Genomic DNA, 53,799 nt, shown 5'->3' with positions numbered 1-53,799 from the left:
GCGGTCACCGAGCCACAGCGCGGTGCCGACGCGGGGCCGGAAGGTGATGTCGCCGTAGGCCGCGCGCAGCTGGGCGAGCTCGTTGGCGCTCAGGTGGGAGACCCACACCGTCTTCGCCTCGGCGCCGACGACGGCGTCCATCTGGGCGCGTACCTCGGCCAGCGAGCCGCCATCCAGGCCGAAGTGCATGGTGATGCCCTCGAAGCGGGCGTGCTCGCGGGCGACGGCGGCGGTCGGCCACAGGTCGCTCGGCGTCATCCCGTGGCGCCGCATCGAGGTGACCAGCTCGAGGATGACCCGCGCACCGGGCTGGCGCTCCAGCAGCAGCGGCAGGTCCTCGGGGCGGCTGATCGTGTGGATGATCCGGTCGGCGATCTCCGGGTTGATCTCGGGTGAGTAGGGCCGCCACGGGGTCAGGACGTAGATCGATCCGCTGAACCGGGTCGCGACCTCCCACACCTCGTTGTAGGTGCCGACCGCGAGGGTGTCGACGCCGGTGCCGAGGCTGTTGAGCCACTCGGTCTGGTGGGCGAGCTTGCGCAGGGTGAGGCCATAGCCGTTGCCCTTCGCCACCGGGACCAGGCCAGGGGTCGCCTCGGCGAAGGTCTGGACGTGCTTGCGCCAGCGATCGGCGTCAACGGTCAGTTTCAGCGGCATACGGAGATCAGCGCCTCTTCATGTAGACATCGAAGGCCGTGTAGATCGGCTTGTTCAGCGGCAGGTCCCACTCCCCGGCGTACTCCACCGCCTGGCCACCGGTGCCGACCTTGAACTGGATCAGCCCCACGTGGGAGTCGTCGGTGGAGAGCGTCGGAGTGATGCCGCGCAGGTCGTAGGTGGTCGCGCCGGCGGCCATGGCGTCCTGGATCATCGCCCACTGGAGGGCGTTGGAGCCACGTACGTCTCGCTTCTCGGTCGAGGAGGCGCCGTAGGAGTACCAGGCGTACTGCCCGACGCGGACCATGATCGTGGCCGCGACCAGATCGCCCTCGTGCCGCGCCAGGAAGAGCTTGATCCGCTCCGGGTCCTCGTTCGACATCGCCCAGAACATGGTGCTGAAGTAGCTGCGCTGCCGGGGCGTGAAGTGGTCGCGGGCCGCGGTGTGGACGTAGAGATCGTGGAAGGCGCTCAGGTCACCCTCGAAGTCGCCGTCCGCCGGGCTGACGGGGGTGGCGACGGTCACCTCGACGCCCATCTTGGCGGCCTTCTTGATGTTGCGGCGCCAGAGCTGGTTCATCCCCTTGAGGACCTCGTCCTCGGTCTTCGGGGTGCCGTCCTCGTGGGCCAGCGGGATGACGAAGTTGTATTGCGGCTGCCCCGCGCCGAAGCCGTCCTCGGGGGACTGCAGCCGCCAGCCCGCCGCCCTGAGCTGCGAGACGACGCGCGCGCCGGTGGCGTCGCGATGCGTCGGGGTGAGCTGGTTGAGCCGCTGCACGGTGTCGTCGGCGATGCCGTCCTTGACCTGCGCCGCGCTCCAGGTCGCCGTCGTGACCGGCGGGCCGATCCGGATGCCGAAGGCGTGGTTCTTCTTCAGGTACGTCGCCAGCGGCTCGAGCCACGGAGCGAGATCGCCCGACCAGTCGATGCTCGGACCTTCCGGCAGGTAGGCGAGGGTGAACCGCTCCAGCTTCGGGACCGGCCGGTGCAGCACCAGCGCGGCGCCGACCAGGGCACCGCCCTGCAGGCTGTCGAACCATCCGATCGACTCCGAGCGCCACTCGGTCTTGACCTGGGCCCACGAGGGGGTCTGGAGGAAGCTCACGCTGGGTTGCTTCTCGATGAAGGCGAGATGCTCCGCAGCGGTGATGGGGCGCACGGTGAGACTCACCCGCAGAAGGCTACCCGTTCCGGCGGTAGGGTCGAATCCGCCCCAATGTGGGGACAATCGGGGGCAATCGCTCCGCTCCCTAGTGAGTCAGGGCCGCTGAGCCGCTATTGTCTGCGACCAGATGTATCACGGCTGGGGCCTGGGCCTCCTTATAGTCGTGACAGCAACTATGACCACCACGATGGCGCGCCCGCGCGTCGTCTGGCCCCCCAGCGGTTCGCCGCCGATCCGGAGGCCGCCGGTCGAGGAGGGGACTGTGACACGGGTACCACGGGGGATCGGTCATGCCGAAGCACCCGTGACCGTATGGTCCCGGGCCACGGCCGACTTCGACCGCTGGCTCAGCGGTGACTCCGCCGCTCTCGACGAGCTGGTCGCGACGATGACCCCGATCCTGTGGCAGGTCGCGCGTTCCTACCGGCTCACTCAGGAGCAGGCCGAGGACGTCGTCCAGAACACCTGGCTCACCTTCGTACGCAAGCACTCCTCGATCCTCGACACCGCGGCCGTCGGCGCCTGGCTCACTCTGACCACGCGCCGCGAGGCCTGGCGGGTCGCGAAGCGATCCGGGCGTGACGTACCCGTGGAGGACGAGGCGCTCGAGTCTCGCGTCCCGACACAGCGCTCGGCGGAGTCGCTGGTCGTCGAGGGCGACCGCAACTCGCTCATCTGGGCGGCCGTGGAGTCGCTCCCGGAGCGGTGCCGGCGGCTGCTGCGCGTGGTCGCCTTCTCCGACCGGCCCGACTACGCCGGCCTGGCCGAAGAGCTCCAGATGCCCATCGGCAGCATCGGCCCCACCCGCGGCCGCTGTCTCGGGAAGCTGCGGGACGCACTTCGGGCTGTGCTCGATGAAGGGGAGGTGTCGTGATGGGTCGCTCGGAGGAGCCCACTCGCGAAGAGCTGTTGGGTCTGGTTCGACAGGCTTATGTTGCCGGTGACCCCGTCCCCGGGGGCCTGATCTCCCGCATGCAGGCGGCCGCCGCCGGCGCCGCCGAGGAGTCCGGACTCGGGCTCGACCTGGAGCTGATGCTTCTGGTGGAGTCCTCGGGCGCCGAAGCGGCCGGAGTCCGCTCCGCCGCCCCTGCCTCCGCCCGCTCGGCCTACACACTGCGCTTCGCGCAGTCCGGCGTCGACGTGCTCGTACGCGTCGCCTCCGACACCGACACCACCGCCCGCCTCGACGGCTGGGTCGTCCCCGGCTCACCCATGACCGTCCGCGCCGTCCGCGCCGACGACGTCCGTACGCCGATCGTCGCCGTCACCCTCGGGGCCTCGGGTCGCTTCGAGCTCACCTCGTTGCCCGCCGGCCTCATCCGGCTCCGCTTCGAGCCCGCCGACGGTTCGTCAGCCTTCCTCACCCCCACGTTCGAGATCTGACCCAGGAGTAACAGTGCACCCCAAGAGTGAGCCCCGGCTGTCGGTGTCGTACGGATCCGACGCCCGCGTCCTCGACCCGACCAATGCCGTGGCTGTAGACGGTGTCGCTGCCGGTACCACGATCTACTCCTCGACCACGCTCCTGATCTCCAAGTCGGTCGATTTCGAAGACACGTTCCGGCGGATCAGGAACGTTGCTCGGTCTCTGCATTGGCGTGTCGACGCCGAGCCCGAGCCTGCGCACGCCGTTGACCTCCGTTTCGGTGTCCGGCGAGTCAGCCTAGGTGTTGTGCCTGGCAAGGCGGTAGCGGCTCCGGACGCCTGGACGCTTCTCCAGTTTCTCCGAGCAGAGGCCACCGACGGTGCGCGAGGCGTGAGCCTAGAGCACGTTCTTGTGCCGGTGCCTCACAACGACCCGCACCCGCACAACGATCCCCATCCGCACAATGACCCCCACCCGCACAATGACCCGCACCCGAACTCCGGGTACGACCCGTTGGGCACGGGGGGTCGTCAACCGGTCGCGTACGTTGGCTCGGCCCCTGCCCGACAGGGCGACGGCGATATCGAAGGCCGAACACGCCCCGTGGTGGCAGTCCTCGATACGGGATGCGGACAGCATCCATGGCTCGACTTCGTCGATCGGGACGTACGCCTCGGTGACCATCGGATCGGATGGCCGTCAAGCGTTCCGGACTCGGAGATCGACGGTGACCAGGTTGGTGCACTGGACGGTCTGATCGATCCCATGGCCGGTCATGGCACCTTCATCGCGGGCCTGGTTCATCAAGCATGTCCCAACGCCGACATCTATTCATGGCGGATCGTTCCGCCGGGTGGCCCGGTTGCCGAGTACAGCTGGCTGACGGCCCTCGCTCAGATTGCCGACCTGGTGCACCTCTATCGCCAAGGGGATCCGCGCGGGCGGCGGATCGACGTGCTCAGCCTGTCGATCGGTTACTACCATGAGACCCCTGAGGACGCGCTCTTCGATCCGATGCTTCACGAGATCCTTGCCGATCTCGCCGCGAACGGGACGCTGGTCGTTTGCTCGGCCGGCAACGACGCAACGTCGCGGCCGAACTTCCCGGCAGCGTTTGCGCCCTGGAGTGAGGGCGAGGGTCCATGTTCGGCATCGGACAAGGCGTTGCCGATCGTCTCCGTAGGAGCCCTGAACCCCAACGGAACGGACGCGATCTTCAGCAACGCTGGGCCCTGGGTTCGTGCGTACGAGATCGGTGCTGGCGTCGTGAGCACGGTCCCCACCAGTTTTGACGGTGGTTACCAAGCGACAGTTGCCTCCGAGTTCGCTGGCCGAAAGCGTGAAACGTTGGACCCTGACGACTTCGGGGGCGGATTCGGAACCTGGAGCGGGACATCGTTTGCCGCTCCATTGCTCGCCGGACGAATTGCTCAGCACCTCTTCGACAACGGCGATCCCGGGGAAGTCTCGCAGGACATCGATCGTGCCTGGGCTGCCATCGAAGTCCTCACTACGCTCAAGCAATGACTACTGACGGTCCGGACGAGCTGCACAAGCAGGGAGTCGCGGCGCTCAGGTCAGGCGATCTCGAACGCGCGAGAGCGTTGTTGGGGCGAGCCCTGAGCCTTGCGACTGCCCCTGCGGTCCTCGCCCGGATCGAGTCATCGTTGGCCTATCTCGAAGCCGACGACTCCAACTTGAACGTGGCGCTGGACAAGAATGATCGAGCCTTGGAGTTCGGCGTCGAAGGCTCGACCCGAGGCGTGCTACTCGCGCAACGTGCGCTGCTCCTGCGGCGGGCCGGGCGCGCGGCCGAGGCATTGGAGACCTTCGGCGCAGCCATTTCATCGCTGCATGGTCTCCCCCTCGACCTTGCCAAGGCGTATCTCAACCGAGGCACGGTTCACCTCGATCGCCACGACACCGTGAAAGCGGCCCAAGACTTCGAGGCTGCGGCGGCGCTGTACCGATCCTCGGGCGAGCCCATTGCGGCCGCGCAAGCCGATCACAACCGGGCGTATGCGTTGTTTCTGTCTGGCGACTTGGTCGGCGCTCTTGCTCTGATGGAATCGTCCTACGAGGTTCAGGCATCCGCCGGCCCGCTGATCAAGGCGGTGTGCGACGCCGATCGGGCCGAGGTGCTGATGGCGGCGGGGCTGACGCGGCAGGGTGGCGAGATGCTGCGGCAGGCGGCGGAGGCGTACGGATCGAAGGGTCAGCGGCAGCGGCAGGGCGAGGCCGAGTTGGTGCTGGCATCTCATCTGGTCGCGACCGATCCGGGCGAGGCGGAGCGGGTGGCACGCTCGGCGCTGGGCTGGTTCGAGGAGGCGCGGGCGCCGGGGCTGGCGTTGCGAGCGCGGGCGGTGGCGTACGAGGCGGCCGTTACGGCAGGCCAAGATCCGAGCGAGGACGGCGAGGCGCTGGCCAGTCCGCTCGAAGATCAAGGTCTGAATTGGCCGGCGCTCCGAGTGCGCTTGCAGGCCCGGCTCGCGCGCATCCGTTCGGCAGAAAACGCCGGCTTGCCGGCGAGACCGGCGAGCAGGAGGGTCATCGGTCCGGTCCCGCCGGAAGCGCCGATCGACATCCGCCTCCTGGAGCGAGAGCTCAGAGCCGAGCTGGCGGTGGCCGCGGGCCGAGCCGTGGCTGGGCTCCGCGAGATTCGGGCCGGACTCGATGAGTTTCATCGATGGCAGAGCTCGTTCGGAAGCCTCGACCTGCAGACCAACGTTGCCGGACATGGCCGGACCCTCGCCCGACGGGGCTTGGATCTGGCGATCGACTCCGGTGATGCGGACGTGCTCTTCGAATGGTCGGAGCGCGCTCGGATGCTGGCGTCCCGGGTCCAATCGGTGCGCCCGCCGTCCGACCCGGCGTTGGCTGAGATGCTTGCCGAGTTGCGTGGCGGCGTCGCTACTGAGCGGGAAGCACAACTCAGGCAGGAGATTCGCGAGCGCGCCTGGCAGGTCAAAGGATCGGGTCAGGTGGCCGATCCGATCTCTTTGAGCGACCTGCAAGAACGCCTCGACGGGTCTGCCCTGGTGGCTTACGTCGTCGCAGCGGAGCGCGTCGTCGCTCTCGTGGTGACCGCCGATGCTGTGAAGCGCGTCGACCTCGGTGACAGCGGGTCCCTCCGCGGCATGTTGGGCGGCCTACTGCCCGATCTCGACGTCGCGGCTACGCATCTGCCGGGTCCTCTAGGCGAAGCCGTGCGTGGCGACCTCGTAGACCGCATGGCTCGGCTCTCGAACATGCTGGTCGCTCCACTGATCGACTACATCGGCGACAGTCCGGTGGTTCTCACACCGTCTGCGGTCCTGGCGCCCGTTCCTTGGACTCTGCTGACGGGTTTCGTTGGCAGGCCGGTCACCGTGGCACAGAGCGCCACCACCTGGTTGGCCCGCAGAGCCACTCCCGTACGGCTGGATTCAGCCGGATTCGTTGCCGGCCCCCGCGTGATGAGGGCGCCGGACGAAGTCGCAGTGAGCGCTGCCTCCTGGCCCGGTGCGCGATGCCTTACCGGCGATGAAGCCTCAGCAGAAGCGGTGGCGAGCCTCGCCCAAGAGGTCGACGTACTGCACATCGCAGCCCACGGGCGTCACTCGGCCGAGAACCCACTCTTCTCAGGCGTCGAGCTGACCGACGGTGCTTGGCACGGATACGACATCGATCTTCTTGCCGCAGTTCCCGACGTCGTGCTGCTGTCGGCCTGCGAGGTCGGGCGGTCGAACGTCCGATGGGGCGAGGAGCTGATCGGTCTCGTCGGTGCCTGGCTCCACGCGGGCACTCGGGCGGTGATCGCCTCACCGGCGGTTGTGGCTGACGAGGTCGCACACAAGGTCTTCAGTGACCTCCACGCTGGGCTCGCCAAGGGCTTGGTCCCTGCGGAGGCACTTGCTGGTGCCGTTCCAGCAGCGGACGCTGACTCCGCGCCTGCGCCGTTCGTCTGCTTCTCGTAGGGACCGCGCCCAAGGTAGATGGGTGAGGACCGGCTAGGCCCTCACCCATCCAATCGAGGCTTACGTCGGCTTGTTGTGTGGTGCCGCGAAAGCGTAGATCGCCAGGGCGGTCGTCACCGTGGTCGTGGCCGCGAGATACGCACGGGCTTTGAAGTCGTTCATGATCGTTGTCGTCACCCCCTTCTGGTCGCAGGACTAGTCAGATGGTCAGACACGCAGGTGCCGGTCAGTCCGGCTGGTTGTGAGGTGCCGCAAACGCGTAGATCGCCAGTGCCGTCGTGACAGTGGTCGTCGCCGCGAGGTATATGCGTGCCTTGAGCCCGCTCGTGTTCATCTGTTCCTCCTCTCATGGGGTAGAGATGAGAATCGGGGTGGCTACGCCGACGACTGGACGGAATCGTTCGGCTGATCGGCGCTGTCAGAACGGTCCTCGCCACTGGGCCGGTAACAGGCGACAACCAGTAGCACCAGACCGGGAATGAGAAGCAGGTCGCCGACACTGAGGACCTTCATCAGCACGGGGATGGGGATGAGGTCGGCGACCGGGATCCAAAGTTGTGACACATCGTCCAGGCGGATGTAGCCGGGCGCGTCAGTCGCCAGCTCAGCGCTGGAGTAGCCGGCGGCTCGGGCGCCCGAAATGCTGTACGGCATCGCTCCGAGGAACGCGATCGGTATCGAGTTCGACGCGGTTCCGAGCGGGATGAGCGACAGGGCCCATCGGCCTGAGCGACGAGACCAGAGCGCGCGATTCAGCCAGCAGAACGCGATCGCGATGACCAGGACCAGGACGGCGTACGCCCTCCGCTCGACGCTCTCTTTGACCTGATCTGGCCACAGCCCCTCGACGTGCATGAACTGCAGCGCGGCGACGAGAACGATCAGCCACTTCCCGCGCAGGCTCGTCAGAGAGGTCGCGACGTTCGGGCGGGCGACGATGATGAGGCCGATGACTGCTGGCAGCACCATCAGCGTGAGCATTCCTGGGCCGGGCATGCGAAGCAGGCTAGTGGCGTTGCGCGGCACCCGGGAGAGGAACGAGGCAACTCGTCTCGGGCTGGCGGAGGTGTTGACGGTCGGCCTGAGCGCGGCGGCAAGAAAATTCTTGAAGACCTTGTATCAGCGGGTCTGCCGCGTACTCCTTGGGACTGTCCGGACCGAGATTCGGGGGAAGTCGGTTCGGACGCTGGCGCCGCCGCCTTGGGGGAGGCAGGCGGTTTCGGGGCCGCAACGTGGGTTGGGCAAGAGGGGGATGCCCAACCCGCGTCGGCTCGAGACGTGGGCCGGGCGGGGCGGTGAGGGGACTGACTGCCCCGCCCGGCAACATTCGATTCTCCCGCTCCGTAACCGCCACGGCAATGGTTGGGCAGCGCAGAACTGAAATGTGTTCTAGATGGAACAGTCTGGTTTGGGGAGCGGGGTCTCGACAGGCTCGACCACCAGTGGCCGGTTCTAAGCGGAACGGTCGAGGCGCCCGAGGCGCTTGCCGAGGGCCGGGGTGACCCGGTCGACCCAGGTCGCGGTGATGTGGGAGTCGTCGTAGTAGGTGACGACGTCGCCGACGACGAGCGGGCAGCGCTCGGTGCAGACCAGGTCGACGATGTCGACGTACGCCGCGTCGGTGCCCGCGAGCGCATCCTGGGTCACCTCGTTGGAGTCGACCTCGGTGCCATCCGCCTTCACCACGCAGTCCTCGAGGAGGTTGCGGGCGTCGGAGAGGCACTCGCCGGGGTCGTTGTCCACGGAGGGGACGTCGGCGAAGACGCGTACGTCCGGGGTGATCTTCTCGAAGGCACCGACGCCGTGGCGCACGCCCTCACGCCACTGCTCCTCGGTCGAGACGCCGTCGCGCTCCTCCATGTCGAGCATGCCGCGGGCGCCGACGACGATCGTGTCCGGATTCAGCTCGGTGATCTGCTCGTTGGTCCACTTCCGGAAGTCCTCGCACTCGGCGACGGTCATCTTCGAGGACTTCTGCTTGACCCCGTACGCGGCGCAGCCGAGCTTCACGAACGGAACCAGCTTCACGTGCTGGCGCTCGGCGAGGGTGTCGAGGGCGGGCAGCCACATCCCGATGTGGGAGTCGCCGACGACTGCGACGGTGCGATCCGCCTTGCCATCGCCGTAGATGCAGTCGCCGTCGAGCTTCGTCTCGCCGTAGCCCGCGTAGCAGTAACCACCGCGCTCGGCCCACGAGTCGGTGGCGTCGAACTCGACCTCGGGCGGCAACGGAGCACCCTCCTCGGCGGCCTCGACGGTGGTCTTCAGTACGCCGGTGACCGGCTTGTCGTCGGTCTCGAGGACGTCGGGGTTCTCCTGGAACCACTCCTCGGCGTTCGCCTTGGCGACATCGACCTGATAGCCGGCGTACGCCTGCGAGCTCGTGCCCGCGACCAGGGCGAGGGCAGCGGCGGCGGGCCAGAGGGCGAGCGCGCGGCGGCCCTTGGTGAGATGCGGGACCTTGTGGCGCTGGAACGGCATCTCGATCCAGTGGTAGCTCGCCGCGGAGGCGGCCAGTATGAGTGCCAGCATGATCAGCAACTGGCGTACGCCGCCGCCGGGGATCGCCTCGGGGGCGAGGATCAGGATCGGCCAGTGCCACAGGTAGAGGCTGAACGAGATGTCACCCAGGTAGCGCAGCGGCTGCTTCGAGAGCAGCCAGCCGGTTGGTGTGGCGGGGCCGGCGACCAGGAGCGCGACCGTGGCGAGGACCGGGACCAGGGCGTGCCAGCCCGGGAAGTGGGTCGCCTCGCTGAAGTTGGTGGTGGCGTAGACGAGGGTGCCGACGCCGGCGATGCCGAGGGCTGCCGCGGCGAGACGCCCGGTCCGGGTCGCGCTCGTCGCGACCTGCAGGCGCCCCGCGAGGCAGGCGAGCAGCGCGCCGGCGGCGAGCTCGAACGCCCGGGCGGGCGTGGAGAAGTAGGCCGTGGTCGGGTCTGCGGCGGTGGCGTGCAGCGACCAGGCGAGGCTGACCACGGCAACGAGCGCGGCGAGGGCGGTGATCGCGCGACGGCGGTGGTGCTTCGGGATCCAGAGCGCGACGGCGAGCACCAGCAGCGGCCAGACGACGTAGAACTGCTCCTCGACCGAGAGCGACCAGTAGTGCTGGAACGGGGAGGGCGCGGCGTTGTTGAAGTAGTCGACGGCCTCCTTGGCGAAGTGCACGTTGGCAAGGAAGACCGCCGCCCAGCCGGCGTCGCCCGCGATCTGGTCGGTGCGGGTCTGGGGCAGGACGATCGCGCTGTAGGTGAGTACGACCACCATCGTCGCGGTCGCCGCCGGCAGGATCCGGCGGGCGCGGCGGGCGTAGAACTGGCTGATACTTACCGTGCCGCTGCGGTCGGTCTCACGCAGCAGCAGAGTGGTGATCAGGAACCCGGACAGGACGAAGAAGACGTCGACTCCGACGAACCCTCCCTCGAACCCTGAGAGCCCCGCGTGTCCTGCGATCACCAGACCGACAGCGACGGCACGGAGACCCTGAACATCGGCGCGCCAGTTCGAACTCATTCGGAGGACGATATGTCAATGGCCCTGTTGGGTCATAGCCGACGGTCTCGCTGGGTGGTCCAATTCTCAGCCGAATCTTCACCTGTGGCGAGCGAAACCGCAGCTGTGGCGAACGAATCTTCGGTTGTGGCGGACCAATGTGCGGATTCGTCCGCCAGAACTCAAGACTCGGCTGACAGAAGTGAAGATTCGGTGAGAATCGGTCAGAGACGGTCGCGGAGCCAGGCGAAGTCGCTCGCGTGCTCTGCGGCGCCGCCCGGGGTCTCGCAGATCACCGGGGCGCCCGCGTCGCGGACCACGCCGGCGAGCAGGTCGGGGTCGATGCGGCCGGCGCCGAAGTTGGCGTGGCGGTCGGCGCCGGAGTCGAACTCGTCGCGGGAGTCGTTGCAGTGGACCAGGTCGATGCGGCCGGTGATCTTGCGGACGTCCTCGACCACCGTCTCGAGCGGGTTGCCGCCGGCGTGCGCGTGGCAGGTGTCGAGGCAGAAGCCGACGTTCTCTGCGCCTTCGACGGTGGAGATGGCTTCCCAGACGCCGGCGATCCGCTCGAGGTAGCGCGCCATCGCGTTGTCGCCGCCGGCGGTGTTCTCGATCAGGAGCGGGACCTTGATGTCGGTCGCCTCGATCGCCTTGCGCCAGTTGTCGAAGCCCTTCGCCGGGTCGTCGTCCTTGTTGACGTGACCGCCGTGGACGATCAGGCCCTTGGCGCCGACCTCGGCCGCGGTGTCCATGTGCTGCTGGAGGAGCTTGCGGCTCGGGATCCGGATCCGGTTGTTCGTCGTGGCGACATTGATGATGTAGGGCGCGTGGACGTAGAGATCGACACCCTGTTCCTCGGCGCGGGCCTTGAGGGCCGCTGCGCCGTCGGCGTACGTCACCACCGGGCCCTTGTAGGACTGGGGATCGCCCAGGAAGAACTGCACCAGGCTCGCGCCGCGCGCGGTCGCCTCGGCGACGGGGTCGGTCTGGTCTACGTGGGCACCGATCGCAACAGCCATGCGCCCAGTCTAGGACGCGGCACCGACATCTTCCGGCTTGACTTCATACCTTACGGGGGTATGGTAGGCGGCATGGACGAGCACACCGGGCACGAAGGCCACGCGGATCACGGATACCTCCACAACAAGAACAAGGAGGCCTATCTCAAGCGCCTCAAGCGCATCGAAGGTCAGGTGCGCGGGCTGCAGCGGATGGTCGAGGACGAGGCCTACTGCATCGACATCCTCACCCAGGTCTCCGCCTCGACCAAGGCGCTCCAGGCGGTCGCTCTCGGACTGCTCGACGAGCACCTCGGTCACTGCGTCGCCGGCGCGGTCCAGAACGGTGGTGCCGAGGCCGACGAGAAGCTCGCCGAGGCCTCTGCTGCGATCGCTCGACTCGTCCGGTCCTGATTGTCAACAATCCAACAACCTAGAGAGATCCTCATGAGCACCCAGAACTTCACTGTCGTCGGTATGACCTGCGGACACTGCGCCTCCTCCGTCACCGAAGAGGTCACCGAGATCGCCGGCGTGAGCAACGTCGACGTCGACCTGGCCTCGGGCAACGTCACCGTCACCGCCACTGAGCCGGTCTCGGACGACGCCATTCGCGCGGCCGTCGAGGAGGCCGGCTACTCGCTGGCCTGATCATGATGACCCCCACCGCCGCGAACCCGACCGAGCAGCAGCTCGAGATCGAGGGCATGACCTGCGCGAGCTGCGTGCGCCGTGTCACCAAGGCCATCAGCCGTGTCGAGGGTGTCGAGGACGCCAACGTCAACCTCGCCACCGAGAGCGCCCTTGTTCACTTCGACCCCACCCGCACCGACCTCGCCGAGATCAGCGCCGCCATCGAGAAGGCGGGCTATCAGGCCGTCCTGAGATCGTCGACTGTCGACAATCCGCAGGAGCCTGAGGTCGAGGACGACCGGGACGTACGCCGCGAGACAGAGCTCGTCCAGCTCAAGCGGCGGTGGGTCACGGCTCTGGCGGTTGGGCTCGGCCTGATGGCGTTGATGTACGTCCCGCTACCCGTCGACGCGATGGAGCCGGTGATGTCGATCGTGCTCGTGGTCGCCGCGGTCACCCAGTGGTGGGCGGGTCGGGACATCTACCTCGCGGCGGTTCGAGGCGCACGCCACGGATCGGTCGACATGAACACCCTGGTCACGCTCGGCACCGGCATCGCCTTCGCCTACAGCGCCTTCGTGACCCTGTGGATGGGGCAGGCCGAGGCGTGGGGCCTGCCGCTCCACCTCTACTTCGAGACCGCCCTGGTCATCGTCGCGCTGGTGCTGATGGGCCGCTGGCTCGAGGCCCGGGCCAAGTCGCGTACGGCCGATGCGGTCAAGGCCCTCGTCGGCCTCATGCCGGAGACGGCCACGGTGATCCGCAACGGCCGTGATGTCACGGTCCCGGTCGCGAACCTGCAGGTCAACGACCGGATTCGCGTACGCGCCGGGGAGAAGATCCCGGTCGACGGCCGCATCGTCGCCGGCGCGTCCTACGTCGACGAGTCGATGCTCACCGGCGAGAGCGACCCGGTGCGGAAGGCCGACGGCGACATCGTCATCGGCGCGACTATCAACCAGACCGGCTCGTTCGAGATCGAGGCGACCGCGGTCGGCTCCGAGACCACGCTGGCGCAGATCATCGCCATGGTCGAGTCGGCCCAGGGATCCGGCACCAAGCTGCAACGTCTGGCCGACCGGGTATCGGCGGTGTTCGTGCCCGCTGTCCTCGTCGTGGCCGCACTGACCTTCATCGGCTGGCTCGTCCTCGGCCCCGACGCCGAGCGTCTGACCAGCGCCGTCACCGCGGCCATCGCGGTCCTCATCATCGCCTGCCCCTGCGCCCTCGGCCTGGCCACGCCGGCCGCCGTCATGGTCGGCGCCGGCCGCGCCGCCGAGCTCGGCGTACTCGTCGGCTCGGGTGAGACCCTGGAGCGCGCCCGCTCCGTCACCGCCATCGTCTTCGACAAGACCGGCACGATCACCCACGGCAAGCCCGAGGTCTCCGACATCACCCCGGCTCCGGGCTGGACCCGCGACGAGCTGGTCCGGATCGCCGCCGCCGCCGAGACCGGCAGCGACCATCCTCTTGCCACGGCGCTCCGAGCGCGCGCCGACGCCTCGGCCGACGCCGCGGACGCGGAGGTCTCGGAGTTCGAGGCCCACCCGGGCCGCGGGATCAGTGCGTACGTCGACGGACGCCGGGTCGTCGTCGGCAACGCGGCGATGCTGGCCGAGGAGGGCGTCGACGCCACCGACAACGGCTCCGTCCTGATCGCGGTCGACGGTGCGTACGCCGGGTCGATCCGGGTCGCGGACCAGATCCGCGACGAGGCCAAGGAGACGGTGCGCCTGCTCGAGGACTCGGGCGTCGAGGTGCACATCCTCAGCGGCGACGCCGCCGCGACGGTGGCGAAGGTGGCCGACGAGGTCGGCGTACGCCACGCCGCCGGCGGCCTGCTGCCCGAGCAGAAGCTCGCCCGGATCCAGCAGCTCCAGGACGAGGGCAAGGTCGTCGCGATGGTCGGCGACGGGATCAACGACGCCCCGGCGCTGGCCCAGGCCGACGTCGGGATCGCGATCGGCACCGGCACCGACGTCGCCCTGGCCGCCTCCGACATCACCCTGGTCGGCGGCGACCTCCGCGGCGTGGTCACCGCGCTGGCGCTCTCCCGTCGCACCGTCGCGACGATCAAGCAGGGCCTGTTCTGGGCGTTCGCCTACAACGTCCTCCTCATCCCTGTCGCCGCGCTCGCCCTTCTCGACCCGGTCCTCGCCGGCGCCGCGATGGCGATGAGCTCGGTCAGCGTCGTCACCAACGCGCTGCGTCTGCGCGGCTTCCGCCGGCCCGAGACGCCCGAGGCGTACGCCGGTCGGGGCTTCGTCACCCGCCTCCGCGACGGTGGATATCTCCTGGTCACCGCCGTGATCGCGATCTCGATCGGGGCCGGCCTGACGTACCTGTCGCGCACCGAGCCGGCGCAGCGTGGGATGAACGGCATCCTGGAGTGGGCGCAGGGGATGAGCCCGATGCGGCCGTCGATGACGGAGATGCACGAGGTCGACATCGCTCCCGTCGCCTCCGCCGAGTCGGGCATCGACGTCGCGATCACGCGGCGCGAGGGCGGGCTCCGGTTCCTCGTCACGGACGCCGCGACCGGTGATCCGGTGACCGACCTCGGTCGCACCCACCAGGCCTGGATGCACGTCATCGTGACCAGCCAGGACCTCTCCTGGTTCCGCCACCTGCACGCCGAGCCGACCGGCCGACCGGGCGAGCTCGAGACCGACGTGACCTTCCCCGCCGGAGGGACGTACCGCGTCGACACCGAGTTCCGTCGCCGGGCAGACATGGCCGACGTGCTCGACCGGCAGCAGCTCACCGTCGAAGGTACGCAGCCCCCGGCCGTCCCGCTGGAGGCGAGCCCGAGATCGTCGACTGTCGACAGTCTCACCGTCACGCTCGAGGGCACGCCGGTCGCCGACCAGCGGAGCGACCTGCACTTCAGGTTCGAGGACAGCACCGGGAAGGTTGTCGACGATCTACAGCCCTACCTCGGCGCGGCCGGCCACGTCGTGGTCATGAGCGCGGACGGCGAGACGTTCGTGCACGGCCACGCCGAAGGCGACGAGCTGGCGGTCCCCGGTGCCACGTTCGGGCCCGAGCTCGGGCTGCATCTGGACGTACCGAAGGCCGGTCTCTACCGCCTCTGGGCCCAGTTCCGCCTCGGTAATGGCGAGGTGATCACGGTGCCGTTCACGGTCGAGGCCGTGGATTCGGCCACGGAAACCGCTGGTTGATACCCTGACTCGTCCCTCTCCACAGACGGAGATGGGACATCGCATCAGCCCTCCTGCCATGGAGAGACCATGGCCGCCGAGTCCGTAGGAGGTGGAGAACGCTATGCGCGCCTATGAAGTAATGGTGATCCTCGAGCCCAGCCTCGATGAGCGCACCGTCGCCCCGACCCTTGACAAGTTCCTGAAGGTCGTCACCACTGATGGTGGCACCGTCGAGAACGTTGACGTCTGGGGACGCCGTCGTCTGGCCTATGAGGTCAACAAGAACGCCGAGGGCATCTACGCCGTCGTCAACCTGACCGCCGAGCCCAAGACCGTTCTGGAGCTCGACCGCCAGCTTGGCCTCAACGAGCAGATCCTGCGTACGAAGGTCATCCGTCCGTCCAAGTGACGCGGATGTCACCGTCGGCAATTGTCGGTGCGGGGTCCTATGTTGGGACCCACACGGCCAGTTCGAAATTTATTTGGAACTCCTGAACCGACACCGACACCCAGATCAGACTCAAGGGAGATCTCATGGCAGGCGACACCGTCATCACCGTGATCGGCAACCTCACCGACGACCCGGAGCTTCGCTTCACGCCGTCCGGTGCAGCCGTTGCCAACTTCACGATTGCTTCGACGCCCAGCAGCTTCAACCGCCAGACCAACGCGTGGGAGGACGGGGAGACCCTCTTCCTGCGCTGCTCGATCTGGCGCCAGGCTGCTGAGAACGTCGCCGAGTCCCTGCAGCGCGGCATGCGTGTCGTCGCTCAGGGTCGCCTGAAGTCGAGGTCCTACGAGACGCGTGAGGGCGAGAAGCGCACTGTCTTCGAGCTCGAGTGCGACGAGATCGGTCCCTCGCTCCGCTACGCGACCGCCAAGGTCACCAAGGCCAGCCGCCAGTCCGGCGGCCAGGGTGGTGGCGGCGGTTACAACCAGGGTGGCGGCGGCGGTGGCTACAACCAGGGTGGCGGCTACGGCGGCCCCCAGGGCGGTGGCCAGCAGGCTCCGGCCGGTGGCAACGACCCGTGGGCCTCGCCGGCTCCGCAGCAGCCCGCCAACGCGGGCGGCGGCGCGCCGGCCAACGACCCGTGGGCGGCCCCGGGCGTGGGCAACGACGAGCCTCCCTTCTGATCAACAGATCCACATTCCGAATCCCTCAACCATTCCGGTACTCAACCCATATGCCGCTCCGCGGCTGGGGCCGGGCTTCTAGAAAGGAAGCACCACAATGGCCAAGGCAGTGATTCGCAAGCCTAAGAAGAAGGTTTGCCAGTTCTGCAAGGAGAAGGCGACCGGTGTCGACTACAAGGACGCCACCCTCCTCCGTAAGTTCATCTCCGACCGCGGCAAGATCCGCGCCCGTCGCGTGACCGGCAACTGCGTCCAGCACCAGCGCGACGTGGCCATCGCCGTCAAGAACGCGCGCGAGGTTGCTCTGCTGCCCTACACCTCCACCGGTCGCTGAGGAGGATCGACATGGCTACCAAGATCATCCTTCAGCAGGAGGTCACCGGGCTGGGTTCCGCCGGTGACGTCGTCGAGGTCAAGGACGGCTACGCCCGCAACTACCTGATCCCGCGTGGCGACGCCATCCGTTGGTCCCGCGGCGCCGAGTCGCAGGCCGACTCGATCAAGGCTGCGCGCTCGGCTCGCTCCGTGCGCGACGAGGCTCACGCCGCCGAGATCAAGGGCAAGCTCGAGGCCAACACGGTCAACGTGAAGGTCCGCTCCGGCAAGGACGGCCGCCTCTACGGCGCCGTCACCGCCGCCGACATCGCCGCCGCGGTCTCCGAGACCACCGGCGAGTCGATCGACAAGCGCACCATCGCGCTGGGCAACCCGATCAAGGCGCTCGGTGCTCACGAGGTCTCCGTCAAGCTCCACGACGAGGTGTCCGCCAAGCTGGCCCTCAACGTGGTCCCCGCTTGATCTAGGGATTCCACACAGGCCCGCCTCCTCCGGGAGGCGGGCCTGTTCGTTTTCAGAACTTGTTCGCGATGTCGGTCAGCTTGGCGACGTACGCCGGCCAGTCGTACTCCGACGGGATGTTGTCGCCCGACTTGCGCCAGCCGACGGCGCCGTCGGCCTCTTCGCGAAGGATGTCGGCCTGTCCGCCGTGACCGGCGAGATCGGCGAAGAGGTGCACCAGGATCTGGTGCAGGGTGACTTCCTCGTTGCCCCAGTGCGGCACATGCCCGATGGCGTCCAGAGACAGCGCCTCGATCGTCTCGTCACCGTGCGCGATGACCCGACGGTAGAGGTCGATGATGCCCTCGATCGTCTCGTCCTCGGTGGCGTACCAGTCCGCCTGCGGGTCGATGTCCCACTGCTCGTCCGAGATCAGCTGCTCGGGATGCGGGTACGGACGCCCGAACGTCGCCCCGAGATAGACGGCCTCGACCCCGGTGACGTGCTTGATGATGCCGAGAAGATTGGTGCCCGTCGGTGTACGCGGCAGCCGCGCCTCCCGCTCCGAGAGGCCCTCGACCTTGGAGATCAGCGCCTCGCGGCGGGCGTCGATGTACTTCTTCAAGGTGGTCTTCGGGTCGGTCGCCATGGGATGACCATGGCGTGCGCCCGGGCTGGGCACAAGTGAGTATGTGGGACCGATGCCTGGAGACCGGGCTCAGGCGCCGGTGACCAGCCAGCGGTCGCTGCGCGCACGGAGCGTCAGCACCACGAAGCGGGCGCCCATGAAGCCGACCGCGAAGGTGATCCACACCCACACCAGCCCACCGCCGAGGGCGACCGCCAGCGCGACGAGCGGGACATAGGCGACGAGGGTCCAGACCCCGCCCCAGGCCAGATAGCGCCCGTCGCCGGCACCGATGAGCACCCCGTCGAGCACGAAGACGACACCCGCGATCGGCTGCGCGATCGCCGCCACGATCACCACCGGCACCAACAGCTCCCGCACCGCCTGGTCCTGGGTGAAGAGGGCGCCGAGGAACGGGGAGAGAGCAGCCAGGAGTACGCCGGCCGTGACCCCGATCACGACGCCCCACCACACCATCCGGGCCGTGATGGCCCGGGTCTCCCGGGTGTCGCCGGCCCCCAGCGACCGCCCGGTCAGCGCCTGTGCGGCGATCGCGATCGCATCGAGCACGAACGCCAGGAACGTCCACAGCGTGAAGGCGATCTGGTGGGTCGCCAGGGCGACGGCCTGGTCGCCGACGGCGAGGTGGGTGACGGCGTACGTCGTGACCAGCAGCGCCATGCGCAGCGTCAGCGTTCGGACCACGAGGGCCACCCCGGCCCGCGCGGAGGCCCGGATCCCGGGCGCATCCGGGCGCAGCGGCACGCCTTGGCCGCGGGCGGCTCGCACCACGACGTACGTCAGCATCCCGGCCGCCAGGACCTGCGCGATCACCGAGCCGATCGCCGAGCCGGCGATGCCGAGCCCGGCGCCGTAGACGAGGGCGAGGTTGAGCACGATGTTGAGTACGTTGGCCACGACCGCCGCGACCAGCGGGGTCTTGGTGTCCTGCAGCCCACGGAGCACGCCGGTGGCCGCGAGCATCATCAACAGCGGTGTCACGCCGAGGACGGCGATCCGGAGGTAGGTGGTCGCCGGGCCGACCACCTCGTCGCCCGCTCCGACCGCCCGGCTGAGCGGCTCGGCCAGCACCATCACCGGGATCGTGACGACGACCCCGATGATGACTGCGAGCCAGATCCCGTCGATGCCCTGCCGGAGCGCGCCAGCGGTGTCGCCGGCGCCGATGCGGCGGGCGACCGATGCTGTGGTGCCGTACGCGAGGAAGACGCAGAGCCCGACGATCGTCTGGAGCACGACGCCCGCGACACCGAGGCCGGCGAGCTCGCGGGTGCCGAGGTGGCCGACGATCGCGGAGTCCGCCAGCAGGAAGAGCGGCTCGGCGACGAGGGCCAGAAAGGCGGGGATCGCGAGCCGCCAGATCTCCTTGTCGAGGCCTCGGCGGTCGGTCTTCGAGTAGCTCTTCGCATCCGCCCGGCTCGTCACGGTCTCAAGGTTAAACACCGTCGGCGCGGGGTGTTGTTCAGGGCAGGTGGAAAACCTGTGGAAAACGTCGTTGCGGCGCTATGTCGACAAAACGCCCAAGGGGGTACGACGATCTCGGCGATGAATCCCGATGGGCTGCCGACTTTCTTTCGTCCACAACCTATGGACAACAAAGTCCCAGGTCAGAGGTGCTTTACCAATCAGGTGACCCTAGTTATGCACAGGCAGTTCCCCAGGCTGTTCACATTGACCAGGGTGTCGTCCACCGCTATCCCCCGGTTATCCCCAGGGCCTGTGGATAACCTGCTGTCGCCGATGTGGGATGCGACGTAAGGTCGCAGAGACTTGAGGTGTCGTCGAGGGTCGGCCCAGGACTGCGCAAGCAGAACTGTCGGTGCCCACCTCTAGCGTGGGACCGAATCGACCGAGATCACGCCGCGACGAACCGCAGACCACGGAGGGGCAAGGGAATGAGCGTCACTGAGACCGGCTCGATGGGCGGTCCGGGTGACTTCCCGGAGCCGCCGTTCGAGGAGTGGGGCGACGGCCCTGCGGCGTACGAACCGGGCAACGCCCCGCGCGCGGTCAACGACCGCACGCCACCGCAGGACATGGCTGCCGAGCAGGCCGTCCTCGGTTCGATGCTGATCTCTAAGGACGCCATCGCCGACGTCTCCGAGACGCTGCGCGGCACCGACTTCTACCGGCCGACGCACGAGACCATCTACGACGCGATCATCGACCTCTACGGTCGCGGCGAGCCCGCCGACATGGTCACCGTCGCCGACGAGCTGCGCCGCAAGGCTGAGCTGGAGCGCATCGGTGGCGCCCCTTACCTGCACACGCTCGCCTCCAACGTCCCGATCGCCGCCAACGCCGGTTACTACGGCGAGATCGTCCGCGAGAAGTCGGTCCTGCGCCGCCTGGTCGAGGCCGGCACCAAGATCGTGCAGATCGGCTACGCCGGCGAGGGCGAGGTCGACAACATCGTCGACGAGGCCCAGGCCGAGGTCTTCAAGCTCACCGACAAGCGCTCCGGCGAGGACTACTCCCCGCTCGCCGACATCATGGACGGCGTCCTCGACGAGATCGAGGCGATCTCCAACCGCGAGGCCGGCCTCTACGGCGTCCCCACCGGGTTCGCCGACTTCGACGAGCTCACCAACGGCTTCCACGGCGGCCAGATGATCATCGTCGCGGCTCGTCCGGCTATGGGCAAGTCAACCCTTGCCTTGGACTTCTGTCGCGCGGCCTCGATCCACAACAACCTGACCAGCGTCTTCTTCAGCCTGGAGATGAGCCGCTCCGAGATCACCATGCGTCTCCTCTCGGCCGAGGCCAAGGTGCCGCTCAACCACATCCGCAACGGCAACATGTCCGACGACGACTGGAACAAGCTGGCCCGCAAGATGGGTGAGGTCTCCAGCGCGCCGATGTTCATCGACGACAGCCCCAACATGACGATGATGGAGATCCGGAGCAAGGCCCGAAGGCTCAAGCAACGCCACGATCTCCGGCTCATCGTCATCGACTACCTCCAGCTGATGAGCTCCGGCAAGAAGGTCGAGTCCCGTCAGCTCGAGGTCTCGGAGTTCTCCCGTCAGATCAAGCTGCTGGCCAAGGAGCTCGAGGTCCCGATCATCGCGTTGTCCCAGCTCAACCGTGGTTCCGAGCAGCGCGCCGACAAGCGCCCGGCGGTCTCTGACCTCCGTGAGTCAGGATCGCTGGAGCAGGACGCCGACATGGTCGTCCTCCTCCATCGCGACGACGTCTACGAGAAGGAGTCGACCCGCCCCGGCGAGGCCGACGTGATCATCGCCAAGCACCGTAACGGCCCCACCCGCGACCTCGTCGTCGCCTTCCAGGGTCACTACAGCCGCTTCGTCGATATGGCCCACTGACTCGGGCGAGGAGGACTCGCCAGAGCCGCGCTTCAGTTCCGTTGCTCGGGTGGTACGTACTCGAAGGACGGGCCGGCGGTGGTCCTCCCGTCGCCGGTCGGCATCTTCATCAGCGCCATCGCCTGCTTGCGGAGCCCGAACATGGCGCCGACAGCGTCCTGCATCTGGCTGGTAGCGCCGTTGAAGGCCTGTTCGAGCAGGTACAGAACCAGGCTGTAGGTCTGGTTGAACTCCTCTTGGGCGACGCGGATGGGGCTGCCTTCCGGGTAATCGGCCGTACGCGGGTTGGGCCGCATCGGCAGGACACCGTCGAAGTCGATCGCGATCTCCTTGCCGGTCGGTCCGGACTGTGGCGTGTCCCCGGTCTGGTAGCGGCGGCCCAGGCGGAGCTCCTGGAACCTGTAGTAGTGCGCGACCTCGTCCCGGTCCGGGTGGAAGACGTCGCGATCGCCGTCCCACACGTTCGTACGCGCTGCCCCTTCGCCCTGCTCGACGATCTCCGCCAGCGCGGCCGACGCGGACTTCAGGTCGACGACCGGCAGCACCCCGCCGCCGCCACCCCTGAGGTGGAACTCGCCGATCTGCCGGGCCGGATCGCCGCTGAACACGTTCTCCTCGCCCAGCTGGTCGCACAGGGCGCGCAGGCCGGCGTCGATGGCGGCGTAGAACTGCCCGATCGTCTGATACTCGTCACCCTGCGGAGGCGCGTCGACGGACGCCGGCTGCTCGATGCGTAGGAACAGCTCGAGCGCCTCGGGGCCGAACGGGACGAGATGGACGTGGACGGACCGGTCGCCGTGGGGCAGCGGATGGGGGTACGCCGGGAGCAGCTCCGGCGCGTCCAGCTTGGGAGAGCCGCCGACGGCGTTGAGCAGGTTCGCGGCCAGCGCCAGATGGATCATCTCCTCGGCAAGGACCGTGCCCACGACCTGGGCGGCCTCGGGGTTGCGGGCCGGGTCCAGGGAGTAGAGCGCGCACAGGTAGGGAGGAATCGTCGCGTGCTCGAGCTCGATCGCCCACTGCAGGTGGCGGCGGAGATCGTCGATCGTGTCGATGGCGTGGGCGCCATGGGTGTCCATGAGGTACCTCGGTTCGTCAGGTCGGGTGTCTCCAGCCAGGACCGGACCGCCCCTCGGTTTGTGACGAGGACCGAAAGTGGACGGCCGATCGCATCCGCCGTCGGACCTTCTGTCACAAACCGCAGGCCTGTCCGGTCCTGACTGATGAGCGACGTTCCGGATCGGCCCGGGACGCGAGATGGAAGGAACACCATGAAGATCGTCGTGATCGGCGGAACTGGCCTGATCGGCTCGAAACTCGTCCGGAAGCTGGCCGAGCACGGCCACGAAGCGGTGCCCGCGTCACCCGACTCGGGCGTGAACACCCTGACCGGTGAAGGGCTGGCCGAGGTGCTGGAGGGCGCTGAGGTCCTGGTAGACGTCTCGAACTCGCCCTCGTTCGCCGACGATGCCGTGCTGGACTTCTTCCGTACGTCCACCGGAAACCTCCTTGCCGCCGAGGAGGAGGCTGGGGTCGGACACCACGTGGCCTTGTCGGTCGTCGGCACCGAGCGTCTCGCCGAAAGCGGCTACTTCCGCGCGAAGATCGAGCAGGAGAGGCTGATCAAGGAGTCCGGACGGCCGTACTCGATCGTGCACGCCACGCAGTTCTTCGAGTTCGTGGGCAGCATCGCCCAAGCGGCTACCGAGGGAAACACGGTCCGCCTGTCGGATGCGCGGATCCAGCCCATCGCAGGCGATGACGTGGCTGCCGCGGTTGGCCGGGTCTCCGTGGGCACGCCGCTGAACGGCACTGTCGAGGTGGCGGGTCCCGAGCAGTTCGGTCTCGACGAACTGATCCGCACCGGGCTGAGCTACCGCGGTGACGCCCGCGAGGTCGTCACCGACCCGGAGGCGCGCTACTTCGGTGCCCTGCTGGACAAGGACATGCTCCTGCCGGGTCCCGACGCGCAGCTGTCTGCCACCCGGTTCGCCGACTGGCTGCCGCTGAACCCGCCGCCGGCGAAGTGATCACGACCGATCACGATCGTCGGGCGGCGGCACGCTGAGAGCCTCTAGAGTTTGGCTGGTGCCGGACGGCGATCGAGAGACGACGGTGGGGGCGTTGGATGACTGACTCCGAGGTGCGCGATCTCGGTGACGCGGAGGATCTCGAGGCAGCCACGGCTGTCTTCACCCAGGTGCGGCCGCGCCTGTTCGGGATCGCGTATCGCATGCTCAGCAGCGTCACCGAGGCCGAGGACCTGGTGCAGGACGTGTGGCTGCGCTGGCAGGCGTACGACCGGTCCACGGTGGCCAACCCGGAGGCGTTCTTGGCGACCACCACCACCCGGCTGGCCATCAACGTCCTCCAGTCGGCGTGGAAACGGCGCGAGACCTACATCGGGCCGTGGCTGCCCGAACCGGTTGACACCGGGGCGGACCCGTACCTGGGTGCCGAGCGGGCCGAGGCTCTGCAGTTCGCCTCCCTGCTGCTGATGGAGAAGCTCACCCCGAGCGAACGCGCCGCCTACGTCCTGCGAGAAGCCTTCGAATACTCCTACGCGCAGATCGCGGACATCCTGTCCTCGACCGAACCAGCCGTACGTCAGCTGGTCAGCCGGGCGCGCAAGCACATCGCCAGCGAGCGGCGGGCGCCGGTGGCCGCGGAAGAGCAGCAGGAGCTGCTGACCACGTTCCTCACCGCTGCCCGCGCCGGCGACCTGACCGCGTTGGAGCGGCTCTTCACACCGGATGTGACCAGCCTGTCCGACGGCAACGGCCGGACGGGTATCGCCCGTACGCCGCTCGTCGGCGCGGAGCGGGTCGCGAAGTTCCTCAAGGCGATCTCCACCTGGTTCTGGGACGGCGTCGAGGTGCGCTGGACGACGACGAACGGACAGGCGTCCGCCGTACTCGTCCGCGACGGCTCCGCGTACGGCCTGGTCACCGTCGACGCCACCGCCGAAGGCATCGATCAGGTGCTCTGGCTGGTCAACCCCGAGAAGAACAAGGGCGTGTCCGCCGCAGGCTGAGTCGCCGATGGACACACCTGCGACCGCGAAAGAACGGGGCACGATGTGCGCACATCCTGGGGTCCGCTCGATCGACACGCCCTGGTCGTCCGCCGGTTCGCCGACGCCTGTGGCCGGGGAGACGTCACCGCACTCACCGCCGTCCTGGGCGTCGAGGTCGTCGGCACCTGCGACGCCGGCGGACTCGTACCCGGACCTGACGAGCCTCTGCACGGTCAGGCGGAGGTCGCCCGCTTGGTCACGACGCTGTGCGGGCAGACCGGTGTCGACCTGGCCGTCGAGTCCGTCAACGGCCGCGCCGGGCTGGTCCTGCGCGAGGGCTCTCGCGCTGTCGCGGTCATCGGCGCGGCGACGACCGGGTACGAGATCGCGACGCTGTGGATCGTGCTCAACCCGGCCAAGCTGGGCGACTGGCATCGCAGTTGACCGGGCCGTTCAGCTCGCCGGCGCCTCCTGGAGGGCACGGACCTCGACCGCCTCGCGACCCCGACGCCACGGTGGCCGCATGGGGCCGACCGGCGCGCGGCTCGAGGCAGGAAGCCGCGCGACGCGGCAGGCGACGATGTTCGGCGACGCCGTCGGTTCCGGCTCTTCCGTCGCCGCTGAGCGTCTCGGATCAGCGCCACGCGTTCGGTACGCTCCCTCAATGGCCGACCTCGATGCTGTCGAAGACCGGATCTGGGCGCTACTCGAGCGTTACCGCAACGAGCTCGAGGACGCGACGATCTACGGGATGCCGTCGCTGCGCTGGCCGGGTTCGGGTGCCCATGACTACTTCGCCGCGGTCAAGCGGAGCGCGCAGAAGGTGAGCCTCTACGCGATCGCCGTCGACACCTGGCCGGAAGCGCTCGAGGGCTCTTCGGAGGCGTTCCGCAAGCGGCGTACGGGCAAGGCGACCTTCTCCTTTCCCATGTTGGACGAGGAGATGGCCGCCGAGCTCGACGGGTTCCTGGAGCGGCTCTACCAGCGCTACCGCGAGCATCACGCCGGCTAGCGGACCGCCCGCTTCACCAGTTCGGTGAGCTTCTCCTCGACGGCCGGCGTCATCGAGGTCACGGCGAAGACGGTCGGCCAGATGTCGCCGTCGTCGAGCTTCGCCCACTCCTGGAAGCCGACCTCGGCGTAGCGCATCTTGAACTTTCCGGCGGACTTGTAGAAGACCACGACCTTGCCGTCGGAGTTGGCGTAGGCGGGCATGCCGTACCAGGTCTTGGGGGCGAGGTCGGCCGCGTGCGTGGTGACGATCCGGTGGAGCGTCTCGCCGATCGCGCGGTCGTTGTCGTCCATGGCCTCGATCTTCTCAAGGCAGTCCGCGAGGTCGGCCTCGGCCTTCTTGCTGCCGGTCCCACGCTTGGCGGCCGTCCGGCGCTCGGCGGCGGCCTCCTTCATGGCGGCCTTCTCTTCCTCGGTGAACGTGCTGCTCTTCGCCATCGGTCTTTCCTTCCTAGCTGGTCTGTTGAGACGAGCCTAAGGAGGCAGGCGCTCCGTACGCTTCTTCGTTCCTGATCAGTCGGGGAGAGGTTTCCGGGCGAAGACGATCGCGCCCGGGACCTCGTCGTCGGGCCGCATGAGGAGCTCGGCCTCGATGCTGAACCCGGCCTCGCGCAGCCACTGGGAGATCTGCTCGGGCGTACGGCGATGGGTGTCGACGCTGATCGCGCGCCCGGTGTAGCCGGTGGTCGAACGCTGAGTCTCGTCGCCGACGTGGAACCCGACCAGCACCGGGCCGCCGGGCCGCAGCACCCGCCGGAACTCCTCGAACACTCCGGGCACCGCCGCGTCGGGGATGTGGATGACCGACCAGAAGGCGAGTACGCCGCCGAGAGATCGGTCCGCCAGCGGCAGATCGGTCATCGACCCGACCTCGAACCCGAGATCGGGATGGTCCTGCCGGGCGATGGCGATCATCTCGGGGGAGAGGTCGATCCCGAACGCGTCGACGCCGAGGTCGTGCAGATGCCGGGTGACGTACCCCGGGCCACAGCCGACATCGGCCACCGGCCCGCCGTCACGCACGGTCTCGGCGAACACCGCCAGTCCGGCACGCAGGTACGGACGATCGTCCAGCAGGCCGCGTACCTTCTCGGCATAGCCGGCGGCATCGGTGTCGTACGACTCGCGGGTCTCGTTCAGCCAGTTGTCGGGCATCGAAAATTGACTCTAGGGCACGGCGAAGCGCGAGATACTGAGGCGAGCCGCGTGGGGGCACGGCATCCAGCCGGTCTGAGAGAGACGAACGGACACCACCATGACGACGCATGACCGCCCGAGCAGGGCCGAGCTCCACGACCGGCCCGGATCGCTGCGAGGCACTTCCTGGGAGCTCTTCGAGGACCCGTGGCGAGGCACACCGTCGTTCGCGGACGAGCAGAGCGTGGTGGCCGCGGCCGGTCTCGTCCAGCTGGGCGAGACCTTCGGGCTGGACTACCCGATCAACGCGTTCATGCCCGGGATGTCCAGGACCGAGAAGCCGGCCGAGCACGTCATCTACGGCAACGGCCCGGCTCACCGCGCCGATTATCTCGACGGCTACTACCTCCAGTCCTCGACCCAGGTCGACGGGCTGCGTCACCGGCGCGCCGACGATGTCGGGTTCTACGGCGAGACCGCCGACGAGCTGATCATCCCGGGGACCGAGGAGATCGGCATCCAGGTCTGGGCCGACCGCCCCATCGTCAGCAGGGGAGTCCTGGTGGACATCGCAGGCCTCCTCGCCCGGCGCGACGAGACTCTCGACCACGAGGCCGGCCAGCCGATCCCGTACGACTACATCGACCAGGCTCTCACCGCGCAGGCGATCGAGCTGCGTGCCGGTGACATCGTCATGCTCCACACCGGGTGGTGCGAGTGGTTCCTCGAGCTCACCGCCGAGCAGAAGCTGGCTCAGCAGGCCCTCGGCCGCGCCACCGGCATCGAACAGAGCGAGGAGGTCCTCGACTGGGCCTGGGACTCCGGTCTCGCCCTGCTCGCGGCGGACACCTTCGCGGTCGAGTGCCTGCCGGCCGTGCCCGGATCGCCCTTCGTCCGGTCGGCGCCGAACGACCGCGGCATGATGCACCAGGAGTTCCTGGCCAAGCTCGGCATGCCGCTCGGTGAGCTGTGGCGGCTCGGGCCGTTGGCACGTCGCATGGACGCGCTGCAGCGGTGGGAGGCCTTCCTCAGCGTCAAGCCGCTCAACGTCACCGGTGCGACCGGCTCACCGGCGAACGCCGTCGCGATCATCTGACGTACGTTGGACGGGAACGCAGCACCGGAGCGAGGGGAGTGCCGTGCGCAGCTGGGTGCGCAGGTCCTTGTGGGACGTCGTGCCGCGCGATCACCGTCAGAGCGACGCCGGCCTGCGGCGCCGACAGTTGGTCACGATCGGATTCGTGGTGCTCGGTGCGTTGGTGCTCGGAGTATCGCTCCGCATCGAGCCGGGCAGCGTCTGGTTCTATCCGGCGGCCTTCGCCCTGGCCGGAGTCTGGGCCGTCGGCGCCTTCGCGTCCGGGCCGCTGCACCTGGGACGGATCGGCGCCTGGCGCCGGCAGGAGGGGGAGGAGCGACGGCGGCTCGTACGCCCGGTTCTGCCACCGATCCTGCTCGGCCTCGGTCTGGCCGGGGTCTTCGTGATCGGCGGTCTCGTCGTGCGCGAGATCCCGTGGCTGGACCGGCAGGTGCGCTCGGTGCTCGACTTCGCCGACGAGGGCTCGCTCCCGATCCTGGTCGTGGTGACGGCCGTCAACGGGGTGGCGGAGGAGCTGTTCTTCCGCGGCGCCGTCTACGCCGCCCTACCTCGCCATCCGGTCGCCTGGACGTCGGTGGCCTATGTGATCGCGACGCTCGCGACCGGCAACGTGATGCTGGCCTTCGCCGCGATCCTGCTCGGGGTCGTGGTCGGCCTCGAGCGGCGTGCGTCCGGTGGCGTACTCGCGCCGATCCTCACCCACTGTGCGTGGTCGCTGTCGATGCTGCTGGCGCTGCCGCTGCTCTTCGGCTGAGGTCTCAGACGCCCTTGCCCTCAGCCAGCCGCTCGGCCAGGGCACGTCGCACGGCCTCGCGATAGGGCAGCGGCTCGCCGGGCACGACCTCGAGGATGCGCCGGTCCTGCGCGACCACCTCGGTGGTCATCGAGTCGATCAGGTTGCGCCCCGTGGTCAGGTCGACATCGGTCACCAGCGCCAGCCAGTACGACGACAGTCGCGGTGTGAGCACCGGCACCGGGACCACGGGGATCGTTCGGCCCGTGGCCACCTCGGAGGCGACGGTCAGCATGTCGAGGTACGTCATCGCCTCGGGACCCCCGATCTCGAAGATCTCGCCGACCGCGTCCTCGTTGTCGATGACGCCCGCGAGGTAGCGGATCACGTCGTCGACGGCGATGGGCTGGGTCCGCGTGGCGGTCCACCTCGGCACGACCATGGCGGGGAGGTTCTTGACCAGCTGCCGGGTCAGCTCCCAGGAGACGCCGCCGTGGCCGACGACGATCGCGGCCCGCAGCACCGTGACCGGGACGCCGGCCTCACCGAGCAGGGCCTCGACCTCGCGGCGAGAGCGCAGGTGGGGAGAGAGGTCCCCGTCATCGTCGCCGAGGCCGCCGAGGTAGACGATCTGGCGCAGGCCGGCCCGAGCTGCGGCGGCCCCGAAGGACCGTGCGGCCCGGGCGTCGCGCTCCTCGAAGTCGTCGTGGTCGAGCGAGTGCACAAGATAGATCGCCACGTCGACCCCGTCGAGCGCGGGCGCCAGGGTGGCCGGGTCGTTGACGTCAGCACCCACCGGTTCGCCGGGGCCGTCGTAGTCGTCCGGCCGCCGGGTCATCGCACGCACCGTGGTGCCGCTTCGGGTCAGCTCCGCGACCAGCCGCCGACCGATGAAGCCGGTCGCGCCGGTGACGAGCACGGTGGGCGAGGTCTCCATGGGTCGAGCCTACGGACGCGGCGAGTCGACCGGCCGGCAGTCCTGCCCGCAACCGTCCTCGGGCACGGGTCCGGACGCGTGCGAAGCCGGCCGGTGCAGCACGGCGCCGGTCGGCGTCACCAGGACATCGGATCCCTCGACGCGGCCGGTGCCGTCGACGATCAGCGCATGGTCGCGCGGCGTGAGCGGGGCGTACGTCAGGGTGAGCACCGGATTGGTGGCCAGGTTCGCACGGGTGCCGCCGCCGGGATCCGAGATCCGCAGCGTCGAGCCCTCGACGACCGGATCCACGACCACGACCTTGATCCGCTCGCCCGCGGTGGTCAGCAGGAAACCGCTGCCGAACCGCTCGAGGGTCGAGGCGAGATCGGGCAACGCGACCGGGATGCTCATGTCCCTCACCCTAGTTCGCGGCGAGGACCGCGAGAGCTGCTTCGGTCGACGAGCCGGGTTCGGGCACGTACGTCACCAGGTTGGTGCTGCTGCCCGGATCCACAGAGAGTGACTCGAAGGGCAGGTCGAGATCGCCGACCACGGGATGGTGCAGCTTCTTCACCCCGGTCGTATGGATGCGTACGTCATGCGCTGCCCATCGCACTCGGAACTCTTCGCTGCGGGTGCTGAGCTCGCCCACCAGATCGGAGAGCTCGCGGTCGTAGGGATTGCGGCCGGCCTCCGCGCGAAGCAGGGCGACGGTGTCGTCAGCGGCCTTCTCCCACTCGCGGAAGAAGGTGCCGGCGGAGTCCTCGAGGAAGACCATCCGGGCGGTGTTCACCGGCTCGCCGGAGCCGTACCACGGAGAGAACACCGCTCGCCCCAGCGAGTTGACGGCCAGCACGTCGAGGTGCCCGTTGAGCACCATGGCCGGCACGCCGTTCAGGGCGTCCACCAATCGCTCGATCGTCGGGCGTACGCTCCGGGGCGCGGGGGACCGGCGGCGCCTGGCGATCTGCGCCGGACCGCCCGCGGTGCGGATCAGGTCCATGAGATGCGCACGCTCGGCCGTGTCGAGCTCGAGCGCCTGGGCGATGCCGTCGACGACGCTCTCGGAGACCCCGGTGGCGTCGCCGCGCTCCAGCCGGATGTAGTACTGCGGCGAGACGCCGACGAGGAGCGCGGCCTCCTCGCGGCGTAGGCCGGGCACTCGCCGCCGCTCGCCTCCGTAGCTCGGAAGACCCGCCTGATCAGGGGTGATCCGAGCACGACGCGTGCTCAGGAACTCCCGGATCTCGGCTCGCGCCGCATCCCGGCGACTGGGCACGTCGGAGGTCATGCCTCCACTGTAGGAGCCTGCGAGCCCGGGAGAGGGTCACTGCCGGTGACCCTTCCGAGCGGGCCTTCTTGCGACCCTTCCGCGCTGGTTCAGTGATAGGTGGCGCCCAGCAGGGAGCCGACGAACGAGAGGGAAAGCGCATGACAGGGAAGAACAAGAAGAACGTCTGGCTCGTGACGGGTGCGGGCCGAGGCCTGGGCGTCGACATCACCCGCGCGGCCCTGGCCGCCGGGCACGCGGTGGTCGCCACCGCACGGAACCCGAAGAGCGTCACCGAGGCGTTGGGCGAGCACGACGATCTGCTGCCCGTCGCCCTCGACGTCACCGACCCGGCAGCGGCCGAGGCCGCCGTCCAGGAGGTGGTCGAGCGGTTCGGCCGCCTCGACGTACTGGTCAACAACGCCGGCAGCTTCCAGGCCGGCTTCTTCGAGGAGATGACGCCCGATGCGTTCCGCTCCCAGATCGAGACCACCTTGTTCGGCCCGATCAACCTCATCCGAGCCACCCTGCCTCAGCTCCGCCTGCAGCGAGACGGCCTGGTGATGACGATCTCCTCCACCGCAGGCATCGCGCCGGCGGGCGACTTCCTCACCGCGTACGCCGCCTCGAAGTTCGGTGTCGAGGGGTTCATGGAGGCGCTCGGTCCGGAGATCGCTCCGTTCGGGATCCGGACCATGCTCGTCGAGCCCGGCTTCTTCCGCACCGAGCTGCTCACCCCGCAGTCCACCCACTACGCCGCGCCATCCATCTCGGACTACGCCGACCGCTCGGCCGCGACCGTGGAAGCCTGGCGAGGCATGGACGGCAAGCAGAGCGGCGATCCCGTGAAGCTCGCCGACGCGCTCGTCCGTCTGGCGGCTCTCGACGAGCCTCCGCTGCGCTTCGCGGCCGGTGCCGACGCCGTGGAGACCTTCGAGACCAAGGCTCGTACGTTGCAGGAGCAGGCCCACGCACACCTAGAACTCTCCACCAGCCTCTCCCACGAGATCGGGTGACCTGCGCCACCGATACGCCATTTTTAGAGCAGCGCTCTGTTACTCTCGGTGGTCTACACCCGGGCCCGGCGCCGACGCGGGTCATGACTTGAAGGAGCAATAGCGTGGTCACCATCTCCAGTGACGGACCGGTATGGACACTCGACCTCGGGGGCGACGAGAACCGCTTCTCGCCCGACTGGCTCGAGGCAGTCGGCTCAGCCCTCGACCAGATCGAGTCGACGACCGAGCCGGCGGTGCTCGTCACGATCGGCGGCGGCAAGTTCTACTCGAACGGGCTCGACCTGGAGTGGCTGGGGCAGAACCTCGACCAGCACGACACGTACGTCGCCCGAGTCGAGGACCTCTTCGCGCGGATCCTCACGTTGCCGGTTCCGACGGTCGCCGCGGTCAACGGGCACGCGTTCGGTGCGGGCGCGATGCTGGCGATGGCGCACGACTACCGCGTGATGCGTGAGGACCGCGGCTACTTCTGCTTCCCCGAGGTCGACATCCACATCCCCTTCACCGTGGGGATGAATGCCCTCGTCACCAGCAAGCTGACCCCGCGCACGGCGCTCGACGCGATGGCGACCGGGCGCCGCTACGGCGGAGGTGACGCCACGGCCGCCGGCATCGTCGACGCCGCCGCCTCGTCGGAGAAGCTGCTCGAGACGGCCGCAGGCTTCGTACGCGACCTGGCGGGCAAGGACCGAGCCACCCTCGGCACGATCAAGGCCCGGATGTTCGCTGACGTCGTGAAGGCGCTCGGCGCCGGCAACGACGACCCTGCCTGACCCCGTCATGGGACGTCCGCGGCAGTACGACCTCGACGACCTTCTCGCGCATGCCCGGGATCTCTGGATCGGGCGAGGCGTCGACGGCCTGACGATCCGAGCGCTGAGCTCGGCGTCGGGTGCCTCCAACGGAGCGGTCTACCACGCGTTCGGGTCGCGCGACGGCCTCCTGGCCCGGGTCTGGGCCGAGGAGGCCGGCCGCTTCCTCACGTTCCAGCGCGACCAGGTGGCTGAGGCGATGCGCGAGGGCGACGCCACCGCGGCACTGGTCGCGGCGGCGCTCGCTCCCGCGGCGTACGCGAAGGACAACGAGGACGGGGCCCGGCTCCTGCTGGCCGCCACCGCGGACGATCTGCTGACCTCGGAGCTCGACGAGGAGGGACGTACGCAGCTCCTCGGACTCCAGAAGGAGCTCGGCGCGCTCCTCGTCGAGCTCGCCGAAGCGCTGTGGGACCGGCGCGACCGTGCTGCCGTCACGACCGTGCGCCACTGCGTCGTCACCATGCCCGGGGCGCTGCTGCTGAACGCCGTCCGCATCACCGACCCGATTGCCCGGCATTCCCTCGGGCATGCGGTTCGTGGGATCGCATCCGCCTCGCCTCCACGGTCGGCCGCCCTAAAACATTGACAGTTGTCGATATGAGATGCAGAGTCCTATATCGACAATCATCGATATGTTCTAGGGGATCCCATGTCACGCATCCAGCTCGCGCTCAACGTCGACGATCTCGAGGAGTCGGTCGCGTTCTACTCGACCCTGTTCGGCGTCGAACCGGCCAAGACCAAGCCCGGCTACGCCAACTTCGCGGTCGCCGAGCCGCCCCTCAAGCTGGTTCTCGTCCAGAACCCCGGTCAGGGCGGCACCATCAACCACCTCGGCGTCGAGGTCGCTGACACCGAGACGGTCGACGCCGAACAGACCCGGCTGCACGCTGCCGGGTTCGCATCGGTCGACGAGCGGGGCACCACCTGTTGCTACGCCAAGCAGGACAAGTTCTGGGTCGAGAACGCCCCGAACGATGAGCGGTGGGAGGTCTACACCGTGCTCGCCGACAGCGACACCGGCGGCGCGACTGAGCCCGCCGCCGCGGGCTGCTGCTGACCGAGACGGACATCGAGGTCGAAATGATGAGCAACCACGATGACGCTCGGGCCGATGTCGCGGTCCTCGGGCTCGGGGCGATGGGCACTGCGCTCGCACAGGCCCTCCTCGCCGCCGGGATTCGCACGGTGGTCTGGAACCGGACACCGGGCCGGGCTGACGGCTTGGCCACGGACGGAGCCCGGGTCGCCGAGACCTCCGCAGAGGCCGTCGCCGCCGAGCTGGTCCTGGTCTGCGTCTCCGACTACGACGCGGTGAGGGGCGTGCTGACGCCGATCGAGGACCGGCTCGCCGGCCGGGTCGTCGTCAACCTCACCTCCGGCTCGTCCGCGGAGGCACGGAGCATGGCGGCATGGGCAGCCGACCGAGGCGCGAGCTACCTGGACGGTGCGATCCTGGCGGCGCCGGCCGAGGTCGGTGCCGCGGACACGGTGATCCTGTTCAGCGGTCCGCAGGAGGCGTACGACGCGCACCGGCAGTCCTTCGAGACCGTCGCGGGCAGGGCGACCTACCTCGGCGCGGACCCCGGGCTCTCGTCGCTCCACGACGTCGCAGTCCTCGCGCTCATGTGGTCGGTCCTCAACGGGTTCCTGCATGGGGCGGCGGTTCTGAAGCGCGCCGGTGTCCGGGCCGAGGCCTTCTTGCCCCTCGCGCGGGACGGGATCAGCACCACGGCCGGATGGCTCGATGCGTACGCCGCGCAGGTGGATGCCGGTGACCACCCCGGGGACGACTCGACGATGGCGACCCATGTCGCCGCCATGCAGCACCTTCTCGAGGAGACCGTCAGTGCTGGCGTCGACACGACCGTCCCGGCGGCGTTCAAGGCGCTCGGCGACCGTGCGCTCGAGGCCGGTCTGGCCGACCGGGGCTACACCGCCCTCGTCGATCTGCTGTTGAGCGACCGGAGTCACTGACCCGCGTACGTCGGCTGCGCCACCGGGACGAGCACGACGCGGGTCATCGGACCTCCTCCGGGACGCCGATGATCCGCCGCATGCCCTGGTAGGCGTGGTCGGCGGCCCGGGTGTCGCCGTGGAGGAGGCGGGCCGGGGTGATGAACGAGGCGAGCGACTCGAGGCCGAACACGACCGACTCGATGTCGGTGTCCTCGGGCAGGTCACCGGTCTCGACAGCGGCGGTGAGGTCGGCCCGCAATGTCTCTCGCCACTGGTTGCGGCCCTCGAGCAGCCGCTCATGGACGGCGCCGTCCCGCCCGTCGTAGTCGTAGGTCACCTGGGTCATCAGGCACCCGCCGGGGTACCCGGGGTCCGCGGCGTACTCCGTCCAGGCGTCGCACGCGGCCAAGAGTCGGGGCAGGCCACGCGGGAACCGCTTGACCGTCTCCCAGACTCGGGTGCGAAAGTCGGAGAAGACCAGCCCGACCGTCTCCAGTTGAAGCGTCTCCTTGGTGCGGAACTGGCCGATCACCCCCGACTTGCTCATCTGGACGATCTCGGCCAGCCGCCCGATCGTCACGCTGTCCAGGCCCTCGACCGACGCCAGGTCGGCGGCTGCCTTGACCACGCTTCGTCGGGTCTCGAGTGCCGCCTGCGCGGATGCACGTCCTGCCATGGGGCCAGTTTAGCGCACGAACGATCGCTATTGCATAACGTACGATCGTGCGCTTAATCTGATCGAGCGTCCGCGACCCAGACCACGAAGGAGACGCCGATGACCGAGATCCGCGAGCTGCGCGACAGCTTCGAGCTGGAGGCAGCAGATCCCTACTGCACCGACCCCGAGACCGCAGCCGAACGGCTCGGTCACCTGCCCTGGCAGCGGCTCGCCGTGCTCGGCGACAGCGTCACGGCCGGGGTGCGGGGCCCGCTGGACGGCTACCGCGACGAGTCCTTCGCCGAGCGTCTGGTGAGCGCGCTGGCGAGCACCCGCCCCGCCTTCGAGGCGGTCAACCTCGCCGTCCCATACCTGACCGTCGCCGAGATCCGGGACGTGCAGCTCGAGCCGGCGCTGGCCTTCGCACCCGACGCCGTGCTCGTCAGTGCGGGCGGGAACGACGCCTTCAATCCGTACGATCCGGACCAGCTGCGCAAGGAGCTCGAGCTGCTCCTGGTGCCGCTGGCCGAGAGCGGCGCCGTCGTTCTCACCGTCGGGCTCTTCGACCTCGCTCGGTCCGGGCTGGTGCGGGCCGAGGAGGCCGCGGACATGGCCCAGCGCTTCGACACCCTCGACCGGATCACCGCCGAGATCACCCGGAGCCTGGGCGGCATCCACATCGACACTCATCACCACCCTCTTGCGGCCGACCCCGACATCTACGCCCGTGACCGCATCCACGGCAACGCTCGCGGCCACGCGGTCGCCTTCGCGGCTATCGTCGACGCGCTCGCCTGACCGACGTGCGGCTGCGGGAGGATGAGGAGGTGACCCGCCCCGACTCCGCGTACCGCTCGGACTGCTCCCGATGCGCCGGCCTCTGCTGCGTCGCGCTGTCCTTCACCCGCTCGGCGGACTTTCCCGAGGACAAGGCGGCCGGCGATCCGTGCCGTCACCTCGGCCCCGACTTCGGTTGCGGGATCCACGACCGGCTGCGCGACCGCGGCTACAACGGATGCACGGTCTTCGAGTGCTCCGGCGCCGGTCAGCAGGTCACCCAGGTGACCTTCGGCGGCGCGGACTGGCGTACGGAGCCGGACCTGCGGCAGAGCATGTTCGACGTCTTCGACGTGATGCGGCAGCTCCACGAGATGCTGGCCCTGCTCGAGGAGGCGGCCTGGCGCGGCACCGCGACCGATCTCTCCGAGGCGACCGAGCTGGTGTCCGCGGCAACGGCTGGCGCTGCCGAGCAGGTCCTCGCCACCGACATCCCCGCGCTCCGCACGGTCGTCGGGAATGCGCTCCGGCAGGTGAGTACGGAGGTACGCCGCCCCGCCGGCCCTGCGCTGAGCGGCGCCGACCTCGTCGGCCGGGACCTGCGCCGGCGAGACCTGCGGAGCGCCGACCTCCGGAGCGCTCTCCTGATCTCCGTCGACCTGCGCGGCGTGGACCTGGCCGATGCCGACCTGCTCGGCGCCGACCTCCGCGATGCCGCGGTAGCCGGTGCGGACCTGTCCCGAGCGCTCTTCCTCGGCCAGGCGCAGGTCAACGCCATGCGTGGAGACGCGAGCACGCGCCTGCCGGACGGCCTCGCCCGCCCCGCGCACTGGAAATAGGCCGAAATGGCGAGAGCGGCAGCCGGACCTGGGTCCGGCTGCCGCTCTCGCGTGGTCGTGACGGATCAGGCCAGCGTGGCCGTGTCGATCACGAAGCGGTAACGCACGTCGGAGGCCAGGACCCGGGCGTACGCCTCGTTGATCTGGTCCGCCGAGATCACCTCCACCTCGGAGCCGATGCCGTGCTCGGCGCAGAAGTCGAGCATCTCCTGGGTCAGCGCGATGCCGCCGATCATCGAGCCGGCGAAGTTGCGGCGGTTGGTGATCAGCGAGAACACGTTGACGCTCAACGGCTCCGCGGGCGCGCCGACGTTGACCATGGTGCCGTCCACGGCGAGCAGGCCGAGGTAGGCGTCGAGGTCGATCTTCGCGCTGACGGTGTTCACGATCAGGTCGAACGAGCTGGCCAGCTGCTCGAACGTCGCCGGGTCGGAGGTGGCGTAGTAGTGGTCCGCGCCGAGGCGCAGCCCGTCCTCCTGCTTCTTTAGCGACTGCGAGAGCACGGTGACCTCGGCACCCATCGCGTGGGCGATCTGGACGCCCATGTGACCCAGCCCGCCGAGGCCGACGATCGCGACCTTCTTGCCCGGACCGGCGCCCCACTTCTTCAGGGGCGCGTACGTGGTGATGCCGGCGCACAGGAGCGGCGTCGCGGCCGCCGCATCCATGCCCTCGGGCACCTTGAGCGCGAAGTGGGCGTCGACTACGACGTGGGTCGAGTAGCCGCCCTGGGTGAACGAACCGTCGCGGTCCTTCGCGGCGTACGTCCCGACGCCGCCGCCGGGGGTCGAGCAGTGCTGCTCGTCGCCGTTGCGGCAGTTGTCGCACTCGCGGCACGAGTTCACGAAACAGCCGACGCCGACGCGGTCGCCGACCTTGTGGTTGGTGACCGACGAGCCGACCTCGGTGACGCGGCCGACGATCTCGTGGCCCGGGACGACCGGGAACGGCTGCGGGCCCCAGTCGCCGTTGACGGTGTGGATGTCGGAGTGGCAGATGCCGGCGAACTCGATCGCGATGAGGACGTCTTCGGCGCCCACCTCACGGCGCTCGATGGTGATCGGTGCCAGCGGCTCGCCGGCGGAAGGTGCTGCGTACGCGTTGACGCGCATAGGTGTCTCCTGAGTCTGAGATGGGTGGTGGATCAGTGGTTCTCGCGGCTGCGGATCTGGTCCGCCAGGGTGTGTGCCTGCGCGCCGATCTCCTCGGCGCGGACCTGCTCGCCGGCGGCGACAGCGCGCCAGTAGTCGGTCTTGAGACCGACGTAACGCCGCCGCAGCTCGAGGTTCTCGGCCTCGCGGGCGAGGTGAGCGGCGTGCTCGGTGAGCATGTCGATCTGCTCGGCGGCACCGTCGCTGCCGAGGCGACTGTTGGCGACGTACGTCCGCATGTCATCGATCGAGAGGCCGATCGCCGCCAGGCAGGCGACGCCGGTCAGCTGGTCCAGGTCGGTCTCGTCATAGACCCGGTGGCCGCTGCTGGCGCCGCGGCTGACCGGGGAGATCAGCCCGATCGTCTCGTAGTAGCGCAAGGTGCTGGCCGGCAGTCCGGTCAGCGTCGCCACCTCTCGGATCGTGTACGTCCGAGTCATTGATGCAGTCACACCAATGACGCTAAGAACTTCAAGTACTTGAAGTCAAAGGGATGATTTGTCGACTTGTGTATTTGCCTTGCCGGGTGCCCGCGGCCCGGGCGTACATTGCGATCATGGCCATCCGCACCCATGCTGGCGTCGACAGCTATCTCGACGGTCTGCCGGATTGGCAGCGCGACATCTGCCGCGAGCTGCGCGAGATCATCCACGACGCCGACCCGGAGATCGAGGAGACGATCAAGCGGACGGTCCAGCCCTACTTCGTGCTGCAGGGCAACGTGTGCGCGCTCCTCGCCACCAAGGACCACGTCAACCTGTTCCTCTACGACCCGACCGTCCCCGATCCGGCCGGGATCATCAACCAGGGTCACGGCAACGCCACCGGGCGGGCCATCCAGATCTACCGGGACGACCCGATCGACCGTCCAGCGCTGACCGAGCTGCTGCGCGCGATCGTGGCCAACAACCGGGCCGGTGGCTGGCGCCGCCTGCAGAAGGGCTGACCCCCGAAACCGACGCATTTCGAGTTCCTGTCGGGTCCGATCAGGCCCAGCGGAAAAAGATCCAAACTTCCGCTTGACCTTGACCCAGCGTCAACCCTCGACGCTATTCGACATGAACCCGACACCAGCAATCGAGATCGCCGGACTGACCAAGTCCTACGGCGACGTACACGTCCTCCAGGGCGTCGACATGAGCGTCGAGAAGGGGAGCATCTTCGCCCTCCTCGGCTCCAACGGCGCCGGCAAGACCACGATCGTGAAGATCCTGACCACGCTGCTCAAGGCGGACGGCGGCCAGGCGACGGTCAACGGCTTCGACGTGGCGACTCAGGCCAACGAAGTACGTGGCTCCATCAGCCTCACCGGCCAGTTCGCCGCCGTCGACGAGATCCTGACCGGTCGCGAGAACCTCATCCTGATCGCCAAGCTGCTCCGCCAGAAGAACCCGGGCGCGGTCGCCGACGAGCTCCTCGCCCGGTTCTCGCTCACCGAGGCCGGCAACCGCAAGGTCGCGACGTACTCCGGTGGCATGCGCCGCCGCGTCGACATCGCGATGAGCCTCATCGGCAACCCGTCGGTGATCTTCCTCGACGAGCCGACCACCGGCCTCGACCCGGAGGCCCGGATCGAGGTGTGGCAGACGGTCAAGGAGCTCGCCGACAGCGGCACGACGGTCCTGCTCACCACGCAGTACCTCGAAGAGGCCGAGCAGCTTGCCGACCGGATCGCGATCCTCCACGAGGGCCGCATCATCGCCAACGGAACCCTCGCCGAGCTCAAGGCGATGTTCCCGCCGGCCAAGCAGGAGTACATCGAGAAGCAGCCGTCCCTCGAGGACATCTTCCTCGCCATCACCAGCAAGTCCAACGGCAAGTCCGCCAGCACGAACAACCTGAAGGAGTCACGATGACCACCCGATTCTTCGGCGACACCGCCATCTTGACCGGCCGCTCCCTTCGACACATCGGCCGCAGCCCCGACACCATCGTCACCACCGCGATCACTCCGATCGCCATGATGCTCTTGTTCGTGTACGTCTTCGGCGGTGCGATCGACACCGGATCCACCGAGAGCTATGTCACCTATCAGCTACCTGGCATCCTGTTGATCACCATCGCCTCCGGCATCGCCTACACCGCCTACCGCCTGTTCCAGGACAAGAACGGCGGCATGTTCGACCGGTTCCAGTCGATGCCGATCGCTCGGTCCGCGGTTCTGTGGGGTCACGTGCTCACCTCGGTGGTCGCGAACATGATCTCGCTGGTCGTGGTGGTGCTCGTCGCCCTGCTGATGGGCTTCCGCACCGGCGCGAGCGTGCTCGACTGGCTCGCGGTCGGCGGCATCCTGGTCCTGTTCACCCTCGCGCTGACCTGGCTCGCGGTGATCCCGGGCCTGACCGCCGGCACGGTCGAGGGAGCCAGCGCGTTCTCCTACCCGCTGATCTTCCTGCCCTTCCTCAGCTCGGCGTTCGTGCCGACCGACACCATGCCCGGCCCGGTGCGAGCCTTCGCCGAGCACCAGCCGGTCACCTCGATCGTCGACTCCATCCGGGCGATCTTCTCCGGTCAGCCGTTGGGCAACGAGCTGTGGATCGCGCTGGCCTGGTGCGTCGGCATCCTGGTCGTCGCGTACGTCCTGGCCACCGCTGCCTACCGCCGCAAGTTCGCCTAAACCACGCGACAAACCCGGGCGTTCCCGCCACTATTCGGGGATGCTCACGATCAGCCAGGTCGCTGCCGCCGCCGGAGTCACCGTCCGGGCAGTGCGTCACTACCACGCCAAAGGTTTGCTGGTGGAGCCCGAGCGCGACCACTCGGGCTACCGACGGTACGACGCAGCGGCCGTCGTCGACCTGATCAAGATCCGCATCCTCGCCGACGCCGGCGTCCCGCTCTCCCGTGTCAAGGAGCTGCTGGACGCCGGCGACGACGATTTCAAGAAGTCGGTCGCCGAGATCGACAAGCGTCTCCGCCTCGAGATCCGCGAGCGCCAGGGTCACCGCGAGCGGATCGCCCGGCTCGTCCACGGGGACGGGCTCGCCCTCCCGCCGGAGGCGGTCGCCTATCTGGAGCGGATGCGGGAGCTCGGCATCCCGGAGCGGATCATCGACGGCGAGCGCGACGCCTGGATCCTCGTCGCGGCCCAGCAGCCACAGAGCATGGAGGCCTTCATCCGCAGCAAGGTCGGCCAGCTCGACGACCCGTCGGTCGTGGAGACCTACAAGCAGATGGAGGCCATGCTCGACTGGCAGCCCGGCGATCCGCGCCTGGAGACCATCGCCGACCAGATCGTCTCCCAGCTCGAAGCGATCTCCCCCGAGGACTGGGCCGCCTACGTCGACGCCGACCAGGCCATGCCCCCCGAGCTCGTCGCCCTGCTCGACTCGATGTTCGTCGAGCAGGTCCCCGTCGCCGGCGATCTCATGCGTCTGGTCGAGAAGCGCGGCTACACCGGCTGGACCAAGCTGGAGCGGATCCAGACGTAGCTGCCACCTACCAGATGTTGATCTCGCGTTTCGTTCCCTCCGAGGAGGAAGGTGGGGAGGTAGGAACGTTGTCCGACCCAGACACGGAGAGGAACGATGAGATGCCCGACTACGTCGCAGCCATCGACCAAGGCACCACGAGCACCCGCTGCATGATCTTCGACCACGGCGGCAAAGAGGTGGCCCGCCACCAGTTGGAGCACCAGCAGATCCTGCCGCGGGCCGGCTGGGTCGAGCACAATCCGGTGGAGATCTGGGAGCGCACCAGGGCGGTGATCCAGATCGCGCTCGGCAGCAAGGGCCTGACGGACAAGGACATCGCCGCGCTCGGCGTCACCAACCAGCGCGAGACCACCGTGGTGTGGAACAAGAGGACCGGACGGCCCTACTACAACGCGATCGTCTGGCAGGACACCCGCACCGACCGGATCGCCTCGGCCCTCGACAAGGACGAGCGCGGCGACATCATCCGCCGCAAGGCCGGGCTCCCGCCCGCGACGTACTTCGCCGGAGGCAAGATCCAGTGGATCCTGGAGAACGTCGACGGTGTCCGCGAGGCCGCGGAGAGCGGCGATGCCATCTTCGGCACGACCGACAGCTGGATCGTCTGGAATCTGACCGGCGGCCCCAGCGGGGGCGTACACGTCACCGACGTCACCAACGCCAGCCGCACGATGCTGATGGACCTCGAGACCCTCGACTGGGACGAGGAGCTCCTCGGCTTCTTCGACATCCCGCGCCAGATGCTCCCCGAGATCCGGCCCTCCTCCGATCCGAACGCCTACGGCTCCACGCTGGAGAACGGCCCGCTCGGCGGCGAGATCCCGATCACCGGCATCCTCGGCGACCAACAGGCCGCCATGGTCGGCCAGGTCTGCCTGGACGCCGGCGAGGCCAAGAACACCTACGGCACCGGCAACTTCCTGCTACTCAACACCGGCCAAGAGCTCGTACGCTCCCAGAACGGCCTCCTCACGACGGTCTGCTACCAGTTCGGTGACCAGCCACCGACGTACGCACTGGAGGGTTCGATCGCCGTCACCGGCTCTGCGGTGCAGTGGCTGCGCGACCAGCTGCGGGTGATCAGCAACGCCACGCAGGTCGAAGCCCTGGCCAAAGAGGTCGAGGACAACGGCGGGGTCTATTTCGTCCCGGCCTTCTCCGGTCTCTTCGCCCCCTACTGGCGCTCGGACGCCCGCGGCGTGATCGTCGGCCTGTCCCGGTTCAACAACAGCGGCCACATCGCCCGCGCGGCCCTCGAGGCGATCTGCTACCAGAGCCGTGACGTCGCCGAAGCGATGGAGAAGGACTCCGGCGTACGCCTCGAGGTCCTCAAGGTCGACGGCGGCATCACCGCCAACGAGCTGTGCATGCAGATCCAGGCCGACGTCCTCGGCGTCGAGGTCAGCCGCCCGGTCGTAGCCGAGACCACCGCGCTCGGAGCCGCCTACGCCGCCGGGCTCGCCGTCGGCTTCTGGAAGGACACCGACGAGCTCCGCCAGAACTGGAACGAGTCCAAGCGCTGGAAGCCGGTCTGGAGCGAGGAGCAGCGCGAGACCGGGTACGCCGGCTGGCGGAAGGCCGTCGACCGCACGCTCGACTGGGTCGAGGTCGACTGACGGCGTCGTTTCAAAAACGCCTGTTTGGGGTATGTGCGGGGCCGCCCTTCGGACGTACGTTGCGAGAGGGCCTGGCCGGGGCCCGGCTACCGCCTCGACCGGTCCGTTGGCACACCAACGACCGAGGAGGCAGCATGTTCATCCAGATGATTCAGGGTCCCTGCACCCGGCAGGACGAGGCCCGCCAGTTGCTCGACGAGTGGCGGCGCGACCTGGCGCCGGGCGCGACCGGGTGGCTCGGCGGCACCAACGGATTCACCGACGACGGCCAGCTCATCGGGGTGGTTCGCTTCGAGTCCCGCGAGGCGGCGATGGCCAACTCCGACCGTCCCGAGCAGGGGGAGTGGGCCGCGAAGATGGCCGAGGTCATGGACGGGCCGATGGAGTTCCACGACTGCGACGACGTCACGCTGCTGTTCGACGGTGGCTCCGACGACGCCGGGTTCGTGCAGATCATCCGCGGCCGGGTCGACGACCCGAGCCGGCTCAAGGCGATGATGACGACCGACACCACCCAGCTGCACGAGATGCGCCCCGAGATCCTCGGCGGCACCCTCGCGATCGAGGCGGACGGCAGCTTCATCGAGACCGTCGCGTTCACCAACGAGGCCGACGCCCGCAAGGGCGAGCAGATCGAGCCGCCCGCAGACGTACGCCGCGAGCTCGACTACGCGATGCAGGGTGCGACCTTCTACGACCTCCACCGCCCCTGGTTCGAGAGCGCCTGAGGAGGCCGACGATGTTGACCGACAGCAGTGTGAGGGCGAACATCCCGGCCGCCGACCTCGGCCGGGCACGCAGTTTCTACGCCGACAAGCTCGGGCTCGAGCCGAGCGAGGAGAGCGAAGGCTGGCTGGTCTACACGACAGCCGGTGGCACGTCCTTCCATCTCTACGAGACCGAGCAGGCGGGCAAGGCCGGGCACACGATCGCCCAGTTCCACGTGGCCGACGTCCGCAAGGAGACCGAAGGCCTGCGCGCCAAGGGGGTCAGCTTCGAGCACTACGAGATGCCCGGAGTGACCTGGGACGGTGACGTGGCCGGCATGGGCGAGGCCGGTCACGCGGCCTGGTTCAAGGACAGCGAGGACAACATCCTCTGCATCGACGACGCTGCACCTGCCTGAGGGGGAACACGGAAGGGCCCGGCTCAGCCGGGTCCTTCACCTGCGCCGACGTGCTGAGCCAGGTACGCCTGGAGGCCGACGCGATCGATCGCGTCGAGCTGGGACTCGAACCAGTCGGCGTGCTTCTCCTCGTCGCGGACCATCTCCTCGAAGACGGCGGCGGTGCCGTGGTCGCCGAGCTGGTGGCACTCCTCGCCGCCGGCGTTGAACTGGGCGACCGCGGCGCGCTCGCTCGCCAGGGCGAGGGAGAGCATCTCCTCGGCGGTCTCGCCGACCTGGATGGCGTTGAGGCGCTGCACGTTGGGGTGGCCGTCGAACATCAGGATCCGGTTGATCAGCTCGTCGGCGTCGCGCATCTCGTCGATGGAGAGGTCGTAGAAGACCTTGCCGAGCTTGGGCAGACCCCAGTTGTCGAGCATCCGAGCATGCAGGAAGTACGTGTTGGTGACCGTGAGCTCGAACGTGAGCGCCTCGTTGAGGAGTTCGACGACGCGTGGATCGACTGGCTGCATGACCTACCTCCGGTAACGGGATCTGTCCCGATACTCGCACGGCACCCCGGGAGTGAGGACAGACTCAGTTTGTGACCGGTTGCGTACGTCAGCTCGCGGCGCCGTCGGCCACGAGGTGCGAGCACTCCTGCTCGAGATGCCGGCTGACCTGCTTCTTCACCGAGAAGATGCACGAGCCGCAGTCCTGAGCGGCCCCCGTGGAGCGGCAGATCGCGCTGACCGTACGCGCCCCGTCGGCCAGCGCGGCGTCGACGTCACGGTCCGTGACGACTCGGCACTGGCAGACGATCATGGGTTTAGGTTAGCCGAACCTAATCGGGAAGACGAGCGGGCGTCCCACTTCTTACCTTTCGGTCCTGTCGCGGCCATTCACATTTTGCCGGTCACATTCTCCCGGTATGGTCCAGGTCACACCGTCGCTCCCGCCCTCGGAGGATCTCTTGCGCATCGCAGTCATCGGCACCGGCTTCGGCGGCCTGGCCGCCACGATCGAGCTCAAGAAGCGCGGCCACGACGACATCGTCGTGTTCGAGAAGGCCGGGGACGTCGGCGGTGTCTGGCGGGAGAACACCTACCCGGGCGCCGCCTGCGACGTACCTTCCAGCCTCTACTCCTACTCCTTCGAGCCCAACCCGCACTGGCCCCACAAGTTCTCCCGCCAGCCCGCGATCCTCGACTACATCCACCGGGTCGTCGACAAGTACGACGTACGCCGCCACATCCGGTTCCACACCGAGGTGACCGCCGCCCGCTGGGACGACGAGTCGAAGACCTGGCGGCTCGAGCTCAGCACGGGGGAGACGGAGACGGTCGATCTGTTCGTCCCTGCCGTCGGTCAGCTCTCCCGGCCCTCGACCCCGAGCATCCCCGGCGCCGACACGTTCAGGGGAGAGGCCTTCCACTCCGCCGAGTGGAACCACGACCTGAGCCTCAACGACAAGCGGGTCGCGGTGATCGGTACCGGGGCCAGCGCGATCCAGTTCGTGCCCGAGGTGCGCAAGGACGCGGCGCGGGTGCTCCTCTTCCAGCGCTCGGCGCCCTACATCGTCCCCCGCAAGGACTTCGAGCGCACCGACGCCGCCAGCCCGATCCCGCAGCTCCTCAACCGCGCGAAGATCTGGGTCCAGGCCGAGTGGCTCACCACGTCCTTCCACGTCAAGCCGTTCGGTGCGGTCATGCGGGCCTGGTCCAAGCGCCACATGAAGGCGCAGACCGCGGCGAAGCCGGGGCTCTTCGAGAAGGTCTGGCCCGACTACCCGTTCGGCTGCAAACGCATCCTTTTCGCCGACGACTACCTGCCAGCCCTCGCCCAGCCCGACGTGGACGTGATCACCGACGACATCGTCGAGATCACCCCGACCGGCGTGACGACCGCCGACGGGCAGCACCACGAGGTCGACGCGATCATCTGGGGCACCGGGTTCAAGGCCACCGACTTCCTCGCCCCGATGACGATCACCGGCACCCAGGGCCGCGACCTGCACACCCATTGGAAGGACGGCGCCCACGCCTACCACGGCATGACCGTCCCGGGCTTCCCCAACCTGCTGATCATGTACGGCCCCAACACCAACACCGGTGGTGGCTCGATCATCTTCTTCCTGGAGACGCAGGCCCGCTACCTCGGTCGGTACGCCGATCACGTCGCCGACGCCGGCCCGCTCGAGGTGCGGGCGGAGGTCGAGGAGGCCTATGACGCGCGGATCCAGGACAAGCTGGCCGACAGCGTCTGGAGCAAATGCACCTCCTGGTATCGCGAGCGGAACGGCCGCATCACCACCAACTGGCCCAGCATCTCGGCCCATTACCGCCGCAGCGCCAATTACGACAAGGCCGACTACACGCCGGCCTGAAACGATCTGATAGGCCATTGTGACCAACCTGTGCATTCCCTTATTCGTGTCTGAGGCCACATACTCGAAGGGATGACTACCTCAACCCCCCGGCGGCGACACTTCGCCGCGAGTCCTTTCAAGGCAGATCCCGAGCCGGTCATTGAGCAGTTCGAGTCAGGGGACCTGGTTTCCCACGACTCCTTCGGCCTGGGTCGGGTCGTCAACAAAGAAACGGCCGCAGTCACTGTCGACTTCGGTCCCCGACTGGTGCGTATCGCCAGCCCCTTCCCCAAGCTTTCCAAGCTCTGACCACCGTCTGAGCTGCACGAGAATCGCCCTCCCCGAGCACTGCTCGGAGAGGGCGATCTCGGTTTTGAAGGGGTCTACCTCCGTTTGACCGGATAGGCCGCGTCGACCTCCACCTCGACGAGCCATCCGTCGACGGGCAGGTTCTCGATCTCGAGCGCGAACCTCGACGGACGCGCGGGGTTGACGACCATCGGAGCCGCCGGCGCAGCAGTGCCCAGCGGCACCGGGACCGCCTCGCCGGTCGAGACCGACGTGTTCGCGAAGAACTGCCGGTAGGCCCGGTTCCAGCCCGCGAAGTCCATCTTCGCCTCGCCCGCGGGGTTCTGCAGGAAGACGCGCATCGTGATCACGTCGTCGTAGGAGAGCCCGGCCGCCTCGAGGTTCTCCCCGATCCGGCGCAGCACGTTGATCCCCTGGGCCTCGGTGATGGTCACGCCCGGCGGCAGCTCACCACCCGGGAACACCTCGGTGTCGATGTAGCCCAGCTCGCCGCTCGCCCCGGTGTTGAGCCGGGACGGACCGAGCCCGCTGGTCTTGTAGATCGCGGCCTCCGGCCCGATAGCGACGCCGTTGGCGATCGACGGGTTGTCCTGTCCCGCGGGCAGCACCGAGATCGTCTCCCCGCCACGCGGCGGGAAGGCCGACCACTTGCTTCCGGCGACCGCCGCCGTCGGAGCGACCAGAGCCGCGGTCAACCCGACCACGGCCAGCACCTTCGTACGCGGCGACATCATGCCGTCACCCGCGCGTGCAGCTTCTCGACGGCCGCCCGGGCGGCCGTGATCGCGCCGTGCTGCCAGGCCACGGAGTGACTGAGGTGGTCACCGGCGAAGTACGTGTTGCCGGTGGCGTCCAGCAGCCGTGTGTAGAGCGGATCGGTGTCGGCCGTCGTCGAGTAGGCCCAGGCTCCCTCGGAGAACTTCTGCGTCTTCCAGTCCTGACTGTAGGAGGCGGTGATGCCCTCGCCGTAGACGTCCCCGAAGATCTGCTTGCCCATGTCCACCGCCCGCGAGAGCCGCTGGGCGGGGCTGAGCACGCCGTAGGTGTCGGCCGCGCTACCGGTGTTGTAGTAGCCGATCATCGTGCCCTTGTCCCCGTTGAACCCGTACGACGGGTGCCACATGTTGCGCAGGTCGAGGCGGGTGTTCGTGATGCCGCCGTAGATCCGGAAGTCCTCCTCCCACCAGCGTCGGTCGTACTCGATCCCGATCTTGCCGGCGTTCGAGGGCCCGAAGGACTTCAGGCTCGCGGTGATATCGGCGCCGAGGTTGTGCTGGACCTTGGCCGCGATGTTCGGCGGCATGCAGTTGATCGCGAAGTCCGCCTTGATGGTCTCGGTCCTCCCGCGAGCCTTGTAGGACACGGAGACGCCGGTCGAGGTGTTGTTCCACTCGACGACCTCGGCCCCGTAGCGGATGTTCCGCGCCCCGACGGCCTTGGCGAAGGCGTTGGGGATCGCGTCCATGCCGCCGACCGGCTGATACATCATCATCGCCTGGTCGTAGCCGAACTCGAAGGAGAAGTACTGACCCAGCCCGGCGGCGAGGACAGCACTCATCGAGTTCGGGGCGACCTCGGTGCCCGACTCCTGCCCGGCCCCGGGCTCGACCGTGTAGCCCGCGCGGCTGGAGCCGGTGTAGGCGTACCCCTCCGCCTTGGAGCCGAGGTCGCCGAAGTTCCTCAGGAAGGCGATCAGCGCCTCCTTGTCGGCGGCGGTCAGCTCCTCGTCCAGGGCGCCCTTGTCGGTCGCCTTCGCGAGCAGCTCGGAGACATAGCCGTACGTGTCCGCCTTCGCCTGACGCATCTGCACTGCGCCGATGCCGTGGTCGCCGGGGTAGTAGAGGAGTGCGTTGGCGTTCTGGTTGGTGAACGCCTCGATCGGGACGCCCAGCTCCTTGCAGTAGTCCAGCGTGATGTGGCTCTGCGGCAGCCGCCCGGGCCCCGCGTTCATGTACTGCCCCTTGGAGAACCCGGCCACCTGCGTGACCCCGTTCAGATCGGTCACCCGGGTGCCGCCGCGCACGGTGAAGTTGCGACCGCCCGGCCGCTCGCGCCCCTCGAGCACGGTGACCTTGTAGCCACCCTTGAGCAGCTCGTACGCAGCGGTGAGCCCGGCGATGCCGCCGCCGAGGATCACGACCGACTTGCTGCCGGCCCGGGCGAGATCGGAAGGCTTGGGAGGAGTGAAGCTGGGGGTCTCCGCGGCGTGAGCCGAGGTGAGCCCGAGAGCACCCATGCTGTGCAACATGACTCCCGCGCCGCCGGCGAGGCCGACGTTGCGCAGGAAGTTCCGACGTGACTGAGTCTGAGTCATGTGGGGGGATCCAATCTGTTGGGGACGCCCCGAAACGTAGGAACCCTTTGTTGCACTGTGATTGCGTTTGCGTCTCACTGGAACGCGCATTCCCGAACTGGCGAGTAGCCCTAGGATCGGCACCGTGACCGTCACCATCCGCGATGCAGCGCCCGCCGACGTACCCGAGATCCTCCGTCTCGTCCACGCCCTGGCCGTCTACGAGAAGGAGCCCGACGCCGTCGAGGCCACGGAGACCGACTTCACCGCGGCGCTCTTCCCGGAGTCCGGCACCCCGACCACCCGCTGCCTCATCGCTGAGCTCGACGGCACTGTCATCGGCATGGCGGTCTGGTACGTCACCTTCTCCACTTGGACCGGCCGCAACGGCATCTGGCTCGAGGACCTCTTCGTCGACCCGGCCCACCGCGGCGCCGGCGCAGGCAAGGCCCTCCTCGTACGCCTCGCCGAGATCTGCGTCGAGAACGACTGGCGCCGCCTCGAGTGGTGGGTGCTCAAGTGGAACGAACCGTCGATCGCCTTCTACCGCTCCCTCGGCTCGGTCCCGCAGGACGAGTGGGAGGTCCACCGCATCGACGGCGACGCGCTGAAGGAGTTGGGCGCCGCCGGCGGTAGCTGACCTCAGGCCCCGAACTCAGGCCTCGTACGCAGCGGCGAACCGCCGCGCCCACTCCCCGAAACCGCGTGCCGGCCTGCCCAGCACCTCCTCGACGTGCGGGCTGACCGCCTGCTCGTCGGCGGTCGGGTGCCCGAGGATCGCGAGCGTTCCCTCGACGACGGCCGGCGGCATGAACTCCAGCATCTGACTCTGGGCCTCCTCCGGGGTCAGGTCGACGAATTCCACCGGACGCCCGATCGCCGCCGCGATCTCCTCGACCCGCTCCCGCGGCGTGGTCGCGGCGGGACCGGTGATCTCGTACGTCCGCCCCGAGTGACCGTCCTCGGTCAGGGTCGCCGCGGCGACCTCGGCGATGTCGAGAGGGTCGACCACGGGAAGAGCCACCTCCCCGTACGGCGCGTGGACGGCGTTCGTCTCCTTGATCATCGGCACCCAGGCGAGCGCGTTGCTCGCGAAGCCGCCGGGGCGCAGGATCGTCCACTCCATCGCCGAGCCCCGCACCGCTTCTTCGAGGTCGGCGAGCGGCGCGTGCGACGGTGTCCCCGGCCGGGTGCCGACGGCCTGCGAGGAGAGCAGGACCACGCGGCGTACGCCTGCCGACTCGGCATGCTTCATCAGTGTCGGCCCGTCGACATGAGCGCCGGCGCCGCTGACGATCAGGAACAGCGCGTCGGCGCCGGCCAGGGCCGGCGCCAGGGTCGTGACGTCGGAGAGGTCAGCCACCGCGGTGGCGACTCCCGGCCGGGTCGGCAGCGGTGCCGACATCCCGCGCGAGACGGCGGTGACGGTGTGCCCGGCGTCGGCCAGCAGCTCGACGAGCGGTTGCCCGACATTCCCCGTCGCTCCGGTGATGACGATCATCGAGGTCTCCATTCATGGGTTGAACTGGATCTGTTTGAAACCAGCGTTCGAAACGACGTTAGATCCCTCGATACAGTGGGTTCCCCAAGGTAAGTATTGGAGCGATATGACCTGGCGTCCGAGCACTGACGAGCCGGTGGCGGCCTGTCCGATCACCCCGGCGGTCGAGCTGATCTTCAGCCGATGGACCACCCCGATCCTGTGGACGCTGCACGAGTTCGGCACCCAGCGCTTCGTGGAGCTGGAGCGCCGCCTCGGCACGATCTCCTCGAAGGTGCTGACCCAGCGCCTGCGCCAGCTCGAGCGCGACGGCCTCGTCGAGCGCCGCTACCACGCCGAGGTGCCACCCCGGGTGGAGTACGACATCACCGACCTCGGCCGCAGCCTGCAGCCGGTCTTCGCCGCCGTCGGCAACTGGTCGGAGGCGAACATGCCCGCCGTGGAGACGGCGCGGCAGGCCTACACCGGTCCACTACCCCGCTGAGGCCGGCTCCGGCGCAGCGCCGGGCCCGGGCAGCACATCGATGTCGTCGGCATGCATCGGCTCGCCGCAGTGCGAGCACCGCAGATCGACCCGCCCGATCTCCCCGCACGCATGATGCCGGTAGACCACCGGCGGCCCGGCCTCGCCCGCGAGCCACTTGTCACCCCACCCGACCATCACCATCAGCACGTCGACGAGCTCGCGCCCCTTCGCCGTCAGCACGTACTCATAGCGCGGCCGGTTGTCGTACGCCTGCTTCTCCAGCACCCCGTGCTCGACCAGATGCCCGAGCCGCTCGGTGAGCACCTTCCGCGAGATCCCGAGATCCGCCTGGATCTGGTCGAACCGGTTCATGCCCACCCAGATGTCGCGCAGCACGAGAGGCGACCAGGGCTCACCGATCACATCGAGCGTCCGCGCGATCGAGCAGGCCATGTCACCGAAGTTCGTACGTTGCATGACCCGAATCTACCATTTGGGGTTCCCTGAGGGAACTCAAAGTGTTACGGTCACAGAGTCTCTTCAGGAAACTCTGACCTCTGGGAGCGAACATGAGCAAGGTCCTCGCAGCACTCTCGGTCTCGGTCGACGGCTTCATCACCGGCCCAGGCCCCGGCCCCGGTCGCGGCCTGGGGGACGAGCTCCCCGAGCACATCTCGCTCGAGATCGTCGAGGTCGTCCCCGCTCCCGGCGTCACCCACCTCCACTACCGCGTCATCCGCTGACCGAAGCAAGGAGAAGACCGATGATCAATCCCGACGTACGCCCCTTCCTCGAGGGGACCGCCCTGGCCCATGTCGCCACGATCGGACCCGACGGCGCCCCGCGCACCTCCCCGGTCTGGATCGGAACCCACGGCGACCACGTCGTCTTTCTCACCGGGAACCGCGGCCGCAAGTACCGCAACCTCCACACCGACCCGCGCATCGCGCTCTCCCTGGCCCCGCAGGAGAACGACTTCATGCCGGTCATCCTCCGCGGCCGCGTCGTCGGTTGGGTAGAGGATGAGACGCGCTGGGCGATCATCGACGAGATCGCCACCCGATACACCGGCGCGCCCTATCCCCGCGAGGTCGACGCGTACGGCGACCGTGCCGTCGCCCTGATCGACCTCGAGTACCAGCACATCGGCGTCGGCTGAGCCGGCTGCCGGATCACCGCTCGCCGAGAACGGTCGTGACCAGCCCCTCGACTTCCTCGGTACGCAGCGGCACCGGCGTCATCAGCCGCCGATAGAACACCGCGCCGGCCAACGCTTCCGCCGCCCGCTCCGGATCCCCGACATCCTGCCCGGACTCCCGCAGCCGGGTGAGCGCATCGACCAGCCGCGTACGCCGCTGCGCGCTATAGCGGTGGTGCAGTTCCCGCAGGCCCGGGTCGCGCTCGGCGCCGTCGAGCACAGCGGGAAGACAGTCGGACATCAGGGACGACTGCATGGCAGAGGCGAGATGAGCGACGATCGCAACCACATCGGCGCGCGGGTCCTGTCCGCCGGCTTCCGGGCGCGGCTGCACGTTGAGCGTCTCCATAGCCGCGGCGACCAGGCTGAGCCGGTCGTGCCCCAGCCGGTAGATCGTGCTCCGGGCGACGCCGGCACGGGTCGCCACCCCGTCGATGCTGAATCCGCCGTATCCCCGCTCGGCGAGCTCCGCGAGCGCCGCTTCGAGCACTCTTTCCCGGCTGCGCACCACTCGGGGGTCCGTACGCCCTTGACGAGAAGCCATGCCCGGAGCCTACTATGCAACAGTAGTGTTGCAGAGAGGAGAGACAGATGATTCCAGGATTCCGCTACATCGTCGACGACATCACTGCCGCCGTCGCCTTCTATCGCGAGCTCGGGTTCGAGGACGTCGGTCCGAGAGCCGGCGGCTTCGCGATGCTCGAGGGTCACGGGCTGCGGCTGATGCTGAACACCCCTGGTGCCGGCGGCGCAGGGCAGGCCGCCGACGACGGCAAGGTTCCGAGCCCCGGTGGCTGGAGCCGTATCCAGCTCGAGGTGGCCGATGTCGACCAGGAGCTCCGGCGTCTGAGTGAGGCCGGAGCCCGGGTACGCACCAGCCGCATCGATGGCCGGGGCGGCGCCCAGGCAGTGATCGAGGACCCGGCCGGCAACCCGGTCGAGCTCTTCGCCCCCGCCTGACCGGCTGGTCACGAGGCCCTTGGCGCCGGGTGAGGGAAACCAGCCACGGGCCTTGTGCGGGGGTCTAGAGTGGGGCCCAGAACATCGCACGAAAAAAGTTGCCCTGGCGATTTGAAACGGCGTCAGGGTGTGTGTAGTGTTCTCCGAGTCGCCAGGGTGCGGCGGGAAGCAAGCGCGAGTCTTCGGGCGGGCTTCCGGCCCCGGAGCGGCCACCTCCACTCTTTCGAGCATCGCTCGATCCAGAGTGTTCTGGCAGCGGGTCTCAGGATCTGCCGAAGAATGCAAGATCTGATTCACATCAGATCGTCATGGCTGTGTAGGTGTGGATATTGCTTTTATCCGTATCCGGTGTGAATTCGCCGAATTGGACAACAAAGCGAGATCCGATAAAGTCCTCCAGGACGAGGCGGAAACACAACTGCTAAACCAGGGAAAGCGCGGAACGCGCCGAATTGGGAAGGCGAAAGTGAGTCTGCTAAAGTCTGAAAGGCAAGGAGCCGATAAAGGTTCTGGAGCTGGCAAGGAAAGCGCGAAACACGCCGAATTGCGAAAGCGAAAGAAAGCCTGATAAGGTTCAGCACGAAGCAGAAACAAGCAGTACAAAGCAAGTATAAAACGAATATAGCCGCCGGACTGGCTGAGACGGATGTCTGAAATCTACCGGTGTGCGTGTGATTCTTGAGAACTCAACAGTGTGTCATAGTCGACGAATTAGTTTGTTATGCCCCGTCGACCACCATCCCTTAGTGAGGGTGTTTGGTTGATGGTTTCTTTGACAATTGATTCTGGCAAACATCCAGTCTTTAGGGATTGGAACATGTCAGTGTCTCCTGTC

The 53,799-nt window shown here is 68.1% G+C and carries 61 protein-coding genes (1 of these 61 running past the window's edge); 38 read left to right on the top strand and 23 right to left on the bottom strand.

What is annotated here, in order from left to right:
* Both OG801_RS14720 and OG801_RS14715 read right to left on the bottom strand, forming a co-directional pair.
* Positions 1–657, bottom strand: partial view of an alanine racemase gene (locus OG801_RS14720; protein ID WP_091044102.1) — the 5' portion only. 396 nt of this gene lie to the left of the window's left edge; only the first 657 of its 1,053 coding nucleotides appear in the window; its start codon is at positions 655–657; the stop codon falls past the left edge of the window.
* Between the two features lie 7 nt (positions 658–664).
* Complete coding sequence (locus OG801_RS14715) at positions 665–1,828, bottom strand: peptidoglycan bridge formation glycyltransferase FemA/FemB family protein (protein ID WP_355020401.1); 1,164 nt, start codon at positions 1,826–1,828, stop codon at positions 665–667.
* 298 nt (positions 1,829–2,126) lie between these two features.
* Here OG801_RS14715 and OG801_RS14710 point away from each other — a divergent pair, with 298 nt between their 5' ends.
* From OG801_RS14710 to OG801_RS14695, 4 genes are read left to right on the top strand one after another with little or no spacing between them, the layout of a single operon-like run.
* Positions 2,127–2,696: an RNA polymerase sigma factor gene (locus OG801_RS14710; protein ID WP_406029508.1), complete on the top strand. Its 570-nt coding sequence runs from the start codon at positions 2,127–2,129 to the stop codon at positions 2,694–2,696.
* On the top strand, positions 2,696–3,205 hold the full coding sequence (locus tag OG801_RS14705; RefSeq protein ID WP_160158716.1) for a hypothetical protein: 510 nt from the start codon (positions 2,696–2,698) through the stop codon (positions 3,203–3,205). The genes OG801_RS14710 and OG801_RS14705 overlap by 1 nt, the downstream gene beginning before the upstream one ends.
* A gap of 13 nt (positions 3,206–3,218) precedes the next feature.
* Positions 3,219–4,715, top strand: coding sequence for a S8 family peptidase (locus OG801_RS14700; RefSeq protein ID WP_406029507.1), 1,497 nt, complete (start codon positions 3,219–3,221; stop codon positions 4,713–4,715).
* Entirely contained in the window at positions 4,712–7,144 is a 2,433-nt protein-coding gene (locus tag OG801_RS14695; protein WP_406029506.1) for a CHAT domain-containing protein, read from the top strand. The genes OG801_RS14700 and OG801_RS14695 overlap by 4 nt, the downstream gene beginning before the upstream one ends.
* Before the next feature lie 375 nt (positions 7,145–7,519).
* On the opposite strand, the gene OG801_RS14690 is transcribed toward OG801_RS14695, so the two are convergent.
* From OG801_RS14690 to OG801_RS14680, 3 genes are all read right to left on the bottom strand, one after another.
* Positions 7,520–8,125 carry a DUF5317 family protein gene (locus OG801_RS14690; RefSeq protein WP_406036251.1) on the bottom strand — a complete coding sequence of 202 codons (606 nt, stop codon included), beginning with the start codon at positions 8,123–8,125 and terminating at the stop codon, positions 7,520–7,522.
* 471 nt (positions 8,126–8,596) lie between these two features.
* The gene (locus tag OG801_RS14685) at positions 8,597–10,654 is read right to left on the bottom strand and encodes an acyltransferase family protein (protein WP_406036250.1); all 2,058 of its coding nucleotides are present in this window, start codon (positions 10,652–10,654) and stop codon (positions 8,597–8,599) included.
* Positions 10,655–10,857: 203 nt separating this feature from the next.
* Positions 10,858–11,652 carry a deoxyribonuclease IV gene (locus tag OG801_RS14680; RefSeq protein WP_406036249.1) on the bottom strand — a complete coding sequence of 265 codons (795 nt, stop codon included), beginning with the start codon at positions 11,650–11,652 and terminating at the stop codon, positions 10,858–10,860.
* A gap of 72 nt (positions 11,653–11,724) precedes the next feature.
* Here OG801_RS14680 and OG801_RS14675 point away from each other — a divergent pair, with 72 nt between their 5' ends.
* From OG801_RS14675 to rplI, 7 genes are all read left to right on the top strand, one after another.
* Positions 11,725–12,045, top strand: coding sequence for a metal-sensitive transcriptional regulator (locus OG801_RS14675; RefSeq protein ID WP_045550265.1), 321 nt, complete (start codon positions 11,725–11,727; stop codon positions 12,043–12,045).
* Positions 12,046–12,078: 33 nt separating this feature from the next.
* A complete protein-coding gene (locus tag OG801_RS14670; protein WP_406036248.1) occupies positions 12,079–12,282 on the top strand; it encodes a heavy-metal-associated domain-containing protein in 204 nt (67 codons plus the stop codon).
* Positions 12,283–12,287: 5 nt separating this feature from the next.
* Positions 12,288–15,446, top strand: coding sequence for a heavy metal translocating P-type ATPase (locus OG801_RS14665; RefSeq protein WP_406036247.1), 3,159 nt, complete (start codon positions 12,288–12,290; stop codon positions 15,444–15,446).
* 103 nt (positions 15,447–15,549) lie between these two features.
* Positions 15,550–15,837, top strand: coding sequence for a 30S ribosomal protein S6 (rpsF, locus tag OG801_RS14660; protein ID WP_091044123.1), 288 nt, complete (start codon positions 15,550–15,552; stop codon positions 15,835–15,837).
* Positions 15,838–15,962: 125 nt separating this feature from the next.
* Entirely contained in the window at positions 15,963–16,562 is a 600-nt protein-coding gene (locus tag OG801_RS14655; protein WP_355020411.1) for a single-stranded DNA-binding protein, read from the top strand.
* Between the two features lie 97 nt (positions 16,563–16,659).
* Positions 16,660–16,896, top strand: a complete 237-nt coding sequence (gene rpsR / locus OG801_RS14650) for a 30S ribosomal protein S18 (RefSeq protein WP_008355445.1) — start codon at positions 16,660–16,662, stop codon at positions 16,894–16,896.
* 11 nt (positions 16,897–16,907) lie between these two features.
* Complete coding sequence (gene rplI, locus OG801_RS14645) at positions 16,908–17,360, top strand: 50S ribosomal protein L9 (protein WP_141801967.1); 453 nt, start codon at positions 16,908–16,910, stop codon at positions 17,358–17,360.
* Positions 17,361–17,412: 52 nt separating this feature from the next.
* On the opposite strand, the gene OG801_RS14640 is transcribed toward rplI, so the two are convergent.
* Together OG801_RS14640 and OG801_RS14635 are read right to left on the bottom strand one after the other, a co-directional pair.
* Positions 17,413–17,988 (bottom strand): DinB family protein, encoded by a 576-nt coding sequence (locus OG801_RS14640; RefSeq protein WP_355020412.1) that lies wholly within the window; start codon positions 17,986–17,988, stop codon positions 17,413–17,415.
* Positions 17,989–18,057: 69 nt separating this feature from the next.
* Positions 18,058–19,413: an MATE family efflux transporter gene (locus OG801_RS14635; protein WP_406036246.1), complete on the bottom strand. Its 1,356-nt coding sequence runs from the start codon at positions 19,411–19,413 to the stop codon at positions 18,058–18,060.
* Between the two features lie 611 nt (positions 19,414–20,024).
* Here OG801_RS14635 and dnaB point away from each other — a divergent pair.
* Positions 20,025–21,314, top strand: a complete 1,290-nt coding sequence (dnaB, locus tag OG801_RS14630) for a replicative DNA helicase (RefSeq protein ID WP_406029233.1) — start codon at positions 20,025–20,027, stop codon at positions 21,312–21,314.
* Between the two features lie 32 nt (positions 21,315–21,346).
* On the opposite strand, the gene OG801_RS14625 is transcribed toward dnaB, so the two are convergent.
* Positions 21,347–22,393, bottom strand: a complete 1,047-nt coding sequence (locus tag OG801_RS14625; RefSeq protein ID WP_406036245.1) for a ferritin-like protein — start codon at positions 22,391–22,393, stop codon at positions 21,347–21,349.
* A 192-nt stretch (positions 22,394–22,585) separates the two neighbouring features.
* Here OG801_RS14625 and OG801_RS14620 point away from each other — a divergent pair, with 192 nt between their 5' ends.
* The 4 genes from OG801_RS14620 (at position 22,586) to OG801_RS14605 (ending at position 25,342) form a co-directional block, all read left to right on the top strand.
* Positions 22,586–23,344: an SDR family oxidoreductase gene (locus tag OG801_RS14620; protein ID WP_406036244.1), complete on the top strand. Its 759-nt coding sequence runs from the start codon at positions 22,586–22,588 to the stop codon at positions 23,342–23,344.
* 98 nt (positions 23,345–23,442) lie between these two features.
* On the top strand, positions 23,443–24,348 hold the full coding sequence (locus OG801_RS14615; RefSeq protein WP_406036243.1) for an RNA polymerase sigma-70 factor: 906 nt from the start codon (positions 23,443–23,445) through the stop codon (positions 24,346–24,348).
* Between the two features lie 45 nt (positions 24,349–24,393).
* Positions 24,394–24,774, top strand: coding sequence for a hypothetical protein (locus OG801_RS14610; RefSeq protein WP_406036242.1), 381 nt, complete (start codon positions 24,394–24,396; stop codon positions 24,772–24,774).
* A gap of 220 nt (positions 24,775–24,994) precedes the next feature.
* On the top strand, positions 24,995–25,342 hold the full coding sequence (locus OG801_RS14605; RefSeq protein ID WP_406036241.1) for a hypothetical protein: 348 nt from the start codon (positions 24,995–24,997) through the stop codon (positions 25,340–25,342).
* Here OG801_RS14605 and OG801_RS14600 read toward each other — a convergent pair.
* Both OG801_RS14600 and OG801_RS14595 read right to left on the bottom strand, forming a co-directional pair.
* Entirely contained in the window at positions 25,339–25,779 is a 441-nt protein-coding gene (locus tag OG801_RS14600) for an iron chaperone (protein ID WP_406036240.1), read from the bottom strand. The genes OG801_RS14605 and OG801_RS14600 overlap by 4 nt on opposite strands.
* Positions 25,780–25,854: 75 nt before the next feature.
* Entirely contained in the window at positions 25,855–26,496 is a 642-nt protein-coding gene (locus tag OG801_RS14595; protein ID WP_406036239.1) for a class I SAM-dependent methyltransferase, read from the bottom strand.
* A 100-nt stretch (positions 26,497–26,596) separates the two neighbouring features.
* Between OG801_RS14595 and OG801_RS14590 the strand changes: the two genes are divergently transcribed.
* Positions 26,597–27,574: a cyclase family protein gene (locus OG801_RS14590; protein ID WP_406036238.1), complete on the top strand. Its 978-nt coding sequence runs from the start codon at positions 26,597–26,599 to the stop codon at positions 27,572–27,574.
* A gap of 43 nt (positions 27,575–27,617) precedes the next feature.
* Complete coding sequence (locus tag OG801_RS14585; protein ID WP_406036237.1) at positions 27,618–28,328, top strand: CPBP family intramembrane glutamic endopeptidase; 711 nt, start codon at positions 27,618–27,620, stop codon at positions 28,326–28,328.
* A gap of 4 nt (positions 28,329–28,332) precedes the next feature.
* Here the strand turns inward: OG801_RS14585 and OG801_RS14580 are convergent, their stop codons facing one another.
* From OG801_RS14580 to OG801_RS14570, 3 genes are read right to left on the bottom strand one after another with little or no spacing between them, the layout of a single operon-like run.
* Positions 28,333–29,244, bottom strand: coding sequence for an NAD(P)H-binding protein (locus OG801_RS14580; RefSeq protein WP_406036236.1), 912 nt, complete (start codon positions 29,242–29,244; stop codon positions 28,333–28,335).
* Between the two features lie 9 nt (positions 29,245–29,253).
* Positions 29,254–29,637 carry a pyridoxamine 5'-phosphate oxidase gene (locus tag OG801_RS14575; RefSeq protein ID WP_406036235.1) on the bottom strand — a complete coding sequence of 128 codons (384 nt, stop codon included), beginning with the start codon at positions 29,635–29,637 and terminating at the stop codon, positions 29,254–29,256.
* Positions 29,638–29,647: 10 nt separating this feature from the next.
* Positions 29,648–30,517 carry a helix-turn-helix transcriptional regulator gene (locus OG801_RS14570; protein ID WP_406036234.1) on the bottom strand — a complete coding sequence of 290 codons (870 nt, stop codon included), beginning with the start codon at positions 30,515–30,517 and terminating at the stop codon, positions 29,648–29,650.
* A gap of 140 nt (positions 30,518–30,657) precedes the next feature.
* On the opposite strand from OG801_RS14570, the gene OG801_RS14565 reads away from it, so the two are divergent.
* From OG801_RS14565 to OG801_RS14545, 5 genes are all read left to right on the top strand, one after another.
* Positions 30,658–31,512, top strand: a complete 855-nt coding sequence (locus OG801_RS14565) for an SDR family oxidoreductase (RefSeq protein WP_406036233.1) — start codon at positions 30,658–30,660, stop codon at positions 31,510–31,512.
* A gap of 104 nt (positions 31,513–31,616) precedes the next feature.
* Positions 31,617–32,288 (top strand): enoyl-CoA hydratase-related protein, encoded by a 672-nt coding sequence (locus OG801_RS14560; RefSeq protein ID WP_406036232.1) that lies wholly within the window; start codon positions 31,617–31,619, stop codon positions 32,286–32,288.
* A gap of 7 nt (positions 32,289–32,295) precedes the next feature.
* Positions 32,296–32,916, top strand: a complete 621-nt coding sequence (locus tag OG801_RS14555; protein WP_406036231.1) for a TetR/AcrR family transcriptional regulator — start codon at positions 32,296–32,298, stop codon at positions 32,914–32,916.
* Between the two features lie 63 nt (positions 32,917–32,979).
* Complete coding sequence (locus OG801_RS14550) at positions 32,980–33,390, top strand: ArsI/CadI family heavy metal resistance metalloenzyme (RefSeq protein WP_406036230.1); 411 nt, start codon at positions 32,980–32,982, stop codon at positions 33,388–33,390.
* Between the two features lie 26 nt (positions 33,391–33,416).
* A complete protein-coding gene (locus tag OG801_RS14545; RefSeq protein WP_406036229.1) occupies positions 33,417–34,307 on the top strand; it encodes an NAD(P)-dependent oxidoreductase in 891 nt (296 codons plus the stop codon).
* Between the two features lie 43 nt (positions 34,308–34,350).
* Here the strand turns inward: OG801_RS14545 and OG801_RS14540 are convergent, their stop codons facing one another.
* A complete protein-coding gene (locus OG801_RS14540) occupies positions 34,351–34,965 on the bottom strand; it encodes a TetR/AcrR family transcriptional regulator (RefSeq protein ID WP_406036228.1) in 615 nt (204 codons plus the stop codon).
* 99 nt (positions 34,966–35,064) lie between these two features.
* Between OG801_RS14540 and OG801_RS14535 the strand changes: the two genes are divergently transcribed.
* Together OG801_RS14535 and OG801_RS14530 are read left to right on the top strand one after the other, a co-directional pair.
* Positions 35,065–35,745: an SGNH/GDSL hydrolase family protein gene (locus tag OG801_RS14535; protein WP_355020432.1), complete on the top strand. Its 681-nt coding sequence runs from the start codon at positions 35,065–35,067 to the stop codon at positions 35,743–35,745.
* Positions 35,746–35,774: 29 nt separating this feature from the next.
* On the top strand, positions 35,775–36,563 hold the full coding sequence (locus OG801_RS14530; RefSeq protein ID WP_406036227.1) for a pentapeptide repeat-containing protein: 789 nt from the start codon (positions 35,775–35,777) through the stop codon (positions 36,561–36,563).
* A 65-nt stretch (positions 36,564–36,628) separates the two neighbouring features.
* Here OG801_RS14530 and OG801_RS14525 read toward each other — a convergent pair whose 3' ends face one another.
* Positions 36,629–37,675 (bottom strand): NAD(P)-dependent alcohol dehydrogenase, encoded by a 1,047-nt coding sequence (locus OG801_RS14525; protein WP_406036226.1) that lies wholly within the window; start codon positions 37,673–37,675, stop codon positions 36,629–36,631.
* A gap of 32 nt (positions 37,676–37,707) precedes the next feature.
* Entirely contained in the window at positions 37,708–38,166 is a 459-nt protein-coding gene (locus OG801_RS14520) for a MerR family transcriptional regulator (protein ID WP_355020435.1), read from the bottom strand.
* 104 nt (positions 38,167–38,270) lie between these two features.
* Between OG801_RS14520 and OG801_RS14515 the strand changes: the two genes are divergently transcribed.
* From OG801_RS14515 to OG801_RS14485, 7 genes are all read left to right on the top strand, one after another.
* Positions 38,271–38,660, top strand: a complete 390-nt coding sequence (locus OG801_RS14515; RefSeq protein ID WP_406036225.1) for a DUF1801 domain-containing protein — start codon at positions 38,271–38,273, stop codon at positions 38,658–38,660.
* Between the two features lie 112 nt (positions 38,661–38,772).
* Positions 38,773–39,570 carry an ABC transporter ATP-binding protein gene (locus tag OG801_RS14510; protein ID WP_406036224.1) on the top strand — a complete coding sequence of 266 codons (798 nt, stop codon included), beginning with the start codon at positions 38,773–38,775 and terminating at the stop codon, positions 39,568–39,570.
* Entirely contained in the window at positions 39,567–40,331 is a 765-nt protein-coding gene (locus tag OG801_RS14505; protein ID WP_355020437.1) for an ABC transporter permease, read from the top strand. Before OG801_RS14510 ends, OG801_RS14505 begins: the two co-directional genes overlap by 4 nt.
* A 40-nt stretch (positions 40,332–40,371) precedes the next feature.
* A complete protein-coding gene (locus tag OG801_RS14500; protein WP_406036223.1) occupies positions 40,372–41,145 on the top strand; it encodes a MerR family transcriptional regulator in 774 nt (257 codons plus the stop codon).
* Positions 41,146–41,246: 101 nt separating this feature from the next.
* Complete coding sequence (gene glpK / locus OG801_RS14495; RefSeq protein ID WP_406036222.1) at positions 41,247–42,764, top strand: glycerol kinase GlpK; 1,518 nt, start codon at positions 41,247–41,249, stop codon at positions 42,762–42,764.
* A gap of 134 nt (positions 42,765–42,898) precedes the next feature.
* On the top strand, positions 42,899–43,492 hold the full coding sequence (locus OG801_RS14490) for a hypothetical protein (protein ID WP_406036221.1): 594 nt from the start codon (positions 42,899–42,901) through the stop codon (positions 43,490–43,492).
* 11 nt (positions 43,493–43,503) lie between these two features.
* Complete coding sequence (locus OG801_RS14485) at positions 43,504–43,890, top strand: VOC family protein (protein ID WP_355020441.1); 387 nt, start codon at positions 43,504–43,506, stop codon at positions 43,888–43,890.
* A gap of 23 nt (positions 43,891–43,913) precedes the next feature.
* Here OG801_RS14485 and bfr read toward each other — a convergent pair whose 3' ends face one another.
* Positions 43,914–44,402 carry a bacterioferritin gene (bfr, locus tag OG801_RS14480; RefSeq protein ID WP_355020442.1) on the bottom strand — a complete coding sequence of 163 codons (489 nt, stop codon included), beginning with the start codon at positions 44,400–44,402 and terminating at the stop codon, positions 43,914–43,916.
* An 88-nt stretch (positions 44,403–44,490) separates the two neighbouring features.
* A complete protein-coding gene (locus tag OG801_RS14475) occupies positions 44,491–44,694 on the bottom strand; it encodes a (2Fe-2S)-binding protein (RefSeq protein ID WP_350665493.1) in 204 nt (67 codons plus the stop codon).
* Between the two features lie 148 nt (positions 44,695–44,842).
* Here OG801_RS14475 and OG801_RS14470 point away from each other — a divergent pair, with 148 nt between their 5' ends.
* Positions 44,843–46,255, top strand: a complete 1,413-nt coding sequence (locus OG801_RS14470) for a flavin-containing monooxygenase (RefSeq protein WP_406036220.1) — start codon at positions 44,843–44,845, stop codon at positions 46,253–46,255.
* A gap of 365 nt (positions 46,256–46,620) precedes the next feature.
* Here the strand turns inward: OG801_RS14470 and OG801_RS14465 are convergent, their stop codons facing one another.
* Positions 46,621–47,277 carry a Rid family hydrolase gene (locus OG801_RS14465; protein WP_406036219.1) on the bottom strand — a complete coding sequence of 219 codons (657 nt, stop codon included), beginning with the start codon at positions 47,275–47,277 and terminating at the stop codon, positions 46,621–46,623.
* Positions 47,277–48,860 carry an FAD-dependent oxidoreductase gene (locus tag OG801_RS14460; RefSeq protein ID WP_355020445.1) on the bottom strand — a complete coding sequence of 528 codons (1,584 nt, stop codon included), beginning with the start codon at positions 48,858–48,860 and terminating at the stop codon, positions 47,277–47,279. The genes OG801_RS14465 and OG801_RS14460 overlap by 1 nt, the downstream gene beginning before the upstream one ends.
* A gap of 124 nt (positions 48,861–48,984) precedes the next feature.
* On the opposite strand from OG801_RS14460, the gene OG801_RS14455 reads away from it, so the two are divergent.
* The gene (locus tag OG801_RS14455) at positions 48,985–49,479 is read left to right on the top strand and encodes a GNAT family N-acetyltransferase (protein ID WP_406036218.1); all 495 of its coding nucleotides are present in this window, start codon (positions 48,985–48,987) and stop codon (positions 49,477–49,479) included.
* Between the two features lie 15 nt (positions 49,480–49,494).
* Here the strand turns inward: OG801_RS14455 and OG801_RS14450 are convergent, their stop codons facing one another.
* The gene (locus OG801_RS14450) at positions 49,495–50,340 is read right to left on the bottom strand and encodes an NAD(P)H-binding protein (protein ID WP_406036217.1); all 846 of its coding nucleotides are present in this window, start codon (positions 50,338–50,340) and stop codon (positions 49,495–49,497) included.
* 106 nt (positions 50,341–50,446) lie between these two features.
* On the opposite strand from OG801_RS14450, the gene OG801_RS14445 reads away from it, so the two are divergent.
* The gene (locus OG801_RS14445; RefSeq protein ID WP_350717688.1) at positions 50,447–50,824 is read left to right on the top strand and encodes a helix-turn-helix domain-containing protein; all 378 of its coding nucleotides are present in this window, start codon (positions 50,447–50,449) and stop codon (positions 50,822–50,824) included.
* On the opposite strand, the gene OG801_RS14440 is transcribed toward OG801_RS14445, so the two are convergent.
* Positions 50,813–51,283 carry a helix-turn-helix domain-containing protein gene (locus tag OG801_RS14440; protein WP_355020448.1) on the bottom strand — a complete coding sequence of 157 codons (471 nt, stop codon included), beginning with the start codon at positions 51,281–51,283 and terminating at the stop codon, positions 50,813–50,815. The two genes, OG801_RS14445 and OG801_RS14440, sit on opposite strands and share 12 nt — an antisense overlap.
* 92 nt (positions 51,284–51,375) lie before the next feature.
* On the opposite strand from OG801_RS14440, the gene OG801_RS14435 reads away from it, so the two are divergent.
* Together OG801_RS14435 and OG801_RS14430 are read left to right on the top strand one after the other, a co-directional pair.
* On the top strand, positions 51,376–51,549 hold the full coding sequence (locus tag OG801_RS14435) for a hypothetical protein (RefSeq protein WP_406036216.1): 174 nt from the start codon (positions 51,376–51,378) through the stop codon (positions 51,547–51,549).
* Between the two features lie 20 nt (positions 51,550–51,569).
* Positions 51,570–51,965 carry a TIGR03618 family F420-dependent PPOX class oxidoreductase gene (locus OG801_RS14430; RefSeq protein ID WP_406036215.1) on the top strand — a complete coding sequence of 132 codons (396 nt, stop codon included), beginning with the start codon at positions 51,570–51,572 and terminating at the stop codon, positions 51,963–51,965.
* Between the two features lie 13 nt (positions 51,966–51,978).
* On the opposite strand, the gene OG801_RS14425 is transcribed toward OG801_RS14430, so the two are convergent.
* Positions 51,979–52,548 (bottom strand): TetR-like C-terminal domain-containing protein, encoded by a 570-nt coding sequence (locus OG801_RS14425; RefSeq protein WP_355020451.1) that lies wholly within the window; start codon positions 52,546–52,548, stop codon positions 51,979–51,981.
* Positions 52,549–52,595: 47 nt separating this feature from the next.
* Here OG801_RS14425 and OG801_RS14420 point away from each other — a divergent pair, with 47 nt between their 5' ends.
* On the top strand, positions 52,596–52,964 hold the full coding sequence (locus OG801_RS14420) for a VOC family protein (RefSeq protein WP_355020452.1): 369 nt from the start codon (positions 52,596–52,598) through the stop codon (positions 52,962–52,964).
* The last annotated feature ends 835 nt before the right edge of the window (positions 52,965–53,799 follow it).

Source organism: Nocardioides sp. NBC_00163, assembly GCF_045206295.1.
Classification (GTDB): Bacteria; Actinomycetota; Actinomycetes; order Propionibacteriales; family Nocardioidaceae; genus Nocardioides.
The sequence above is the reverse complement of the archived record's forward strand: the minus strand, read 5'-3'. Positions and strand labels throughout refer to the sequence as shown.

Excerpts from the sequence above, each read along its gene's own strand:
- OG801_RS14490 (WP_406036221.1), top strand. The coding sequence starts at position 42,899 with ATGTTCATCCAGATGATTCAGGGTCCCTGCACCCGGCAGGACGAGGCC.
- OG801_RS14670 (WP_406036248.1), top strand. The coding sequence starts at position 12,079 with ATGAGCACCCAGAACTTCACTGTCGTCGGTATGACCTGCGGACACTGC.
- OG801_RS14655 (WP_355020411.1), top strand. The coding sequence starts at position 15,963 with ATGGCAGGCGACACCGTCATCACCGTGATCGGCAACCTCACCGACGAC.
- OG801_RS14555 (WP_406036231.1), top strand. The coding sequence starts at position 32,296 with ATGGGACGTCCGCGGCAGTACGACCTCGACGACCTTCTCGCGCATGCC.
- dnaB (WP_406029233.1), top strand. The coding sequence starts at position 20,025 with ATGGCTGCCGAGCAGGCCGTCCTCGGTTCGATGCTGATCTCTAAGGAC.
- OG801_RS14505 (WP_355020437.1), top strand. The coding sequence starts at position 39,567 with ATGACCACCCGATTCTTCGGCGACACCGCCATCTTGACCGGCCGCTCC.
- OG801_RS14595 (WP_406036239.1), bottom strand. The coding sequence starts at position 26,496 with ATGCCCGACAACTGGCTGAACGAGACCCGCGAGTCGTACGACACCGAT.
- OG801_RS14485 (WP_355020441.1), top strand. The coding sequence starts at position 43,504 with ATGTTGACCGACAGCAGTGTGAGGGCGAACATCCCGGCCGCCGACCTC.
- OG801_RS14550 (WP_406036230.1), top strand. The coding sequence starts at position 32,980 with ATGTCACGCATCCAGCTCGCGCTCAACGTCGACGATCTCGAGGAGTCG.
- OG801_RS14580 (WP_406036236.1), bottom strand. The coding sequence starts at position 29,244 with ATGGAGACCTCGCCCACCGTGCTCGTCACCGGCGCGACCGGCTTCATC.
- OG801_RS14430 (WP_406036215.1), top strand. The coding sequence starts at position 51,570 with ATGATCAATCCCGACGTACGCCCCTTCCTCGAGGGGACCGCCCTGGCC.
- rplI (WP_141801967.1), top strand. The coding sequence starts at position 16,908 with ATGGCTACCAAGATCATCCTTCAGCAGGAGGTCACCGGGCTGGGTTCC.
- OG801_RS14600 (WP_406036240.1), bottom strand. The coding sequence starts at position 25,779 with ATGGCGAAGAGCAGCACGTTCACCGAGGAAGAGAAGGCCGCCATGAAG.
- OG801_RS14515 (WP_406036225.1), top strand. The coding sequence starts at position 38,271 with ATGGCCATCCGCACCCATGCTGGCGTCGACAGCTATCTCGACGGTCTG.
- OG801_RS14540 (WP_406036228.1), bottom strand. The coding sequence starts at position 34,965 with ATGGCAGGACGTGCATCCGCGCAGGCGGCACTCGAGACCCGACGAAGC.
- OG801_RS14665 (WP_406036247.1), top strand. The coding sequence starts at position 12,288 with ATGACCCCCACCGCCGCGAACCCGACCGAGCAGCAGCTCGAGATCGAG.
- OG801_RS14475 (WP_350665493.1), bottom strand. The coding sequence starts at position 44,694 with ATGATCGTCTGCCAGTGCCGAGTCGTCACGGACCGTGACGTCGACGCC.
- OG801_RS14545 (WP_406036229.1), top strand. The coding sequence starts at position 33,417 with ATGAGCAACCACGATGACGCTCGGGCCGATGTCGCGGTCCTCGGGCTC.
- OG801_RS14425 (WP_355020451.1), bottom strand. The coding sequence starts at position 52,548 with ATGGCTTCTCGTCAAGGGCGTACGGACCCCCGAGTGGTGCGCAGCCGG.
- OG801_RS14440 (WP_355020448.1), bottom strand. The coding sequence starts at position 51,283 with ATGCAACGTACGAACTTCGGTGACATGGCCTGCTCGATCGCGCGGACG.
- OG801_RS14510 (WP_406036224.1), top strand. The coding sequence starts at position 38,773 with ATGAACCCGACACCAGCAATCGAGATCGCCGGACTGACCAAGTCCTAC.
- OG801_RS14615 (WP_406036243.1), top strand. The coding sequence starts at position 23,443 with ATGACTGACTCCGAGGTGCGCGATCTCGGTGACGCGGAGGATCTCGAG.
- OG801_RS14460 (WP_355020445.1), bottom strand. The coding sequence starts at position 48,860 with ATGACTCAGACTCAGTCACGTCGGAACTTCCTGCGCAACGTCGGCCTC.
- OG801_RS14525 (WP_406036226.1), bottom strand. The coding sequence starts at position 37,675 with ATGCGCGTCAACGCGTACGCAGCACCTTCCGCCGGCGAGCCGCTGGCA.
- OG801_RS14680 (WP_406036249.1), bottom strand. The coding sequence starts at position 11,652 with ATGGCTGTTGCGATCGGTGCCCACGTAGACCAGACCGACCCCGTCGCC.
- rpsF (WP_091044123.1), top strand. The coding sequence starts at position 15,550 with ATGCGCGCCTATGAAGTAATGGTGATCCTCGAGCCCAGCCTCGATGAG.
- OG801_RS14695 (WP_406029506.1), top strand. The coding sequence starts at position 4,712 with ATGACTACTGACGGTCCGGACGAGCTGCACAAGCAGGGAGTCGCGGCG.
- OG801_RS14605 (WP_406036241.1), top strand. The coding sequence starts at position 24,995 with ATGGCCGACCTCGATGCTGTCGAAGACCGGATCTGGGCGCTACTCGAG.
- OG801_RS14640 (WP_355020412.1), bottom strand. The coding sequence starts at position 17,988 with ATGGCGACCGACCCGAAGACCACCTTGAAGAAGTACATCGACGCCCGC.
- OG801_RS14465 (WP_406036219.1), bottom strand. The coding sequence starts at position 47,277 with ATGTCGCCGCGTACGAAGGTGCTGGCCGTGGTCGGGTTGACCGCGGCT.
- OG801_RS14575 (WP_406036235.1), bottom strand. The coding sequence starts at position 29,637 with ATGAGCATCCCGGTCGCGTTGCCCGATCTCGCCTCGACCCTCGAGCGG.
- OG801_RS14705 (WP_160158716.1), top strand. The coding sequence starts at position 2,696 with ATGGGTCGCTCGGAGGAGCCCACTCGCGAAGAGCTGTTGGGTCTGGTT.
- OG801_RS14620 (WP_406036244.1), top strand. The coding sequence starts at position 22,586 with ATGAAGATCGTCGTGATCGGCGGAACTGGCCTGATCGGCTCGAAACTC.
- glpK (WP_406036222.1), top strand. The coding sequence starts at position 41,247 with ATGCCCGACTACGTCGCAGCCATCGACCAAGGCACCACGAGCACCCGC.
- OG801_RS14590 (WP_406036238.1), top strand. The coding sequence starts at position 26,597 with ATGACGACGCATGACCGCCCGAGCAGGGCCGAGCTCCACGACCGGCCC.
- OG801_RS14500 (WP_406036223.1), top strand. The coding sequence starts at position 40,372 with ATGCTCACGATCAGCCAGGTCGCTGCCGCCGCCGGAGTCACCGTCCGG.
- OG801_RS14420 (WP_355020452.1), top strand. The coding sequence starts at position 52,596 with ATGATTCCAGGATTCCGCTACATCGTCGACGACATCACTGCCGCCGTC.
- OG801_RS14685 (WP_406036250.1), bottom strand. The coding sequence starts at position 10,654 with ATGAGTTCGAACTGGCGCGCCGATGTTCAGGGTCTCCGTGCCGTCGCT.
- OG801_RS14675 (WP_045550265.1), top strand. The coding sequence starts at position 11,725 with ATGGACGAGCACACCGGGCACGAAGGCCACGCGGATCACGGATACCTC.
- OG801_RS14625 (WP_406036245.1), bottom strand. The coding sequence starts at position 22,393 with ATGGACACCCATGGCGCCCACGCCATCGACACGATCGACGATCTCCGC.
- OG801_RS14570 (WP_406036234.1), bottom strand. The coding sequence starts at position 30,517 with ATGACCTCCGACGTGCCCAGTCGCCGGGATGCGGCGCGAGCCGAGATC.
- rpsR (WP_008355445.1), top strand. The coding sequence starts at position 16,660 with ATGGCCAAGGCAGTGATTCGCAAGCCTAAGAAGAAGGTTTGCCAGTTC.
- bfr (WP_355020442.1), bottom strand. The coding sequence starts at position 44,402 with ATGCAGCCAGTCGATCCACGCGTCGTCGAACTCCTCAACGAGGCGCTC.
- OG801_RS14445 (WP_350717688.1), top strand. The coding sequence starts at position 50,447 with ATGACCTGGCGTCCGAGCACTGACGAGCCGGTGGCGGCCTGTCCGATC.
- OG801_RS14690 (WP_406036251.1), bottom strand. The coding sequence starts at position 8,125 with ATGCTCACGCTGATGGTGCTGCCAGCAGTCATCGGCCTCATCATCGTC.
- OG801_RS14535 (WP_355020432.1), top strand. The coding sequence starts at position 35,065 with ATGACCGAGATCCGCGAGCTGCGCGACAGCTTCGAGCTGGAGGCAGCA.
- OG801_RS14450 (WP_406036217.1), bottom strand. The coding sequence starts at position 50,340 with ATGATCGTCATCACCGGAGCGACGGGGAATGTCGGGCAACCGCTCGTC.
- OG801_RS14435 (WP_406036216.1), top strand. The coding sequence starts at position 51,376 with ATGAGCAAGGTCCTCGCAGCACTCTCGGTCTCGGTCGACGGCTTCATC.
- OG801_RS14565 (WP_406036233.1), top strand. The coding sequence starts at position 30,658 with ATGACAGGGAAGAACAAGAAGAACGTCTGGCTCGTGACGGGTGCGGGC.